Source organism: Rhizobium sp. P32RR-XVIII, assembly GCF_012641395.1.
Classification (GTDB): Bacteria; Pseudomonadota; Alphaproteobacteria; order Rhizobiales; family Rhizobiaceae; genus Rhizobium.
Genome location: NZ_JABAIH010000001.1, coordinates 390,498 through 446,437 on the forward strand (window position 1 = coordinate 390,498; position 55,940 = coordinate 446,437).

The following is a 55,940-nucleotide window of genomic DNA, read 5'->3' on the forward strand; positions in this document are numbered from 1 at the left end:
CGCACGGGTTCGCCTCTTGAAAGCAGGCCCTCCTTCTCCAATTCCCGCATGATGACGGAAACGGTCTGGGCGGAAAGACCGCTGCGGCGTGCGATATCGGCTTTCGAAAGGGAGCCGTAGAGGCGTACCAACGAAAGGACAAGCCGCTCGTTATAGGCGCGGACCCTGATCTGGTTCGCGCCTCCGGCGGGGTTCAGAATTGGTGGTGGAGCCGGTGCTTGCACCGGACCGTCCAAGGACGACATTGGCCACTCCTCCCGTTCATTGGCCTATGCCTCATTTTTTATCAGCATGCCATAGGGAATTAATAATTCAATCAGATTTATTTATTGACAAGCGAATTTCTTTTCGCTCTTAATTGCGATCGTCAACGGTAGGGACGGCCTTTTGGGGGAGACAATCCGCAGGGTCGTCCCGTGCTTCATATTCCGGTTCTGCCATGCGGGCGTTCCGGCTAATCTGTGGGAGGAATTCATGAAGAAATCAGTTCTTGCTTTCGGCGCGCTCGCGCTCGGCGTCGCCTTTTCCGCTCCGGCGATGGCGGCAGATGTTTCCGCCTGCCTGATCACCAAAACCGACACCAATCCCTTTTTCGTGAAGATGAAGGAAGGTGCGACTGCCAAGGCCAAAGAGCTTGGCATGACGCTGAAGTCCTACGCAGGCAAGATCGACGGCGACAGTGAAACCCAGGTGGCGGCCATCGAAACCTGCATAGCAGACGGGGCAAAAGGTATTCTGCTGACCGCCTCCGATACCAAGGGCATCGTTCCCGTGGTGAAAAAGGCGCGTGATGCGGGAATTCTGGTGATCGCGCTGGATACGCCTCTCGATCCGATCGATGCGGCTGATTCCACCTTCGCCACTGACAACTTCCTTGCTGGAAAGTTGATCGGCCAGTGGGCCGCCGCAACGCTCGGCGATGCCGCCAAAGACGCGAAGGTTGCCTTCCTCGACCTGACCCCGGCACAGCCGACGGTCGGCGTCCTCCGTGACCAGGGCTTCATGACGGGCTTTGGCATGGATACGAAGGATCCCAACAAGATCGGCGACGAAGACGACTCGCGCATCGTCGGCCACGACGTCACCAACGGTAACGAGGAAGGTGGACGCACCGCGATGGAGAACCTTCTCCAGAAGGATCCGACCATCAATGTCGTCTATACGATCAACGAGCCGGCCGCTGCCGGTGCGTTCCAGTCCCTGAAGGCCGTCGGACGCGACAAGGACGTCCTGATCGTCTCCGTTGATGGTGGCTGCCCGGGCGTCAAGAACGTCACGGAAGGCGTCATCGGTGCAACCTCTCAACAGTATCCGTTGCAGATGGCGGCGCTCGGCATGGAAGCCATCAAGAAGTTCGCCGACAGCGGCGAAAAGCCTAAGCCGACCGAAGGAAAGAATTTCTTCGATACCGGCGTCTCGCTGGTGACCGACAAGCCCGCATCGGGTGTCGAATCGATCGACACCAAGGCCGGCATGGACAAGTGCTGGGGCTAGGAAGCCGCAGCCGATGCGAAGGCGGGGGCGCGCTTGCCCCCGCTGCCCGACTCATCTTTGACAGCACGCCGAATTGGGTGCAGCTTAATCGAAATCGCTAAAATACCGGACCCTGCAAGCCGGGCAGCGATGCGCCCCCGGAAATGGGGCTCAGGCGGGAGGAATATCCATGAGCGAGCCTACTACAGCCGCACCGCATCACGACTACGAAAAAGTTCTCAGGGACAGTTCGACCGAGGTCGCCTCATTCGACACGCATGAGCGGACAGCCCTTCAGAAGTTCCAGCATTTCCTGCATTCCAGTCCTTCGACAGTGTCGCTGATCGTGCTGGTACTGTCGCTGATCGTCTTCGGGGTCCTGCTCGGGACCAAGTTTTTCTCTGCCTTTGCCTTGACGCTGATCCTGCAGCAGGTCGCGATTACCGGCATCGTCGGCGCGGCCCAGACGCTGGTCATCATGACCGCCGGCATCGATCTGTCGGTTGGCGCTATCATGGTCCTCTCTTCCGTCGTCATGGGGCAGTTCGTCTTCCGCTATGGCTTTCCGCCGACTATTGCCATTCTCTGCGGTTTCGCTCTGGGCGCGCTCTGTGGCTATATCAACGGGCTGCTCGTTGCGCGCATGAAGCTTCCGCCATTCATCGTCACGCTCGGCATGTGGCAGATCGTGCTGGCGACCAACTTCCTCTATTCCGCGAACGAGACCATTCGGGCGCAGGACATCGAGACGAATGCGCCGATGCTGCAGTTCTTCGGCAACACGTTCCGTGTCGGCGGTGCGGTCTTCACCTATGGCGTCGTCGCCTTGGTGCTGCTCGTTGCCCTCCTGTGGTACGTCCTCAATCATACAGCCTGGGGGCGCCATGTTTATGCCGTAGGCGATGATCCGGAAGCGGCGCAGCTTGCCGGTGTTAACGTCAAGCGCATGCTGATTTCCGTCTACGTACTTTCGGGCGTGATCTGTGCGCTCGCCGGCTGGGCCCTGATCGGCCGTCTCGGCTCCGTCTCTCCGACGGCAGGCCAGTTCGCCAATATCGAATCCATTACGGCAGTGGTGATCGGCGGTATCTCGCTCTTCGGCGGACGCGGTTCGGTCTTGGGCATGTTGTTCGGTGCGCTGATCGTGGGCGTCTTCTCGCTCGGTCTGCGCCTGCTTGGGACGGACGTGCAATGGACTTATCTCTTGATCGGCGTGCTCATCATTGCTGCCGTCGCGATTGACCAGTGGATCAGAAAGGTAGCAGGCTGATGGCTCAGGAACCCATTCTCACCACGCGCGGCCTCGTCAAGCGCTATGGCCGGGTCACGGCTCTCGACCATGCCGACTTCGATCTCTATCCGGGCGAAATCCTTGCCGTCATCGGCGACAACGGCGCCGGCAAATCCTCGCTGATCAAGGCGATCTCCGGAGCTGTACGTCCGGACGAAGGCGAAATCCGCCTCGAAGGGCAGCCGGTGCACTTCCGCTCGCCGATCGACGCCCGCAAGGCTGGCATCGAGACGGTCTACCAGAACCTGGCACTGTCGCCGGCACTCTCGATTGCCGACAACATGTTCCTCGGCCGCGAAATCCGCAAGCCGGGCTTCATGGGCCAATATCTGCGCAAGCTCGATCACAAGGCGATGGAAAAGATGGCCCGTGCCAAGCTTAACGAACTCGGCCTGATGACCATCCAGAACATCAACCAGGCGGTGGAGACGCTCTCGGGTGGCCAGCGCCAGGGCGTGGCAGTGGCTCGTGCGGCTGCCTTCGGCTCGAAGATGGTCATCATGGACGAACCGACGGCTGCTCTCGGCGTCAAGGAAAGCCGGCGGGTTCTGGAACTGATCCTCGATGTTCGGGCCCGCGGACTGCCGATCGTGCTCATCTCCCACAACATGCCGCATGTCTTCGAAGTGGCCGACCGCATCCACATCCACCGCCTCGGTCGGCGCCTGACGGTTATCAATCCGAAGGAATACACAATGTCCGACGCCGTCGCCTTCATGACCGGCGCCAAGACACCTCCGTCGGAAACGGTCGCCGCATGAGCGAAGAGGTCGAAAATATCGCCGGCGAGGTCATCAGACGCGCCGGCGATGCAAGGCGGTTCCTGATCGCCATCGCCGGCCCGCCGGGTGCCGGCAAATCCACCATGGCCGAAGGTCTGGCCGAGGCGCTGAAAGCGAGGAGCGAGAGCGCGGAAGTGCTCCCCATGGACGGCTTTCACATGGACAATGCGATCCTCATCGAGCGCGGCTTGCTCGCCCGCAAGGGCATCCCGGAAACCTTCGATGTTCGCGGCTTCCTGGATATCATACGTGCCGTCAGGCCTGCGGATCAGGAGGTTCTCGTGCCGGTCTTCGACCGCTCGCGCGAACTTGCGATCGCCTCTGCGCGCGTCGTCTCGCCGGAGCATCGCTTCATCATCGTCGAGGGTAACTATCTGCTGCTCAGCCTCGGTAAGTGGGCGGAGCTCGAGGGCATCTTCGACTACACCGTCATGCTCGCCCCGCCGATCGAGGTCCTGGAAGAGCGCCTCTGGGCGCGCTGGCGCGGCTACAAGCTGACGGAAGAGCAAGCGAGCGCCAAGGTCTATGGCAACGACCTGCCGAACGGCAGGCTGATCCTCGCCAACCGCCGTCCCGCCGATATCACGCTCGAGATTGCCTGATCCTGTGTGATTGCGCCTGGCGTGCTCGCCTTGCGGAGCCTGGAGAATCGGTGCATCCTCACCCGAATACAACTTCTGCTTTGCAGCGGAGGTTCTGTGGGCCAGAGGGAGCCGGACATGAACTTCACGGAAGCCGTATCGTCAGTCTTCTCAAAATACGCCGTCTTCAGCGGCCGGGCCGGGCGCCCGGAATTCTGGCTGTTTGCGCTCTTCAATGTGATCGCGTCTTTGGTCGTTGCATTCATCGACAATCTGTTGTTCGGCCACGAGATCCTCGGTGCAATCTATGGCCTCGGCGTGCTGCTTCCCAGCCTTGCCGTCGCTGTCCGCCGACTGCACGACATAGACCGCTCCGGCTGGTGGATTCTGGTCGGTCTCGTCCCGCTGATCGGCTGGATCATCCTGCTCATCTGGTATATCCGCCCAGGAACGCCCGGCCCGAACCAGTACGGTCCGCCGGTCTGAAAATCCGAGGCGAAATGTTGCCATTGCCCGCACAGGGGTGATAATGCCGGGGCTGAACCTATAGGCCAGCCGCCGGAGCCGCAGCATGCAATCGATCACCATTCGCCGTCCAGATGACTGGCACCTCCACCTACGTGACGGCGCGGTGCTGGAAGGGGTGATCGGCGATACCAGCCGCGATTTCGCTCGCGCCATCATCATGCCGAACCTCGTGCCGCCGGTCGTGACGACGGCGGACGCGGCAGCCTATCGCGAGCGGATCATGAAAGCCTTGCCGAAGGGCGATCGCTTCGAGCCGCTGATGACACTCTATCTCACGGAGCACACAAGCGCTGACGATGTGGAGGAAGGCTACAAAAGCGGCCTGATAACGGCGGTGAAACTCTATCCGGCAGGTGCCACCACCAATTCACATGGCGGCGTGCGCGACCTAGAAAAGGCGATGCCGGTGTTGGAGCGCATGGCGAAGATCGGTCTGCCGCTCTGCGTGCATGGCGAAGTCACGACGCCCGAGGTCGACATCTTCGATCGCGAAGCGGTGTTCATCGAGACCGTGCTGGACCCTTTGCGCAAGCGCCTGCCGGAGCTGAAGGTCACGATGGAGCATGTCACGACGGCCGACGGCATCAATTACATCAAGTCGTCGAAGGCCAACCTCGCAGGCTCCATCACCACACATCACCTGATCATCAACCGCAATGCCATCCTCGTCGGCGGCATTCGCCCGCATTATTACTGCCTGCCGGTCGCCAAGCGCGAAAACCATCGGCTGGCGTTGCGTGCGGCAGCGGTCAGTGGCGACCAGCGGTTCTTCCTCGGCACGGACTCGGCGCCGCATGTCGATCCGCTGAAGGAATGCGCCTGCGGCTGTGCCGGCATCTACACGTCGGTTAACACTATGAGCTGCCTTGCGCATGTCTTCGAACAGGAAAACGCGCTCGAAAAGCTCGAAGCCTTTGTCTCGCTGAACGGCCCCGCCTGGTATGGCCTTCAGCCGAACGAAGAGCGCATCACGCTCGTGAGGCGTGAAAAACCCGTGGCGTTTCCGGCAAAGGTCGAAACGGGTGCTGGACTGGTGACCGTGTTCGACCCCATGTTCCCGCTGCATTGGGAGGTTGAACGCTAGCGGTGCGGTCACGGGCCGCTTGCCGCTAGAGAGTGGCGGGAGGGCAGCACCGTCCGGCGCCCCATCAATCACGGGATCATCAAGGCCCGGACGAACGCGATTGCGGCAAGGAGCGATGCGGTGGTGCGAACATGGTTCCACCGCGTCCAGTCCTTCAGATAGTTATTCCAGAGGCTTACCGTTTCTGCCCCGCTGCCGCTGAGTTTCGCCAGCGCATCGTTCATCGGCACGTTGAAAATGATGGTCGAGAGGAAGCATGCAACGACATAGAGCGTCGCACCAGCCAGCATCCAGACGCTGGCGCTTCCACGCCAATCGATGAGCGCCAGGACGCCGATCAGCAGGCACAGGATCGCGGTCGGAACGAACAGCACCATGAACGGCGAGCGCACGATGGTGACGTTGATCGAATTCATCGCCGCGATTCCCTGCTCCGGCGGAATGCGGGCGAAGGCCACCATGATGAAGGTCGAAAAGGCGAAGAAGATACCGGCAACAAGACCGCTGCCGATCGCCGCCGCCGCAAGTGCGAGCATGAGGATCGTTGCCATGTTCATGCCCTCCAGACGCCGGTCGCCGCGGCCTCGCGGACATATTGGCCGAAGTCTTTCGGGGGCCGCCCGAGGATTTCCGTCACGCCGTGCATGACGCGCGAATTGCGGCCGTCGAGCACCTGACTGAAGAGCTCTTCCAGAAGATCAATTGCTTCTTCCGGCATCCCGCCCGAGGAAAGAACGGCTTTAAATTCGGCCATCGCTATCTGCCGGTAGCGGATCAGCCTGCCGGACGCTGCGGCAATTTCGGCAACCGCCTCGCTGAAAGTGAACGCGCGAGGTCCAGTCAGCTCATAGGTTTTGCCGCGATGGCGCGGATCGGTCAGTGCAGCAACGGCAGCGTCGGCAATGTCGTTGGCATCGATGAAGGGTTCCTTTACCTCGCCCGCCGGCAGCGCGAGTTCTCCCGCAGCAATTGATTCCGCAAACGCGCCTTCGCTGAAGTTCTGGAAGAACCAGGAGGCTCGCAGGATCGTGTAGTCGATGCCCGAGGCCTTGAGGGCCTCCTCGCTACGCTCGGCGCCTTCCTCACCGCGGCCGGACAGTAGCACGATGTGCCGTAGCCCGCATTCTGCGGCTGTCTTGGCCAGTGCGCCGATAGCGTCGGCCGCCCACGCGACGGCGAGATCGGGCTGAAAGGCGACGTATGCGCTGGTGCCCCCCGCGAGTGCCGCGGGCCAGGTCGTCCTATTTCCCCAATCGAAGGGGCGGGCGCTGGACCGCGAGGCGAGGCGATACTTGAGGCCGAGATTTTCGAGGCGTGGCGCTACGCGGCCGCCGGTTTTGCCCGATCCGCCGACAAGGATGATTTCCGCATTCTGCATGTCGAATCCTCCTCCTAAAAAGAGAGAAACTCTCTCATTTGCGTAATGAGATAAACTCTCTTATTTTAAGAGTCAATCGAAAATTGGAGAGCAGCGAATGCCGGAGCCGGCGGCGGTCAAGCGCAAGAGACAGCAGGAGCCGACTGGCCAGCCGAGACGGATTCCGCGTCAGCAACGGGGGCGTGACCGTTTCGAGAAGATACTCTTGGTGGCGATCGGCTTGATCGAAACGAAGGGCAGCGATGCCTTGAAGATGAGCGAAATCGTCGAAAAGGCCGGACTTTCCTTCGGGGCGCTGTACCAGTATTTCCCGGACAAGAGCTCCATCATCCGAACCCTCGCCGAGCGCTTCAACGAGCAGGGCAGACACTGCGTCGAGCAGGAATTGGCCAAGGTGACGAGCCCCGAAACGCTGCAGCAGGCGCTCTGCAACATTGTCGATCAGTACTACGATTTTTTCCGCCGCGAGCCTGTCATGCGCGACATCTGGCATGCAACGCAGGCCGACAAGCTGTTGCAGCGGGTCGACGCCGAGGACATGGAATTCCACGCACAGAGACTGTTCACGGTTCTGGCGAAGCTCTGGCCGAAGCGCGAAGCGCACGAATTGCTCTCGGTTGCGCGGCTGACGATGCATCTGCTGGCGGCGGCCGTGCGCTATTCGATCTCGGTCAGCGAGGAGGAAGGACGGGCCGCGATGGCGCTCTACAAGAAGATGCTGCCGGCCGATATCGGCGGCCTCCTCGATAGCGGCTCGTGTTAGTCGCCGATAAAGCTGCGGAACGCGAAATAGGCCACAGCGCCCATGGCAACTGCGACGGTCGACGCCAGCCCCAAAGCGATACCGTATTGCCGCGCGCCGGCGGTGGAGGCCAGAATCGCCTTCGTCGCGGTGTTGACGGCCACCGCAATCAGGATGACGTCTGCGGCAGTTTTGACGTTGATAGCGGAGCCCGCCAACCGCGCCGTTGAGAGCGTGATTGCGTCCACATCAACAAGACCGGAAATTGCAGCGACGGCGAAAAGCGCGGACGGGCCGAGGTAGTCGATGGTCATCTTCGATACCAGGCTGATCAATCCGAGCAGCGCCGCGAAGGAGAGAACAGCCCGCAACTCAAAGGGGTTCTTCAGCTTTATTTCCGGCACCTCGGTTCCGGAGCCGGAGCGCCAGACACAATAGAGACCTGCAACCAGAAGGCCGATGATCGCCGGGATCAGAGCGGACGCAAGCGGGGCAAGCAAGTCGAAGGACAAGGCGGCGCCGATAATCAAAACGCGGGCAAAGGACAAGGCGCCTGCGATCGCCGCTCCGGCCGCAAGATGGGTCGAGCCCTCAGGTGCTTCCTTTGAATACCGGGCAAACGAGAGCGTCAGCGCGGTGGAGGAAACCAGCCCTCCCGCCGCGCCTGCCAATAGAATCCCTCGGCTCGTGCCTGTCGCCTTGATGGCGATGTAACCGGCAAAGGAAAGGGCCGCGATGGTGATCGTCAGCACCCAGAGAGAGAAAGGATTGAGCGCACCCCAAGGGTCGAGTGCCCTGTCCGGCAGGAGCGGCAGCGCAATCACCGTCATGGCGAGCAGCATCAGCGCCGAGCGCAACTCCCGCCATGTCAAGCCTCTGAGAAAGCCGTGCAGCTTCTGGCGTGCAGCAAGGACTACCGCTGTTGCAACGCCGCCAGCTGCCGCGGTGACGATATCACCGAGAGCGGCAAGGGCACCTAGCCCGAAAACCACGAGTGCGGCCACGACAGAGGTTATGCTGTAGTCCTCATCTTCCTGTGTTTCCTGCCACTTACCTGCGATATAGGCGAGGCCGAGCAACAGCGCGATCGTCGCGGGCAGGAAGGGGCCGGTCATGGAATGAAGCGTTCCGGCTATTCCGCCGAGAAAGCCGGTGAGCCCGAATGTACGGATACCCGCGGTTCTCCCGCCCGCGCGTATGTCGCGCTCTTGCCAGCCGCGCTCGACGCCGACGAGCAGACCGATCGCAAGCGCCACACCGAGCCGTTGGAAGATTTCGATATGTTCCATGCCACAACGATATGCCCGTCGCGCGGCCGTGCAAGCTGAAAGAAGGCGACATCTCCTGCCACAGAGCCATTCCGGTTGGCAGATGCCACAACACTGCGCGGAGAGGCCGATTTTGCCTGCATTCTTCGCGCCAAGGCGTTCGCCGTTCTGGAATCTTGCCGTGCTTGCTGCTATGGCCCCATAGATTTGAGCAAAGGAGAGAGCGATGATCCAGACGACATTCACCGACCGCGCCGTGATGGCGGAACTCGTGGCGAAGATGCTCTGGGAGATCAAGGCCGTGCACTTCAACGCCGCCCAGCCGTACAAGTTCGCCTCCGGCATGGCGAGCCCGGTCTATATCGATTGCCGCAAGCTGCTCTCCTTTCCGCGTGTCCGCTCGACTGTGATGGATTTTGCCTCCAGCATTGTGTTGCGCGAGGCCGGCTTCGAGCAGTTCGATTGCGTGGCCGGTGGCGAAACGGCGGGCATTCCCTTTGCCGCATTGCTTGCCGATCGCCTCAGCCTGCCGATGATCTATGTCCGCAAACAGCCGAAGGGCCACGGCCGCAACGCGCAGATTGAAGGCAACATGCCGGAGGGCTCGCGTGTCCTCGTCATCGAGGACCTGACGACCGCCGGCGGCAGCATGTTCAAGTTCATCGATGCGGTCCGGGCTGCCGGTGGCGTGGTGGAACACGGCATCGCGCTCTTCTACTACGGCATTTTCGATGAAGGGGCGCTGCGTTTTGCCGATGGCAAGGTGAAGCTGCACTACATCGCTACCTGGCGCGATGTTCTTGCCGTTGCGAAAGCGCAGAAGCTCTTCGACGAGAAAACGCTTAGCGAAGTCGAGGCCTTCCTGGACGCTCCGCTCGCCTGGTCCGCACGCCACGGCGGCATCTCGTCGCTTTAGGGGCAGAATAGGCGAAGTGCCGCTTTGCTTTTGCCATGAAGTTATTTAATCGATTTGAACATCCAAATTCGCAAATGCCTGGGAGGTCGGAATGATTTTGTGCTGTGGCGAAGCGTTGATTGACATGCTGCCGCGGGAAACGACGCTCGGCGAGCAAGGCTTTGCGCCTTATGCCGGCGGCGCAATCTTCAACACGGCGATCGCGCTCGGCCGTCTGGGCGTGCCGACGGCCTTCTTCACCGGCATTGCCGACGACATGATGGGCGAAATCCTGCTCGACACGCTGAAGGCGAGCAATGTCGATTACAGCCTCTGCGCCATCACGCCGCGCCCTTCGACGATCGCCTTCGTCAAGCTCGTCAACGGTCAGGCCACCTATGCCTTCTATGACGAAGGCACGGCGGGCCGCATGATCACGACGGATGACCTGCCGTCGCTTGGCGATGACTGCGAAGCGCTGCACTTCGGTGCCATCAGCTTGATCCCGAGCCCCAGCGGCGAAACCTATGAGGCGCTGCTTAACCGGGAGGCGGAAAAGCGTGTCATTTCGCTCGACCCGAACATTCGTCCCGGCTTCATCAAGAACAAGGAAGCCCACATGGCGCGCATCAAACGCATGGCGGCTAAATCCGACATTCTGAAATTCTCCGACGAAGATCTCGCATGGTTCGGCCTCGAAGGCAGCCATGACGATCTGGCGGCCTTCTGGCTGAAGCAGGGTGCCAAGCTCGTCGTTATCACCAAAGGCGCGGAAGGCGCTGAGGGCTACACCAAGGACCGCAAGGTTGCGGTTCCGAGCCAGCGCGTCACGGTGGTCGATACGGTCGGTGCAGGCGATACCTTCGATGCAGGCATTCTCGCTTCGCTGAAGAGGGACAATCTGCTGACCAAAGCCCAAGTCGCCTCGCTCGACGAGAAAGCGCTCCATAATGCGCTGTCTCTCGGCGCCAAGGCGGCGGCTGTCACCGTCTCCCGTGCTGGCGCAAACCCGCCATGGGCGCGAGAAATCGGTCTCTGAAGCTCAACCGAGTCTATCAAGAAACCCGAGCACTTCACGGTTGAACAGCTCGGGTCGCTGCAGCGGTGCGAAGTGGCTGACGCCGGCCATGAGAATGAGCTCGGCGTCGGGGATGTTCCGCGCCAGATAATCCGCATGCTCTCGGCGGATGAATTCATCCTTTTCTCCTAGCACAATTGCAACCGGCGCCCTGATGCCTTGGAGCTGCTCCGCGGTATAGTTCGGTTCGCTCTGCATCATCTTCGTTACATCGGCGACAAAGGCGTCGAACCCGGCAGGTGTTGCGGAAAGCGCCTGATAATCCTTACGGTGCCGGCTGAAGCAACGATCGATAACCGGTGTCGGCTTGAACTCGAGGGTTCCGCTCGGATCCATGTTGCAGGCGAAGAAGAAGACGCCGGAGACGCGCTCCGGATGCTTGTCGGCGAGGATCAAGGCCGTGCAGGCGCCATCGCTCCAGCCGACGAGCGCCGCCTTTTGAAGCTTCAGGTGATCCATGACGGCGAGGACGTCCGATGCCATCCGCTCATAGCTGAACGGCCGTTCGTCGCGGGTGCTGCGCCCGTGCCCCCGGCTGTCGATAAGGATCACCTGCCGCCCGGAATTCACGAGCGCTGGAAGCTGATAGCCCCAGTTTCCGGCATTGCCGAGCCCGCCATGCAGCAAGATGACAGCCGGGCCGGAGCCATAGGCGGCATGCCAGATCCGGGCACCATCGTTTTCGACGAAGCCGTCGCGGTCAGCCACCGGCAACGGCGCCGCACCGTGCGCCTCGAAGCTAACGAGTTCGTCGTCCGTCACGTTCATTCGATCTCTCCTGAAAGCAATTTACATGAAGACGAATTGTGAGGCCGCATTTCGACATTGGCCAGACGAAATGCCATTCTGCAGCAGATGGAAACCCATTGACTGGCAACGATCCGGAGCGCTGGATGACGGCGAATGCGTCGTCACCCGGTCGATCCCCGGCGCATTCGGGACGTTGGAAGCCGTCCGCCTTGCAATATTGTCAAAAGCGGGTAAAGGCCGACCGAAATGGCCTGATTGGGAGGAAACATCGTGAACGTTCGCGCGACCGGCGCCGCCGGCAATGCGGTGCTCGCCGGGGTCCTCCTGATGCTCCTCGGCGACTTCCTGTTCTCGCTGAATGACGCGATGGGCAAGTGGCTGGTTGCGAGCTTCTCCGTCGGCCAGGTTTTGGTGGTGCGCTCGCTCGGCTCGTTTGTCATTTTGGGGCCGATGATCGTCGGGCAGGGAACCGCCGCGCTCGTTCGCGTGGAGCGTCCTCCACTGCACGTCCTTCGCGTGGTGCTGACGACTGCGGATGTCGCATTCTTCTATGCCGCGGTTGCCTATCTCCCGCTTGCCGATGTCATGACATTTTATATGGCCGGTCCCATCTATGTGGCGGCTCTTTCGCATTTCTTTCTGGGCGAGACGATCGGCTGGCGCCGCTGGCTCGCTGTCATCCTTGGCTTCGTCGGGGTTGTCATTGCGCTGCGCCCCTCGTCGGCGATGTTGTCCTGGCCCTCAGTCTTCGGTGTTGTCGGCAGCCTGTCCTTCGCGCTGACGCTCGTCCTTAGCCGCCGCTTGCGTCAGACGAGCGATGTCACGCTCGTAACCTGGCAGACTGTCGCCGCCCTCGTCACCGGCCTGCTCCTCAGCATCGGGAATTGGCGCGCTGTTTCCGCCCTCGATTTTGTGGCTATGCTGGCGCTCGGCATCGTTGCCGGCAGCGCGCATATGATGATCACCCGATCGCTCAAGCTCGCCCCGGCTTCACTGCTGGCGCCGCTGCAATACAGCTTGCTGCTTTGGGCGATCCTCCTGGGCTATCTCTTCTTCGGCGATTTGCCGGATAGCCAAATCCTGGTGGGATCCGCCGTGATTGTCCTCGCCGGCCTTTTCATTTTCCATCGGAAGAACCTGGTCGCGAATGTTCCCAAAGACGACGTCCCGCCCGATGGGCATTGACGGAAAAGCCCGTCAGACCAAAGACTTTTCGCTGCGGATGGTCATCAGCGGCCGGTCCAGCCATAATAGGTAACTGGATGTCCTGTCCGTGGATGTGGAGCGTCGCGGAGAAAAATTAGGCCCGCCTTTTCATAAAATGCCCGCGCTCTCGTGTTCCTCGATGCCGTGAACAGCGTGAAACCCTCCGGCATTTTTGCCATGGCGTGGCCAAGCAGCGCTTGCCCGATGCCACAACCGAGATATCCGGGCCGAACAAACAATTGATCGAGGATGGCTTCGCGCGGTTTGATCGCGACAAACCCAATGACATCACGTTCGCGGGCCGCAAGCGTTACTTCCCAACCCGCAGCAAATGCGAGATCAACGCGCTCCCGAAGCTCGTTCAAGGTCGGCATAACGGGAGGCCCGACATCCGGCAAGCTGGCACTGCCATGCCAGACCTCGGCAATCGCGTCGTAGTCGGTCTCAACAGATGGCCGGAGCTGATAGATCGGAGTTGTCATGCTTGCTGTTTCATCAAATGAAGTGCTCCCGCGGCGTGTGTCGCGGGAGTGTCGTTGGATCTCCGCCGTCTTACTTCGCGAGCTTGGCTAGCGCAGCAACGAGGCCCTGCGTCGAGGAATCGTGGCCCGCGGCGCTTTCCTTGCCTTCGATCACCGGCAGAAGACCGGTCGCCAGTTCCTTGCCGAGTTCGACGCCCCACTGGTCGAAGGAGTTGATGCGGAAGAGGACGCCCTCGACAAAAACGCGGTGCTCGTAAAGCGCGATCAGGCGGCCGAGCGCATAAGGCGTCAGCTTGTCGTAGACGAAGGTGATCGAGGGACGATTGCCGGTGAAGACCCGGTGCGGCGCGATGAAGTCGGCCTTCTTGTCGTCCATGCCCTTGTCGGTCAGCTGCTTCTTGGCCTCCTCGAAGGTGCGGCCCTTCATCAGCGCTTCGGACTGGGCAAGCACGTTTGCCATCAGAAGCTGATGCTGGTGGCGCAGCTCCGGCTCGAAGGCATTGGCGGCAATCATGAATTCCGCCGGGATGATGCTCGTGCCCTGGTGGATGAGCTGGTAGAAGGCATGCTGGCCGTTCGTGCCCGGCTCGCCCCAGACGACCGGGCCGGAATTGCCCTCGACCGGCGTACCGTCGATCGTGACGCCTTTGCCGTTCGATTCCATGTCGAGCTGCTGCAGGTAGGCTGGGAAGCGCGACAGGCGCTGGTCGTAGGGCAGGATCGCGCGGGTCGGATAACCGAGCACGTTGCGGTGGTAGAAGCCGATCAGGCCGAGCAGTATCGGCAGGTTTTCGGCAACCGGTGCCTTACGGAAATGATTGTCGACCGCATGGGCGCCGTCGAGGAACTTGCCGAAGTTTTCCGGCCCGATCGCGATCATGAGCGGCAGGCCGATCGCCGACCAGATGGAATAGCGGCCGCCGACCCAATCCCAGAAGCCGAAAACGCGTTCGCTTTCGATACCGAAGGCGGCGACCTTGTCGAGCGCCGTCGATACGGCCGCGAAATGATGCTGTACGGCCGCTTCGCCGAGTGCTTTGGCGATGAAATTGCGCGCCGTCTGTGCGTTCGTCATCGTCTCGACGGTCGTGAAGGTCTTCGATGCGATGATGAAAAGCGTCGTTTCCGGCTGCACGAGCTTCAGGGTATCCGCGATGTGTGCGCCATCGATGTTGGAAACGAAATGTGCGCGCGGACCGTCATGGAAGGGGGCGAGCGCCAGCGTCGCCATCACGGGGCCGAGGTCGGAGCCGCCGATGCCGATATTGACGACGTCGGTGATCTTCTTGCCGGTCGCGCCCTTCAGCGCGCCAGAGCGGATGCCATCGGCGAACTTGCCCATGGCGGCCAGTACGGCGTTCACCTCGGGCATCACATCCTTGCCGTCCACCAATACTGGCGTATTGGAGCGGTTGCGCAGCGCGGTGTGCAGGACGGCGCGGTTTTCGGTGAAGTTGATGGCCTTGCCGGAGAACATCTCTTCGCGCTTCTTCTCGACACCGCCTTCTTCTGCGAGCTTGACGAGAAGCGCCAGGATTTCATCGTTCACGGCGGTCTTCGAATAGTCCATCAGAAGGTCGTCGAGCGAGGCGGTGAAGCGCGAGAAACGCTCGGGGTCGGCGGCAAAGGCGGCGCGAAGATCGGTTGCCTTGGTGGCGGCCGCGGTGCTCTTCAATTGTTCGACAATGGCTTTCATGGGAAGCTCCTTTGCAGGGCGTGAGGGTCGCGAAAACTATTCGCTTTGTAGGGCGCAAATCAAGTTCGGCGACCGCCGCAATGCAAAAAAGCCACCCACGCGAGGCGGATGGCTTCAAATTTCATGCGGCTGTCAAAATCAGCCGCGCAGGTCCTTTCGGAGAATCTTGCCGACCGGCGATTTTGGCAGTTCGGCGCGGAACTCGATGAAGCGAGGACGCTTGTAGTTCGTGAGGTTGGCAGCGCAATGGGCTCTCACGTCCGCTTCGGTCAGCGCCGGGTCCTTCTTGACCACGAAGAGTTTAACCGCCTCGCCGGAATGGCCGTCCGGCACGCCGACGGCGGCGGCCTCAACGATGCCCGGATGCATGGCAGCGACTTCCTCGACCTCGTTCGGATAGACGTTGAAGCCGGAAACCAGGATCATATCCTTCTTGCGGTCGACGATCTTGGTGTAGCCGCGCTCATCCATGAAGCCCATGTCGCCGCTGCGGAAAAAGCCATCCGGTGTCATCACCTTCGCGGTCTCCTCCGGCTTCTGCCAATAGCCCGCCATCACCTGCGGGCCTCGGATGCAGATTTCGCCGATCTCGCCGAGTGGCAGGGAATTGCCGTCCTCGTCGCGAATGTCGATCTCCGTGGACGGGATCGGCAGGCCGATCGAGCCTGTGAATTCCGCGGAATCGAAGCGGTTGGCGGTCGCAACCGGCGAGGTCTCGGAGAGGCCGTAGCCTTCGGTGATGTGCGAGCCCGTCATCTTCAGCCAGCGTTCGGCGACCGGGCGCTGCACCGCCATTCCGCCGCCGAGCGACATGATCAACGAGGAAAAGTCGAGCTTGGCAAAATCGGCATTGTTCATCAGCGCGTTGAAGAGCGTGTTGAGACCGGGGAAGATATGCACGTTCGACTTGCCGAATTCCTTGACGAAGCCGCGGATATCGCGCGGGTTGGCGACCAGGATATTGTGTGCGCCGAGCGACATGCCCATCAGCGAATTCACCGTCAGCGCGAAGATGTGATAGAGCGGCAGGGCGCACATGAAGTTCAGAACTTCGGGCTGCTTCTTGAGCTCGAAGGCGGATCTCAGCCAAAGCTGCAGCTGCAGCTTGTTGGCAAGAAGGTTCTGATGCGTCAGCACCGCGCCCTTGGCGACCCCGGTGGTGCCGCCGGTATATTGAAGGAAGGCGATATCGCTGGCCTTGATGGCTGCTGGCTGCAGCGTCCTGCCTGCGCCTTCGCTAAGGATCTGCTTGAATGTCTTGTGCTGCGGGATCGACCACGACGGGACGAGCTTCTTCACCTTGCGAACGACGAAGTTGACGAGCACCCCCTTTGCGCCGAGCATCTCGCCGAGAGTGGTCACGACGACGTGGCGCACATCGGTCTTTGCAAGCACCTGCTCGACAGTACGGGCGAAGTTTTCCAACACGAACAGCGCCTTGGCGCCCGAATCGCGCAGCTGATGCTCCAGCTCGCGCGGCGTATAGAGCGGGTTGACGTTCACGACGACAAGGCCAGCGCGCAATATGCCATAAACCGCGATAGGGTTCTGCAGCACGTTCGGCATCATCACGGCGACTCGATCACCCTTTTGAAGCCCGATGCTTTGCAGCCAAGCGGCAACCTTGCGCGTCTGCCGCTCCAGCTCGCGGTAGGTGAGCGTTTTGCCCATGCTGGAGAAAGCGATGCGGTTGGCGTAGTCCCTGCAGGATTTTTCCAGCAGTTCCGCCAGCGACTCATGTTCTAGCGGCGGCAGCTCGGCGGGAACGATCGCCGGATATGTGGCAAGCCAAGGCTTTTTTGGCAGAGCGCCACTCGGATGGACGGAACTGTTGCTCATCGTGTCTCTCTCCCCTGACCGTCCACGGATCCCGGTCTGTTGCTGCCGACCGGACGATCCTCCATCTTCCGATCGTCAGCTTATGCCATTGCCTGAGTGGATCAAGCTCAGATTGGAACTACACTGACTTTGACGTAAACGTCAATAAAGGCGCTGTATGTTGGCGATGAAAACCGGAACTTTGGGTCTGAAGGGGCGTTATCACAGCGAGGAATGCAACGAAGAGGAGCTGCATAGATGCTTAACGAGGACAGCAATGTCAGCCGCCGCGACCCCAATGTCAGGGATACTCCGTCGCTGATTGCAAGCGACCGCGTTGAAGGTACTCGCGTTTATGGCGCCGATGGCAAGCACATTGGCTCGATCGAGCGCCTGATCATCGGAAAGCAGGATGGCCGCGTGGCGTACGCCGTGCTGAGTTTCGGCGGCTTCCTGGGTATCGGCAATGACTATTATCCGCTGCCTTGGGAAAAACTGACCTACGACACCCAACTTGACGGCTACCGTATCGATCTCACCAAGGAAGAGATCGAAGGTGCGCCAAGCTATGCGGACGATGACGACAGCTGGTACAACGACAATGGCCGCCGTGTTTATGATTATTACGGTGTGCCACCCTACTGGATGTAGCGTCGTTCGCGAGGACGAGCCGGAAAGGGCCCCGCCGCTGGTGGGGCCTTTTGGCGTTTCAGGCTAACAGATCGTTTGCGCAGCGCAGGACAACGCCAGGCACGATATCTGTGGCAGCAATGACCCGCTCCGTCTGGATCCGGAAGACATGGCTTTCGCCAGGAAGCAGGGTTATCAGCATGCTGTCGACGACGGCCGAGGGATTGAGCCTGTCCGCCAACAGGCAGAGGTCCTTCAGGAAACTTTCGGCCGTGACGATGACCTCCGCACCGCCCGACACCGGCTTAACCTCGACCTTGATCTCGGGCTTCGGCAGTTTGAGATCCACGTCCTCGACGAAATAATGGAACGCGCGCTTGTCGAGCATCTGCACAACGATCACCTCGTCCTCGGCATTCTTCGGTGTCGCGATGTCATCCGCCAGCTCGAATTCCTTGGCTTCGAACCGGTCGCAGAGCAGGCGCCAGAACTCGAATTCGGCCAGCACCGTGCCGTCCAGCCGCATGCGCTTTCCACTGATCTTCGACCGCCAGAAGAGCGTGCGCTCGTTGACGGCAACGGCCGCAAGCTTTTCGCCCCGCGGCTGGATCGTCAGCAGGCGCGGATCGAAGGCCTGCTGCAGGGCATACCACAGCGGCTTGCGCCGCCCGGCAGAATCGAGCGCTGCCCACGACGTCACCGGCCAGCAGTCATTGAACTGCCAGACGACGGCGCCCTTGCAGATCGCCCGGTGCGAACGCATGTGCTCGATGGCGAAGCGAATGGCGCGCGCCTGGTTGAGCTGCGTCGCGAAATGCCAATCGTCCATGGTCTGTGGCACCGGCAGATGCCCGGAAAGGCCGCGGATGAGTTTCTCGTTGCCCTGTGTCGCCTTCTGATGGTGGAAGACACCGTGCGATTGCGGTGTCAGGGGCTAGACTTCGTAGCCGACATCGTTCCAGACATCCCAAATATGCTTGCAGCCATGCCGGTCGTCGTTCGGCTCGATGTCCATGCTGCCCGAATACGGACTTCCGGGATAATAGGGACGGTCGGGATCAAGTTCGGCACAGAGCTTCGGCAGGACTTCCAGATAGTAGCCGAGCCCCCAGCTGACGCCCTCCTTGATGATCGGCCGCCAGCCCCATTCATCGAAGCCCCAGATGTTCTCGTTGTTGCCGTTCCAGACGATCAGCGAGGCATGCGGCATCAACCGCACGACGTTGTCGCGAACCTCTGCTTCGACCTCGTTGCGCAACGGTTCCTCTTCCGGGTACGAAGCACAGGCGAAGAGAAAGTCTTGCCAGACGAGCATGCCGGCGCGGTCGCAGGCCTCGTAGAATTCATCGCGCTCGAAGATGCCGCCGCCCCAGACCCGGAGCATGTTGATGTTCGCGGCCTTCGCCTCGTCGATGCGCGAGACGTAGTGCTCGGAGGTCACGCGGGACGGAAAGCAATCGTCTGGAATCCAGTTCGCGCCGCAGATGAAAAGCGGCACGTCATTGACGATGAAGGTAAATGCGGAGCCATGCTCGTCCGGTGCAGTGTCGAGCCGAACGGAGCGGAAGCCGATTTCCTTCGAATAATTATCGAGCAGGTCATTGCTTAGGCTGTCCCGCAACTCGATCGTCAGGGGATAGAGCGGCTGAGCGCCGAGGTGATGCGGCCACCAGAGCCGCGGCGAAGGCACCCGAATGTCGAAGCTAATTTCATTGGCATCTTCTGCGATCTCGACCGTTTGAGATTGTCCCGCGATTCCGGCCACGATCTTGCAGGCGCCTGATGCGCCATGCCGCTTCAGCGTTGCACGGACTTTTACCAGTCCGTCGCTACCCTCGAGTGTTGCCCACACCCGTGTTTCAGCAAGCCGGGCCTGGTCCCAACTCTCCAGCCGCACCGGCTTCCAGATACCCGCCGTCACCAGCGTTGGTCCCCAGTCCCAGCCGAAGTTGCAGGCCATCTTGCGCATCAGGTTGCCAGGGCCGGGATAGTTGTTCGGCCGGTAGTCGTATTGCTTCTCCATCTCGGCGCCATAGGCATAGGCGGAATGGAAGATGACGGTGAGCTCGTTGGAGCCATCCTTCAGCCGTTCGGAAACGTCAAAGCGATAGGTGCGATGTTGATTGAACGTCCGGCCGATCTCCTCACCATTCAGGCGAACGGTCGCGATGGTATCGAGCCCGTCGAAGACGAGTTCGTGAACCTCGCCATGATCGGGCTTGGCTTCGAAACTCAGGCGATAAACCCATTCGCACCGGCCGATCCAATCATTGGTGATCTCGTTGACGTCGAGATAGGGGTCGGGGATGAGACGGGCGGCAAGCAGATCGGTATGAACACACCCGGGAACGCTTGCGGGAATGGTCTCGGGCAATCCGGGGCGAGCTGTATCGTTGCAGGAGAGTGTCCAGCCGGTGTGAAGCTCAGCCTTCTCAATCATTTGCAAATGCTCTTGCCTATTGAAACCTATTGAAAACGGCCGTGGCGCTGCAGGATTTCGATCTTGTAACCGTCGGGATCCGTAATGAAGAAGAACAGGCCGAAGAGCTTGCCGTCGCGATTGAGTTCGACAAGATTGCCGGGGTTGAGGCCCGCCTTGGTTAGCCGCTCGTGTTCGACCGCAACTTCATCCACCGAGACAGCGAGATGGCCATAGCCGTCGCCGAGATTGTAGGGCACGGTTCGGCCCTTGTTGACCGTCAGCTCGAGCTCAAAGCCGGTCTCGGCATTGCTCATGTAAATCAGCGTGAAGGTTTCGAAATCGACCCGGTCGGCAACCGTCAGCCCGAAGACCCTGTTATAGAAATTAACCGATCGCGCCTCGTCGACAACGCGAATCATGGAGTGGATCATCTTTGCCAAGGCTGCCTCCCATTGCCGTATCACGGCAGCCTTGGTAGCCGCCGGATCAGGCGGGGTGCAAGCCAATTCTGCGCGTGATCGCGCTTTCGACCAGACCCATTGCGTCATAAATCAGCACGGCCATCAGGCCAACGATGAGGCCGCCCTGCAAGATGAAGGCGGTATTGTCGGAGATCAGCCCGGCGATAATGACTTCGCCGAGCCCCTTTGCCGCAACCGTGGAGCCGATCGTCGCGGTGCCGATATTGATGACGGTTGCGACCTTGAGGCCCTCTAGGATGAGCGGCAGCGCCAGCGGCAGCTCGACCCGGAAGAGCCGTTGCGTGGCGTTCATCCCCATGCCGTCGGCGGCATCGAGTACGGACGCTGAAACCTGCCGAAGTCCGGATACGGTATTCTCGAAGATCGGCAACAGGCCGTAGAGAAAGAGAGCGATCAGCGTTGGCGCGGCGCCGAAACCCGTTGCGGGAACGGCAAGCGCCAGCACGGCGACCGGCGGGAAGGTTTGTCCGGCATTGGCAATCGCACGCGACAGCGGCAGGAAATCCTCGCCGCTTTTCCGCGTGACGAAAACGCCGGCGAGAACCGCCAGAACGGCGCTGCCGACGATTGAGGTCACCACAAGCTCCAGATGACCGAAGGCAAGCGAGGGCAGGCTGTTTTGGGTATAGATCGGCGGCGCGTTGTTGCTTGTCAGCGGGACCAGCATGAAGGACAGCCACTCCGTCCTGAAGAGCAGGGTGAGAAGCAGCGTGAGCGCGGCCACGCGGAAGAGATTGGCAACGACAAGCTTCATGCCTTGCGGCCCAGTTCGAGGAGCCGCGTCATGGAGATCGAGCCGACCGGAGCTTTGTCGGCGTCCTGCACCGCTGCTTCGTCGACCCCCTGCCAGATCATTTCCGCCAGCGCGTCTCTGAGGCTGAGTGACTGCGGCAGCGCATAGGGCAGGCCGGTCTTGGCGGGCGCCATGCTTTCCTTGAGCGGCAGCAGCGACATCAGCTTCAAGGCCTTGTCGGAAGTGCCCGTCAGCTGCTGCACGAAGGGGTCGGCCGGTTCGGTGAGGATCTTTTCCGGCGTCGAGCATTGCAACAGCCTGCCGTTGCTCATGACCGCGATCTGGTCACCGAGGTGGAAAGCCTCGTCCATGTCGTGGGTCACGAGAATGATGGTGGTGCCGAATTGCTTCTGGATCGCCAGAAGATCATCCTGCGCCTTGCCGCGGATGACTGGATCGAGCGCGCCGAAGGGCTCATCCATCAGCAAGAGTTCGGGCTCCGCGGCAAGCGCGCGGGCAACGCCGACGCGCTGCTGCTGGCCGCCGGAAAGCTGATGCGGATACTTGCCGGCAAATGTCGCAGGGTCCAGGTTGAACAGCCCGAGCAAGTGGTCGACGCGCTTGGCGACGCGGCCCGCCTCCCAGCCCAGAAGTTCAGGGACCGTGGCGATGTTCTGCGCTACTGTCCGATGCGGAAAGAGACCATGGCCCTGGATCGCATAACCGATCTTGCGGCGAAGCTCCGTCGCCGGCACGTCCATGACGTTCTGTTCAGCAACGAAGATTTGCCCCTCGGTAATCGGCACCAGACGGTTGATCATCCGCATCAGCGTCGATTTTCCCGAACCGGAGGTGCCGACAATCACCGTAATCGAACCCTTCTCAACGCTCATCGAGACATTGTCGACAACGGCTGCGGCACCGTAGCGCTTGGTGACGTTTCTGATCTCGATCATGGTCATGCGGTGGGTTCCCGGATGCTGTCGATGACCGCATCGAGGATGACGGCCGATGAAAAGGCGAAAAAGACGGTGGGCACGGCGCCTAACATCACGAGGTCCATGGCTGTCTGGCCGAGCCCCTGGAAGATGAAGATGCCGAAACCGCCGCCGCCGATCAGCGCCGCGATGGTCACCAGGCCGATCGCCTGCACCAGCACGATGCGGATGCCGGTGAGAATGACCGGAAAGGCAAGCGGCATATCGATGCCCGTCAGGATCTGGCGGCGTGTCAGCCCCATGCCGGCCGCCGCGTCACGGACGGAAGGATCAACGCCCTCGAGACCGACGACGGTATTGGCGACGATCGGCAGCAGCGAATAGAGCACGAGGGCGATCAGCGCAGGCGCCGTCCCGATGCCGCGGATGCCGAGATCGGCTGCAAGCGGCACATGCGTCGCGAGATAGCCGAGCGGCAGCATCAGGATGCCGAAGAGCGCAAGGCTTGGAATGGTCTGGATGAGGCTGAGCCCTTGCAGCACGACGGCGCGAAGCTTGGGCACCCAGAAGCAGACGATGCCAAGCGGCAGGCCGATCACGATGGCAATAGCGAGCGATCCCAAGGCAAGCAGCAGATGGGCGACGGCCTCGGACCAGAATTGCGCCGAGCGCGTTGCGAACTCTTTCATGATCGACAGGCTGTCCAGCAGACCGGAGTAAAGAAAGGCAGCAAGCAGTGCCGTGTACGCGATCAACGCTGCCACACGCATCCATGGTGTCAGCCGGATTTTGATGAGTGCGTCGGAAATGATGAGGCCGACAACCGCAAACAGGACCCAGAACCCGCCGCCCGGCGTCATGCGCGCCGCATTGCTGTTAGGCGGCGTGAAGGCCGTGGCGATCAAGCCGATCGCCGCGATCAATGCGGCCAGAGCGAGTGTTGCGATCGCAAGCCGAAGCGTCGCGTTTCGTACGAAGAGGGTGGCAGATGCCGTGGCAACAAGCAGAATGGTGAGGATAACAACGGAGGGGTGGTCGAGAAGCTGCGTGAGCAGCAACGGTTTGCCGGAGGCGATGCGGTTGGCCTTCACATAGATGAAGGGCAAAAGCGCTGTGCCAACGACGCCGGCAGTTACTAGAACTACGCCAAGCCGATCCAGTTTGCGGACCGCTAAGGTTTCTTCCATCGATCCATCCCTGCCTGGAAAGCGCTCCGCCCTGCAACGAGGGCGGAGCATTGGCAAATTACTTCAGGAAGCCTTTTTCCTTCAGATAGCCTTCCGCGACGGATTTCGCCGGTTCGCCATCGACCTGGATCTTGGCGTTCAGCTTGCGCAGTTCGTCCGCCGTCAGGCTCTTGAAGATCGGAGCAAGGATTTCCTCGATCTTCGGGTTTGCCTTCAACACGGTCTCACGGACGATGGGCGTCGGCGCATAGACCTGCTGCACGCTCTGGTCGTCTTCGAGGACGGTGAGCTCGGCAGCTTCGATCGCACCGTCGGTGCCGTAAACCATGGCCGTGTTGACGCTGTTGGTCTGGTCGGCTGCGGCCTTGATCGTTGCGGCAGTGTCGCCGCCGGAAAGAACGACCATCTGGTCAGGCTTCAGTTGGAACCCGTAGGTCTTTTGGAATGCGGGGAGCGCACCGGCGGAGTTCACGAATTCGGCGGACGCTGCGAGCTTGACATCTCCGCCGCCGGCGACCCACTTGCCGAACTCCGACATGGTCTTGAGTTTGTTCGGGCCGGCGACGTCGTTGCGGATGCCGAGCGCCCAGGTATTGTTGGCAGGCGAGGGTGCCAGCCAGACGATCTTGTTGGCGTCGTAATCGAGCTTCTTTGCCAGTTCGTAGCCTTGCTCGAGGTTTTTCCAGGCGGCATCATCCGGCTTGTTGAAGAAGAAGCCGGCATTGCCGGTATATTCCGGATAGATGTCGATTTCGCCGGCCGTGATCGCCTTGCGCACGACCGGTGTTGCGCCAAGCGCGATCCGGTCCTGTGTCTTGATGCCGTTGGCTTCCAGTGCAAGTACGATAACATTGCCGAGCAGCGTGCCTTCCGTGTCGATCTTCGACGAAACGACGACATCGGCAGCATGGGCCGCACCCGCCGCAAAAGCGGAAAGTGATACGGCGAGCGCGAGTTTCTTGAGCATGGCGTGTCCCTTTGTTAACACCAATTAACCCGTCGCGAGGGTCCGGGCGGGAACCTTCGCGCATAAAAGCCGCCGGCGAAAGCGCAAAGCCGCGATCACGCCGGACGTTCGAGCATCATGGAAATAGTGTGCACGCTCGAAAAATCGATGCAACCCTCTCCAGTATCTGCAGTCGCGGCGCGATTATGGCCGTGAAAGCAGAGCCGCGCGTGGAATTGCATTTCCTTTTGCCGGGTCGCCGCGATTTGTTTTTGTTCCCTAGCGTGTTTCCACGACCTGCCGGTGCTCTTTTTCGTTGTTCCGCCCGGCAGTTGTACTTGACGGCGACGATAGCCCGCTGGTCCGTGAGCAGGGATATCTTTTTTTGCGAACACAGCATATCGTCTGCCTTTTCAGTCACTTCCGGAGAATGCATTGCATCTCGGCGCCATTTTTGTTGCCAGCCACGTCCTCGCCTCGGGTTCGGTGCGAATGACCGCGCGGCGTTTTTCGCTCGCGGCTTCCACGGTCTCGGCAGCAGTCAGCAATCTTGAAAGCGAACTTGCAATCAAACTCACCGAACGCAGTTCGGGGGAACTGGTCAAGCTGATTGCGAGCGGCAAGGTGCGCGACGGACTGCAACCGATCATGCTCGCCGTCGAGCAACTCCGCGAATTGATGTGCGGGCCAGCCGAACCCTTCGAGAACTGGGCGTCACGAATCCCTATCAAGATCGTGACAATCGAGCGCTTTCTGGAAGTGGCGGATCAGGGCAGCATCAATCGGGCTGCACGGCGTCTTAGGCTTGGCCAGCCGCAGCTTTCGCTGCAGATCGCCAATCTTGAGAGGTTCGTCGGATATCCGCTCCTTCAACGTCAGGCGCAAGGCTCTACGCTAACCGAAGAGGGGAGGCGGGCTTACGCCATCTTCTCGGCGATCAGCCAGGCCTGGAACGATCTCAAGTCGGCGGCTGACGAGCGCTATCGGCGTGCTGCGCATTCGCTGCGTATCGGATCGATCATTCCGACGGGCGCAGAAAGCTGGGTGGCGCGCTGCCTGGGCGCTCTGGTGGCCGATTGGAATACCGGGCGCAACAAGAACGCCATTTCCCTCATCTCCATGACCGCAGACGACTTGCGTGAGGCCCTGAAGTCGGGCCGCATCGACGTGGCGATTTTGGATTCCGTCTTCGAATTGGAGAGCTTCGGTCATCGGGAACTCCTGCGCACGGATCTGGTCGCAATCGCGCCGCTGGAAAGCACTGCGCTGACCGTTGCCGATCTGGTGGCCGAGCACCCCATATGTACGCCCAGCGAGAGAACCGGCCTGGGCGAGGCCGCAGCGGCGCTGCGCAGCGGGCGAGCCGCAAGCCGGCGCTTTCGCAACCGGGATATTACGGCTGCCGATTCATTGCCGGTCATCGTGGATCTCGTCGCTAACCACGGTTACGTCTCATTTCTCGGACGGGTCAGCGCGATGCCGATCGCCGACCGTGTGCGCATCGTCGAACTCGCAGACCATATTCCGATCACCTATCATATTGCCTTCAACCACCGGAAGGCGTCGGCGGATGCCTGTGCGATGATCGCCGAGGCGGTGCGCAAAATCGTTTCGACACCTGTCGCGAAAGCCGTTTCCGTCGCTTAAAGAAGATGGCGGCGGGATGAAGGAGATTCGAAGATGCCGGTTTTGCTGGAAGTCTGCGTGGATAGCCCAAAGGGTCTTGCCGCCGCGATTAAGGGCGGTGCGGACCGAATCGAACTTTGCTCGGCACTCGAACTCGGCGGCTTGACGCCGGTTGCAGGCCTCATGAAAGCCGCTGCCGCTGCGCCGATCCCGGTTTACGCGATGATCCGCCCCCATGCCGGTCCCTTCATCTTCGATGCGGCGGATGAAGCTGCGATGATAGCAGATATCGACGCCGTCCATGCCTTCGGTCTCGAAGGTGTGGTCATCGGCGCCAACCATCCCGATGGCACGCTCGATATGCCGCTCATCCGCCGCCTCAAGGCCCATGCCGCTGGTCTTGGTTCCACACTACACCGCGCCTTCGATCTGGTTCCGGATGCTGATGCCGCACTGGAGCAGGCGATCGAACTCGGCTGCGAGCGCATTCTCACCTCGGGCTGCACGCCGAAGGCGGTGGATGGCCTGGAGACATTGAAGCGGCTTTCGGCCAAGGCGGAGGGGCGGATCTCGATCATGCCGGGAAGCGGCGTGCGTCCATCGAATGCCACCGAAATTCTGCGCGCTACCGGCGCCCGCGAAATTCACGGCTCATGCAGTTCGCCGGTCGCGAGCCAAGACCCGCGCGCCGTCGCGTTCGGCTTCGAAGCGCCGAGGTCGAACCAGACGGATGCCGCCATCGTGCGGCAGATGCGCGCCGTCATCGACGCTATCTGAGGTCTCTACGCCGCAACCTTGATGACAGCCTTGATCAGGCCGGTTTTTTCATGCGCCCAGCGGGCGAGATCGCGCGGCGCATCGGCCAGCGTCGTGCGGTGAGTGATCAGCTTGTCGACCGGCACCAGACCCTTTGCGATCGAATCCGCCACATGCTCGAAATCGGCGCGCGTCGCATTGCGGCTGCCAATCACCATCATTTCGCGCTTGTGGAATTCGGGATCGGAGAAGCGGATATCGTCCTTCACGACGCTGACCAGAACCAGCGCGCCGCCGTGAGCCACGAAGTTGAAGGCCTGCTCCATCGAAGGGCCGAACCCTGTCGCATCGAAGACCACGTCGAAGCCGTCGCCATTCGTCTTCGTTTTCACCGCGCCTATCGTGTTATTGTTCGCGACAATCCCGGATGTGAAACCCAGAACTTCGGCCGCCATCTGCAGCCGTTCGGGGCTGGTGTCGAGCAACGTCACGTCATAGCCGGCAATCCGCGAAAAGATCGCAGCGCCGAGTCCGATCGGTCCCGCGCCGATGACGAGCGCGCGTGAGCCCGCTGGCGCCATGGAACGACGCACGGCATGCGCGCCGATGGCAAGGAACTCAACGGTCGCGGCTGCTTCGAGGCCCAGCCCCTTCGCCGGATAGAGATTGCCGGCCGGAACGGTGATCTCTTCGCAGAATGCTCCATCGGTGTGGACGCCGAGCACCTTGATATTCGTGCAGCAGTTCGGCTTGTCCTTAAGGCAGGCAACGCAGCTTCCGCAGGAAAGATACGGGTTGACGATCACAGGCGTTCCGGCGGGGATTGCGACCCCGTCGCCACCTTCCAGCACGGTTGCCGAGATCTCATGGCCCATGACGCGCGGATATTCGAGGAAGGGGTGCTTGCCTTCGAAGATATGATAGTCGGTGCCGCAAATGCCGACATGGCTGACGGCAAGCCGAACCCAGCCGGGAGCGGGGATGCCGGGAGAGGGGCGCTCGACGATGTCAAGCACTCCTGGTCTGTGGCAAAGCACTGCTTTCATGACGGATCTCGCATTCTGAACATGAGGAAGCCGGTTGCGGACCGGCTTCGCGATGTCTGTGTCTTACGGAGACCGGCGGCGGCGCAGCTGATCGAAATAGACGATCACGATGATCAGCAGGCCGGTGATGATACGCTGCCAGAAAGAGTTAACGTTAAGCAGGTTCGCGCCGTTATTGATCGTGGCCAGAATGAAGGCGCCGATCAGCGGCCCGTGCACGGTGCCGATCGCGCCGAACAGGCTGGTGCCGCCGATGACGGAAGAGGCAATCGCTTGCAGTTCCCATCCGTCGGCCTGGGTGGCGTTGCCGATCGCGATGCGCGAGGCAAGCAGGACGCCGACGAAGGCGGCAAAGGTCGCCGAGAGAATATAGGCCAGGTAGATGATGCCGTTCACCCGCACGCCAGAAAGGCGCGCCGCCTCGCGGTTGGAGCCAACCGCAAAGAGATAGCGGCCCCAGCGGCTCAGATGAAGGAAGATGTAGGACGGAACGGCGACAAGCACGACCATCCAGAACAGGCTCGGAACGCCGAGGAAGTCGGCGCGCGCGAAGTTCGTAAAGGGCTCATTGACGATGTTGATCGTCGACCCATTGGTGATCAGCAGGCCGATGCCGCGCAGCGACGTCAACGTCGCGAGCGTGATGATGAAGGGTGGCAACCCCATTTTGACGATGCCGAAGCCATGGAACGCCCCGATCCCGACGCCGATTAGCAGCGTTATCAGGATCGACGCCCAGACCGGCACACCTGCCTGCAGCAGCCAGGCGATGACGACGGTGCAGAACCCGACGATGGCGCCGACCGACAGGTCAATGCCGGCGGTGATGATCACGAAGGTTTGGCCAAGCGCTAGAATTGCCGTCATCGCGCCCTGCCGCAGCAGGTTCGAGATATTGAGCGGCGTCCAGAAGCTGGCAGTGACGAAACCGAGCACGATCCAGAGGAAGAGCAGGAGCCCTATCAGAGTGAGCCCGAACAGGAAGCTCACCTTTCCGCGCGACGGCGGCGCGACGACTTCTGCAGGTGTTACAGTCATGGTTCTCTCCCTCCCATTCTTTTATTCAGACGCCGATCGCTTCGCTGAGCACTTCTTCGTGCGTCGCCGCCTGGTAGTCGTGGCTTGCGACCAGCTGTCCGCGACGGAATACGTGCAGCCGGTCAGCGAGCTCGTAGACTTCCGGCAGATAGGACGAGATCAGGATGATGCCCGCGCCCTCCTTCAGCAGCTTGGCAAACAGCCGGTAGATCTCCGCCTTGGTGCCGACGTCGACCCCGACCGTCGGCTCGTCGAAAATGAACAGGCGTGCGCCGTAGCTGAGCCACTTGCCGATGACCACCTTTTGCTGGTTTCCGCCTGACATGCTGGACACCAGGACGCGGCGGCTCGGCGTCTTGATCGACAGATCGCGGATCTGCCTGTCGGCGTTCTGCGATTCTTCGCTGTGGCTTATCACCGGACCTTTGCTCAGCTTTTTGAAGACCGGCAGGTTGATATTGAGCCCGATCGGCAGGTTGAGGCAGAGCCCCTGGTCGCGGCGGCTCTCTGGCGCGAGCGCGATCCCGAGCTCCATGGCCGTGCGTTCGTCCTTGATGTCGACCTTCTTGCCCATCCAGTGGATCTCACCGGTCGTCGTTTTCTCCCGGCCATAGAGACCGAGTGCGAACTCGCTGCGCCCGGCGCCGATCAATCCGTAAAGGCCGACGATTTGGCCAGCCTTGACCGAGAGCGATACATCCTCGAAACCGGGACCGGAAAGCCCGCGAACATCGAGGATCGTGTCGCCGATCGGGATGACTTCCTTATGATAGATCTGCTCGATCGAGCGGTTGATCATCAGCGCGATCAGTTCCGCCTCGCTCGTCTCGCTGATATTGCGCGTGCCGACATGGGTGCCATCACGCAGCACCGAGACGCGGTCCGCAAGCTCGAACACTTCCTCCATGCGATGGCTGATGTAGACGATCGTGACACCTTCGCCCTGCAGGCGGCGGATGAGTTTGAAGAGCTGCGCCGACTCCTGGCGCGTGAGATAAGCCGTCGGCTCGTCGAAGATCAGAAACTGGGTGCCACGCATGGCCGCGCGCGCCGTGGCGACAAGCTGTTGCTGCCCGATCGTCAGATCGCTGAGCAGCACGGCGGCCGGCAGGCCGAAACCGAGGTCGTCGAGGACAGCCTGAGCCATCCTCTCCATCTGCTTCTTGCGCATGAGGCCGTATTGGTTGACTTCGTCGCCGAGAAAGAGATTGGCCGCGACAGTCAGGTGCGGGCAGAGCACGACCTCCTGGTGGACGGCATTGATGCCCCGCGCAATCGCTTCGTTTGGCGTCGCCAGGGCGACCGGGTGGCCGCACCAGAGGATCTCGCCTGAGGTCCTGGTGATCACGCCGGTCAGCAGCTTGATAAGCGTCGACTTGCCTGCACCATTTTCGCCGACGATCGCGTGAATTTCGCCGGCTAGAAAGGTCATTGTCGCGGGCTTCAGCGCCTGGACGTAGCCGTAATTCTTCTGCAGTCCCTTGAGTTCCAGGATCGGGGAGCCTGCCGGAATGCGGTTTGCCTCCGTCTTCTTGACGCTGTCATCATGACGATGACTGACCTCTTCCAGGCTCATGGATTTCTCCTCCCATGGCGCACGTTCCCGCCGTCTCCACCCGGCCGGATGTGCATTCCTCACGGACCATAACACAGCTTGAGTGAGGGCCGCGCCGGATTTCGCCGGCGCGGCCCTCACCATTTGGATTACTTGACCTTCGGATTGATCAGCGCATCGATCTTCGGATCGCTCATGTTCGCCTTGGTGACGAGATTCGCGCCGGTATCGACCTTTTCTTCGACCTTCTCGCCCTTCGAAACGGCAAGCGCGGTCTTTATGCCGTCATAGCCCATGCGATAGGGGTCCTGCACGACGAGACCCGCCAGCGAGCCGTCCTTGAGGAAGCCGACCGTCTTGTCGTCGCTGTCAAAGGCGATGACCTTGATCTTGTCGCCGAGCTTGTTTTCCGCAATCGCCTGGCCGACGCCCTGTGCCAGGATCAGGTTCGAGGCAAAGACCCCGATGAGGTTCGGGTTGGCGGTAATCAGGTCCGTCATCATGTTGAGACCGGTCGTTGCCTGACCGTCGCCGTATTTGTCGGCAATGACCTTCAGGCCAGGATACTTGGTCTTCACTTGATCCAGGAAGCCTTCGCGGCGCTGCTCGAGCGAGCCGACACCCGGAAGATTGGTGAGGATCACCACTTCGCCTTCTTCCTTGCCCGTCATTTCCTTGATGGCCGTAGCCAGACCATCGGCAGCGATACGGCCGCCCTGAACGTTGTCGGTCGTCAGGAACGACTTGAACGCCTTGGAATCGGCGGCAGAGTCGATACCGATGATCGGAACCGACTTGGCGGCTTCGTCGATCGGCTTACCGAGAGCCTTGAATTCCGTCGGCGAAATCACGACCGCTGCGGGTTTACCGGCGACGGCGTTCTCAAGAATGCTGATCTGGCCGTTGATGTCTGCTTCCGACTGCGCGCCGAGTTCCGGAACATTGACGCCAAGATCCTTGCCGGCCTTGCGGGCGCCGGCCAGAACGATCTGCCAGTAGAAGGATGTCGTGTCCTTGACGATGATCGGGATCGTCACGTCGGCGGCGAAGGATGGAATCGGCATTGCAGTTGCGATGACGGCAGCGCCCGCGAGAGCCGTGAAGGCTCGACGCGACAGAATGGATTTCATGCGCATGTGGGTTCTCCTCTCAGGTGCGTTCTCCTCCAGGAAACCTCTCGCGAACGCCAACGAGAGATTTTTATCGATAAAAAACATTTTGAAGCTAGCCGAGGCTAACCGGAATTGCAAGTGCGCCGGGCGCCTCTAGGCTCTACTTCAGGCTGGGCTCATCCGGTCACTGACATGGCGTCGAGTCCATGCAACAGCCTGCGCCGGTTTCTCTCCTCGGATATCCTCCCTCACCGACGAAGACAGCTCACAGTAAGCGCATGAAATAGAAGTTCCGTGATATTGTCAACGCGGAACGTTTATTCCATTTCGGATCGGCACGTTGGCAAATCAGCCTCTGAACACCTCGTGCGGAAGCACGACGCCCTTCTTCAGAATGAGGTTGCCGTATAACCGAAACTCGGTTGTCGCGACGATGTAGGCGGCCTTCCTGGAACGCTCGTAAAATGCAAAGCGCTCAAGCGACGCGATCTTGAAATCGCCGGCGCGGCGATTGACGATTTCCTGGAACTCGGCGCAAACATCAGGTACCGCGCCGGCATCGCCGACAACCTCCATGCGCCACGCGCTTTCCGGCACGAAGGTGTCGAGCGGGAAGTGGGTGAGGATGGCCTCGGCCATTTCCGTTGCCGAAACGCCGTCAGCGCGGATCATTTCCGGCCCCATGGTGCTTGAGGGAAAATTGGCGTCGGCAATGACGATCTCGTCGCCATGACCCATCCTGGCGATTGCCAGCAGAAGATCCGGGCTGAGGACGGGGTGGATACCCTTGAGCATGAGCGGTTCCTATACGCGGACTGCGTCGGTGCCCAAGGGCTTCGCGACGAGAGTCTGGCTTTCGAATTCGGGGAAGATGCTGTCCGGCAGTCGCGGCTCAAAGAGCTGCATGTTGCGGTCGAGGCTGGAAGCCTTCGCCGTTCCGATCAGTACCGATGAGACAACTGGGTCGCGGAGTGGAAACTGCAGGGCTGGAGCGGCAAGCGGAACGCCGTGACGCTTGGCGATTTCTTCCATTGCTCTGACCTTGGCGAGCACGTCCGGTGTCGCGGGCATATAGTCGAAATGCGAGCCTTCCACGGCACCGGTTGCGAGGATGCCTGAGTTGAAGACGCCGCCCACGACAAGGGAGGTGCCCTTCCTGCGGCAGAGCGGCAATAGCTCGGCTACCGCGGAACGGTCCAGCAAGGTATAGCGCCCAGCCATCAGGATGACGTCGATATCGGCGTTGCGCATGACATCGACGCAAACCGGCACTTCGTTTACGCCGAGCCCGAAGGCCTTGATCCTACCCGATGATTTCAGCTCGTCGAGCGCCCGAATGCCGGAGTCGAGCAGTTGCTTCAGGTAGACGGCATTCTTCGCGGCGCCGTGCGTATAACCACCGATGTCGTGGACATAGAGGATGTCTATGCGGTTGAGGCCCAGACGCGCATAGCTGAAATCGACGGATCGCATGATGCCATCGTAGGAATAGTCATAATCGGCATCGAAGGAGAGCGGATCGACATAGCCATAGTCCGGCACCGCACCTGTCGGCACTGGCCGCAGGAGTCTGCCGACCTTGGTCGAAAGCACGTATTCATTCTCGGGCTTCGCTCTCAGGAAGTCGCCGACGGTGCGCTCGCCGAGACCAAGGCCATACCAGGGTGCCACGTCGAAATAGCGGATGCCGCTCGCCCACGCGGCCTCGAGCGTTTCCATCGCCTGATCGCGCGGGCAGGCGCGGTATAGGCCACCCAGAGCCGCAGCACCGAAGCTGATTTCGGTGACCTCGAGGTCGGTCGTGCCGATTCTCCTCGTCTTCATCATACCTCCCGTGAAAAGTGCTTTCTGTTTTAAAGTGTCGCTCCAAGATGCCACGGCACGAATTCGTTGTCGCCGTAGCCAAATTCCTCACTCTTCGTCTTCTTCCCCGAGGCGGTATCGATGATGAGGTCAAAAATTTCCCGGCCCTTGCCGCTGATCGTTGCATCGCCGGTAGCGATCGTGCCGCAATCGATATCCATGTCCTCTTCCATCGAGGCATAGAGCGCAGAGTTGCTGGAGAGCTTGATCGAAGGGGCGGGGCGACAGCCGAAACAGCTGCCACGCCCGGTCGTGAACGCGATCATGTTTGCGCCGCCAGCGACCTGTCCCGTCGCGGAAACCGGGTCGTATCCAGGCGTATCCATGAAAACGAGGCCAGGGGCGGTAACGCGCTCGGCATAGCCGTAGACCGCCGTCAGCGGCGACCGGCCACCCTTGGCGACGGCGCCGAGCGACTTCTCGAGAATGGTCGTCAGTCCACCGCGCTTGTTGCCGGGCGAAGGGTTGTTGTCGAGCGAGGCGCCATGCAGTCCGACATACTTCTCCCACCAGGCAATCTTTTCGTCGAGCTTTCTCGCCACGTCTTCGTTGATCGCGCGGCTGCGCAGCAGATGCTCGGCACCGTAGATCTCTGAGGTTTCGGAGAGGATCGCCGTGCCGCCGGCAGCGGCCAGAAGATCGGCGGCAACGCCGAGCGCCGGATTGGCCGTGATGCCCGAAAAGCCATCGGAACCACCGCATTGGAGACCGATGATAATCTCGCTGACAGCGATCGGAACGCGCCGCTCGCGGCCGACGTCGGCGGCAATTTCCTTGAGCATGCCCATGGCGCGCTCGACCGCGCGTCGCGAGCCGCCGGCGTCCTGGATGTTGAAGTGCCGCTTGGAATTGCCGGCGCCGCTCTGGCCGTAGAGCGTCAATTGGTTCACCTCGCAGCCGAGGCCGATCATCAGCACACCGCCGAAATTGACATGGCGCGTATAGCCGGCAAGCGTGCGGTGAAGAACCGCCATGCCGTCGCCCGTCGAGCTCATGCCGCAACCCTGGTCGTGGACGATCGGCACGAAGCCGTCGATGCCTTCATAGTTCGGCAGGATCGTGCGATTGGCCGCTTCTGCAATCGCACGGCAGACGGTGGTGGAACAGTTTACGCTGGCGATGATGCCGACATAATTGCGGGTCGCGGCCCGCCCGTCGGCGCGCCTGTAGCCCATGAACGTTCGCGCCTTATCTTCCGCCGTAGCCGGCTCAGGCGCCGAATTCGCCGTCGCCGCCAGGCGGTCGTTCTCGAAATGCAGATTATGGCTATGGACATGGTCGCCCGCTTTCACGTCGGCCGTCGTGCGGCCGATCGCTTGGCCATATTTCACCACCGGCACGCCGGTGGGAATGTCCGCAATGGCGACCTTGTGACCGGGGTCGATTTTCTGGCGTGTTTGAATGCCCGCGACCGTCGTGCCGGGGTCGATCGCAGCCGTTGCGACAGCCACGTTGTCTCCGGCCGACAGGACGAGCCAAGGCAGTTTGTCCACTTGTCTTCTCCCTGAAGAAGCGCTCGCTGCATTGGCGAAATGCGCATTGATTTTGTTTTTTATCTACAATAAACATTTTGGAGTCAACGGGGAATATCGTTCCTGTGGGCAAGGGAGACAAACAGCCACAGCCGGCCGCGAAATACGATAAAGGGTCGCGATAGATAACCTTCCGGTGCGCGCCAGACTTGCGATTTCGCGAAGCCTTGAAAGCCGCGAAGGGAGAAAGAGCAGGATGCATGGCAAGGCAGAATACCGTCTTCAAGGAGGCTTACAACAGGTACGCCTCTGCGCTGCGCCCGGATACGGCCCTTCCATCAGAACCGGAAATCGCCGCACAACTCGGCATCAGCCGCAGTACGGCCCGCGCGATCCTGACCCGCCTGAATGCCGAGGGCATCATCCGGTGGAACAAGCGCCAGAAGATCGTCCTTCGTGTCCCCACCGAGAAAGACTTTTTTCCGCCCGAAGAGACGGATTCATTGCATGACATCATCGAGCGCAGCTTCATGCAGCGGATCTTGGCGGACGATGCGGCACCGGGCATGCAGATCAACGAGTTGGAGCTCGCCCGCGAGATCGGTACCGGAACGACCAGCGTCCGCGAATTCCTCATTCGCTTCTCGCGCTTCGGCCTCATCGAAAAGCGTCCGAACAGCCACTGGATACTGAAGGGCTTCACCCGTGAGTTCGCGCTCGAGCTCGCCGACGTCCGCGAAATGTTCGAGTTGCACTCAGCCGCGGAGTTCGGCAGGCTGCCGCCCGAAAGCGAAGCCTGGTCTGCGCTGGCCGAGATCAAGGCAGAGCATCGAGCGATCCTGAACGATTTGGACGCGCGCTACAAAGAATTCTCAGTCCTTGATGAGCGGTTCCACCTCCTGATCCACCGCGCCTCCAAGAACCGCTTCATCGCCGATTTCTACGACGCGATCGCCATTATCTTCCACTATCACTACCAGTGGAACAAGGCATTCGCCCGCCAGCGCAATGAACGCGCCATTCACGAGCACCTCGACTATATTGCGGCGCTGGAATCGCGCGATCAGGCGGCGATCGACTTCTCGTGCCGCCTGCATTTGCGTTCTGCCCGGCAGACATTGCTGCAGTCACTGCCGCAAAATCCCGCCGAAGCGCTTGCCGGCTGACCAGCCGCTCTCAACCGTTCGCCTACGCCTAGTGGGCGGTATAAGCTCCGTCCACCAGGTGGTAGCTGCCGGTGATAAAGCTGGCCTGCTCGGACAGGAGAAAGCTTACGAGAGCGGCGACTTCCTCCGGCTTGCCAAGCCTTCCCATCGGCTGAAGCGATGCCATCCGCCGGCTGTTTGTTACCATCGGATGCTCGGCCAAGAGCGGTGTTTCGATCCAGCCGGGTGCCACAGCGTTGATTCGGACCCCCATTCTCGCATACTCGATCGCGGCAACCTTGGTCAGCCCGACAACGCCGTGCTTGGCGGCCGTATAACCGGCGGCAAACGGTACTCCAACAGAACCGAGAGTGGAGGACATGTTGACGATGGCGCCGCCGCCGCGTTCCAGCATGGCCGCTATCTCGTATTTCATGCAGTAGAACACGCCGTTCAGGTTCACGTTGATCAGCCTGCACCATTCGTCGAGCGGGTAGTCTGCCGTCACCTTGCGCGGGCCATCAACCCCCGCGTTGTTGACGGCCAGATCCAAACCGCCGCATGTCTCGACAGTGCGCCGGACCAACTTTTCCACAGCCCCGGCGTCGGTCACATCGACTGCGAAATCCCTGGCCCGGCCGCCCTCTGAATGGATCTCGGCCGCAACGGTGCGCGCTGCCTCCGAATCAACATCAGCGACGATAACCTCCGCCCCCTGCCCAGCCAATTGCCGTGAAATAGCGGCCCCTATGCCCGAGCCGCCGCCGGTGACCAGCGCGACTTTCCCCTCGAAGTCAAGCTTCATTCGTGTCCATCCTCATTACCCCACCGCACCAAGTCGAGCAGAGGCAGAGCGATGATGCAAGCCATTTGATCAGCGGGAAGGAACGTCGCTTGTTCCGCTGGCGAGCGCTGCATCTCCGTCCTCTTCGCTGCCTTTTGCTGGCGAGCGATTCGAATAGGTTATCAAGACCAAATAGGTCCATCGTGCTTAAAAGCCACAGTCACCGCATGACTTGATGTTACCGGGTGAAGTCTAAGGCTTGGCCAGCCGCCACTTGGATGGTAAGACTATGATGAAGGGGCAATCAATTGCTTAGCAGGTAAAGATGGACAACGACCGTATTACGCGCCGGGGCCTCATGCTGGCCAGTCTGGGCTTCCTGGTTTCTGGATGTGCTTCAGGGGGCTGGCAATTCGAACCGTCATTTGCCTACCCGCGCCTCAGTTCTCGCTACCGGCGACAGGAGGTGGACTATTATGGAAATGAATCGCCGGGAACGATTGTCGTCAACACGATGGAGCGCCGTCTCTACTTGGTCGAGGGCGGCGGCCGGGCGAGGCGTTATGCCATTGCCGTCGGCGAGGAGGGGCTCACGCTCAAGGGGCGGGCAACGGTCGGCCGTAAAGCGGAATGGCCTTCATGGACGCCGACCGCCAGCATGATAGAGCGCAAGCCGCGTCTGGCGCAGTACGCAGGCGGTGTTCCCGGCGGGGAAAACAATCCTCTCGGCGCGGCTGCGCTTTATCTCTACCGCGGCGCACAAGACACTTATTTCCGGATTCACGGAACAAACGAACCTTGGTTGATCGGGCAGGCGGTGTCCAACGGATGCATCCGTTTGACGAATGAGGATATTGTCGATCTCTACGCCCGAGCGCCGACAGGAACCCCGGTATTGGTGATCTGAAAGATGAGACAACCTCATCTTTACCTATCGCAGGGGCATGTCTATCCCCGGCTGCAGAAGGGTAAATCAGCTCGTGAGCATAAACCGATGCAAAGTGTTGCCTTTCTGCACTTGCCGAAACGCATTTTGCCGCTATTAGTATAAATGTTGCCTTCGATAAACCTATTCCGTGCTAAGGAGAGGACTTCTTGATGAGCAGACTTCTAATCGTGACAATAGCTGCCTTGTTTTCGGTCGCCAGCCTGAGCGGTTGCGGCTGGGTTGGTAAAGGCAAGGGGAAGGCCCCGCCACCGGTCGCAGAGCCGGCACCTGTATATAAGTAACAGCTGACCTTTGGTCCTTGGGGAAGGGCCATTGGCCCTCCCCACCATCGCCATTGCAACACAGCGCTAGACCGCCTGCAGCTTTAATGCAGGCCGCCAGTGATCTGGTGAAGGGTTGGCCTTGCAAGTCTTCTTATTCAGAGTTCAGAGGGAATAGAGCACGGATGTTGCTTCGAGGAGGCCGTCTATCGCTTGTGATCGTGTTCGCACTCGCGGTCGCATCCTGTCAATCGGAAGACAAGAGTCCCCAGCCGCGCTATGTGACGGATACCAGGGGCGTGACAGCTACCCAGACGTCCAAAAATGCGGCCGGTCGGTATGCCATTGAATTCCGCTCTCGCTACGCGCTCAGCTACGGACACACCTATGTAGTTTTCGGCCAGGTGAACAAAGCTGGAGCGATCGTCAATCCACAAGTCGCTGGCCTTGCGCCGGCGTCGCCCGACGCGGCACCTTATGTTCTGGGCCATTTCATCCCTGTGCCTGCGACGACCGGGCCGACCGACGGCGACCTGGAAGAGGAATACAGGTCCGCCAGCTGGCGAGTTATCCTGACAGAAGCCGAATACAACAAAACGGTGGCCTACATCCACCAGCTGCAGGCCAAATCCAAGTTCTGGCAGGCGACAGTCTCCAATTGCAACGCATGGGTCGGCGAAATCGCGCGCTCCATGGGGTATGAGACTCCCAGTATCTGGCTCAGGCCGCAGCAATTCGTGACCGAGCTCAGAGAGATGAATACAGGTTGAATGTGATCCGCAACGCGGGGTCACATGTCTGGATTCGCGTCCGGGGCTCGCGTCTCGGCGTTTTCAGTCGACATGAGCGGTGACGATGATATGTGTTTCGCCATGTTCGCAGATCTCTCAAATGCTCAGGTGAATTGAATTGAACCTATCGTTAGGCGCTGCCGGTGAAATCGCGTGGGTGCTTGGCATTGTTGCCTGGTACATCGTTCGCCGTCCTTTCGAGCGCCGGGCGAAGCGCGTGCGTGTCGTGAGCAGCCGCCGGACGCTTGTCGAAAACGTCGGCCTTGCATCGGCTCTTCTCGGCCTTGCCGTCATACCGGGCTTCTATGTTGCCACCGGTGTCCCGGAAGCTGGCGACTACACGCCTCGTGCCTGGGCTGTGGTTTTTGGAGCAATTCTGTTCGCCAGCGCGATTTGGGTCTTTCGCCGGACCCACAAGGAACTCGGCCGCAATTGGTCCATCTCACTGGAGATTCGCGAGAAGCACGAGCTGATTTCCACCGGGCCCTATGCTCTCATTCGCCACCCCATGTACACGTCTTTCCTGCTCATGGCCTTGGGCCAGGCCTTTCTGATAGCGAACTGGGTGGTCGGACTTGCGGGCCTGGTCGGCTTCGCAATCCTGTTTTTTCTCCGGGTCGACAAGGAAGAGCGTATGATGCTGGAAATTTTCGGGACCCGGTACCGCGACTATATGGAGAGGACCAAGCGCCTTATTCCGTATCTTTATTAATGGGGGAATGATGCGAGGCCGAACCATCAAGCTTTCGGCGGCACGACGCCTTGTCGGAGACCTGATGAGGTTCTCGATCGGCGTGCCACGGGTCACCGTGCAGCGGCATATGAACGTCCGTCCGCTCCAGGCAGCTCGAATGATGCAACAAAGCAAGCCGTCCTGGACCGTCCTGTTCTTGAAGGGCTATGCCCTTCTCTCCCAAGAGATACCCGACCTTAGGCGCGCGTACATCAAATTTCCGAGACCGCAACTCTATGAATATCCTGAAAGCGTGGCCTCCATTGCCCACGAGCGCGAGCATGACGGTGAACGAATCGTCTTGCTGAGTTCCATCAAGGGAGTGGAGCGGCGGTCCATCACGGAGCTTGAGGCGCTCATCCATGCGGCTCGTTCACGCCCGGTCCAGGAAATCAAGGAATTTCGGCGGGCGTTGAAGTTTGCCCGCATGCCGGCGCCTTTGAGGTGGCTGCTGATGTGGCTTGGGCTCAATATTGGGCGGCAGCGGGGGCGCCGTTTCGGCACTTTCCAGCTGTCGGTCTATTCCGGCCTCGGGGCAGAGTCCCTCAATCCCCTTTCGCCGCTGACCACGATTTTCAACTACGGGCCCATCCTGGCTGATGGATCGGTAACGGTTCGCATCCACTACGACCACAGAGTCATGGATGGCGCCAATGTGGCGCGAGCTTTGGAGCGGTTCGAAAGAATTTTGAACGGTGAAGTCGCCAGTGAGTTAAACGGCGCTGCTCAGCAAAGCGGAACCATGGCCGGACCCGCGATAGGGACAGCCACATGACCCTTTATGATGGGTTCCGGCCGGCTGTCGTGGTGGTCGGTGCGTCGCGTGGCATCGGCAGGGCAATCGCCAAAGTCGCCGCCCGCGAAGGTTCTGTGGTCGTGCTCGTCGCGCGCTCGCCCGAGGACCTGGATGCTGCCGCAGCGGATGTGCGACAGGCGGGCGGCGAGGCATTCACTCTCGCGCTGGACCTTCTTTCAACGGATGCGTCGGCGCGCCTGCAGGACTTCCTGACCTCAAACGGGTTGATCTGCGATGTCCTCGTCAACAGCGCCGGATACGGTCTGCGCGGTGCGGCGACGCTCATCCCGGCCGGTGACCAGCTTGGTATCGTTGATCTCAACATACGTGCACTCACCGACCTGACCCTGCGCTTTCTGCCGGGAATGGCGGCGCGCGGGCGGGGCGGAGTGCTCAATCTCGGCTCCATAGCGGGTTTTGCTCCCGGGCCGAATATGGCCTTGTATTATGCCAGCAAGGCCTTCGTGCGCTCCTTCTCGGCAGCGCTGCATCAGGAGCTGCGCAGCACGGGGGTAACCGTTACATGTGTCGCGCCTGGACCGGTGTCGACGGAGTTCCTTGAAAAATCCGGCGCCGGTCGTGCGACGCTCTTCAAAGTCTTGCCCAAGCTGGATGCCGATCGTGTCGCCGAGAGCGCCTGGCGCGGGTTCAAATCCGGACGTCGCCTCGTCGTGCCGGGCATCTCGGCCAAGCTTGTGGCCTTTCTGGCAGCCTTGTTGCCTTCCGCAGTGACGCTTCCTCTGGTCGGCCGGCTGCAGCGCCGCAGCGGCGATCCGTGCCCTTGCGGTTCAGGCAAGACGTTCAAGGAATGCTGCCGCATCCGCCCGCGAGGCGCGATTGCGGGTGACCGTTAGGCGCGACCGAGTCTTCGAGCGCTTACGCGACAGCACTCCGCGCTCCTACCATCAAGTCATCGCGTGTGTGAGCCCGAGCGTTTGGATCGGACTGTCGGGCAGCTGGAGCTAGGCAGCCGCTATGCCCGGAACCTGTGGGCTAAAAGCTCCTGAGAATGGCTTCATCCGAGGTGATATTCTCTAACCAAGCCTTCTGGTAAGCGGTTGTTGTTGGATTGGGTATTTGTTTTCTTAGTTTCTCCAGAAGATCGAGTTCGCCGTCCACCAACGTTTTAAATTGCGAGGTGCTACCCGCATTGACGAACTCTTTATTGGCTATCTTGCGATTTTGAAGACCTTGTAGCCAGCCCTTCTTTATATCTGGGTCAAGGTCCATGACATTTATGATCGCGATGAACAAATCCATCATGAATGCTTCATTATCAAGCAAAATTGGTGCATTCGGCTTTGACATATTTTCCTTCATTGGTGGACAATACGACATGAGAGTAGAATTGCAGTCGCTTGATGCTTTTTCAGAATATATTATTCCTTGCTAAAATAATAGAGTTTGCGGCGGCCTACATGTATTGCAGAGATAACGACATGTGAAACGTGAAGAGCGGCGCGCTATTACCAGCTAGTATCCCCCTGCCAGCCCGTGACTACGAGCCTTCCGGTATCTAAGGATCGCCGCGCATATGCCTGAGCAACCGGCGAGGAAGCACGTTACGGGCTTTGCTTGGCCGCATGCTTGAGGTGCATGACTAAACAAGACAGCAACGCGCCTGACTTGTAAAATTCAGACATACAGAAGACGGTCAATTCACGGCCGAAACGGGCGCAGATTTTTTCCAGCCGATCAATCTTTGCTTTTTCCATTGCGTACTTCGGGCTTCCGCTTTCAAGTTCGCGAATATTGGAATCACACAGAACTTCACTCGGAAGCAACAGGTTGTTGACGATCCCCGCGCGCGCTTCCTCTGGCGAAATATCGATGATTTCGCAATGCCGCTCGATCTCGCGAACACAGGTCCGATCAGCAGCCGAAGTACACAATATTACCGCTTCCTCAGTGAGGCGAAAGACCCAGCAGTCAAGGTGATACAGATATGGATCGGCAACGCGAAATGGGATTACTTCCATTTCGAAACGCTCGGCGGCCCACGTCAATGCATTGCGCGAGCTGCGCGTTCCATGCGCCCCGATATAGAGGTTGCCCCGTATCCACTTGAAGTCCGCCTCGCCCTCCAGGTAGACCGGCTCCCCGTCGATGGTCTCGGGAGGTTGCTCAACGGCGAAGTTCATCAATTTGAAGAAGTCGGCACCGATTCTGGCCTCTCCCACGCGAGGCTCGGTTCGAAACCGCGAAACGATGACCGTATCCTCTTTGCAATGCGGCAATACGACTCCAAGGTTCGATACATATGTCTGGTCCTGCAGCCCAAAATGGCTTGGCAGAAGATAGACAATCGCTTGCCGGGTAACGTGCTTGTACAGTTCCTGAAACTGTGAGACCGCTCGATCCAGGCGAATGCCCCGCTCACTAACACCTATATCGTTCATCCAGGCATTGTTGGGGACCTGCGTAGAGAGCGACAGCGGCAGGTTCATGAGCAGGACCGGACAGTTGATTTGCCCAACTTGAAGTCCTTCCGAAAAGGACCGAACGGGCGCGGAGCCGCACCCGAGATTGGCCGTATCTTTGTGGCGTGGTTCGTTTTGTGCCTCGCTTGGCGACGGAACGCTATGTCCCTTCCACGGCTGATGAACCTCTTCGTGCATGATCGTATCCCCCGCTACACATCATCCTGAACCCCCACCGCCATCCGCCAAGCAACCCCTCCGGTAAGATACTAGCTGGCTCTGTCGTCAGTACCTCTTTATCTCAATTAGGTAGCCCCGCCCGGCGTAACGTTTCTACTCGCCGATCGCGTTGCTCCTTCAATTTGTAAGGACGAGCTTCGGCAAAACCTGCAGACGAGAACGTCGGATCGAGCGTCAAAATCTCTTTGACAATCTTATGCGCATCATCGGTTCGGCCAACTTTTGGGTCAGCATAGGCTGCCGCCAGACTGGGCAAAAGCCACAGTTGCTCCTCAGTTGGATTCGGATTGACTACTTCTTCAAGCGTAGTGACCGCCTCCGAAGGCATGCCAGCCTCCTGATAAGCCCATCCCAAATATTCGACATACCAGTCCTCGTGGAATGGGTTGAGACGAATTGCCTCCTTTAGCTGAGCGACGGCCTGTTCAGGCTGGCCAACGTAAATCAGGAGATTGGCCATTTCCGCGAGGAGCTCAGCGTCGTTTGGATTCAGGTCTCGAGCGCGCGAGTAACTCGCCATCGCCTTGTCGTACTCGTGGTGATAAAGATAAGCCCAGCCCAGCACCCAATGACTACGATAATCACTGCTATCGAGGCGGACCGCTTTCTCGGCCATCTCAAGCGTGAGCCTTAAGGTCTCGTCGTAATTATCGGTCCAGTCAAAATCGTAATCCAGGGAATATGTCCAGGCGAGGCCGGCATAAGCACGGGCATAGTTCGGATCTACCTGCCGCGCCTTCTCAAACAGACTGCGCGCGGCCAGATTTCCCTCGCGCGTGAAATTTGACCACTCTTGCCAGCCTTTCATAAGATAGTCGTAGGCCGTGAAACTGTTCGGGTTTTTCCCGGCTAGGCGCGCAAGTTCGGCATCGGCAAGCTTGCCATGCGTCCCCATGACACTCCCGGCGATCGACCGCGCAATATCGTCCCGAACCTCGAATATGTTGTCCAACTGCCGATCATATCGGTCAGCCCAGATCTGGCGCCCCGAATCTGCATCGATCAACTGCGCCGTCACGCGAATCGAGTGGTCGGACCGTTGTAGAGTGCCTCCCACGATGTAATGGACATTCAGATCCTTCGCGATCTTTCGGATGTCCAGCGCCTTGTCCTTGTACGCAGCGGTCGAACTCCGAGCCATGACCGTCAGATCGGGAAACTTAGCCAATGCCGTACTCAACTCTTCCGTAATTCCATCAGCGAGATACTGCTGATCCGCCTTGGGGCTCAGATCGTCGAAGGGGAGAATGGCTATGGCTGAATGTTCCGGAAGTGAAGATTTATCACCGAACACGACGTTCTGCACCGCGGACGGCCAAAGCAAATAGGAACCGCCAACTATAGCCATCAAAAGCAAAGCGACAAAAGCTGCAGCGAGACCGAGGCGCCGGCGGCTGTAAGGAAGAGCTAAGCGTCCAGACCGTGTTACTTGCTCCGGTAGGAGGCGATATACATGCACTGGATCGGAAATGTTTTTCAATCGACACTCGCCGATATCCTCGAACGCCATTTCAACGACTCTTCGAACCTGATCATAGACCGGCTGCGAAATGCAAATTCCTCCGGGTTCGGCCATTTGTTCCAGGCGCGCTGCGACGTTCACGCCGGTCCCGTAAAGATGGTTCTCCTCGGCGATCATGTCGCCGAGATTGACGCCGATGCGAAAACGCATGCGCCGGTTTTCAGGGACTGAAGCGTTGCGATCCTCGATTTCGTGTTGAATCTCGACAGCGCAGCGCAACGCGTCCACAATACTGTGGAATTCCGCGACTATACTATCGCCAGCGGTGTTGAATATGCGACCGCGGTGCACGACGATAACTTCCCGGGCAACAGTGCGGTACGCGAACAAAGTGGCAGTCGTGGCCTCTTCGTCAGACTCCATGAGACGGCTATATCCGGCCACATCAGCAGCGAGAACCGCGACAAGCCGGCGTTCCATGACCCAGTCCCCCCTGGCAGGCACACAAGTCTATAAGGTACCCTTAATATTATGGGATTTGTAGTCTCGATGCCAGATTACGATGCGACCTGAAGTCTTTCGAAGGCAGTTTATCTTCCTCGCTCCCGCGACATCGCCAAAGTGGTTGGGCGAGCGTTACGACGGCGGACATTGGTGCCAGCTTGCTGCGGTCGTCGTATGATCACTCGCGGGTTCAACGTTCCCGGTTAAGGAGCTGGCTAGGCAATGATTATATCCCGTCGCCATAAATTCATTTTCATCCACGTACCTAAAACCGCAGGCAGTACGATCTCCGCCTATCTTGCTCGCGAATTCGGGCCATGGGATATGCAACTCGGGTCCTGGAAGGATTCACTCGATAATGGAGCGAGTGCAAATTGGCTAGCATTGATCGCTATCTTCTGCCATCTCTCTCCATTAAGGATCGCGAAAACGCTCGTCCGCAAGGGCAACGTCGATTCATTGGCCGGGGCTGCTCTTAGCCGTCGCTTTGCAGGCAAGCTCGCGGATCACTCAGGCGCACGCGAAATCGAGGCCTTCGATCCTTCTGCCTGGAAACAGTATTTTAAGTTCTGCTTCGTGCGGAATCCGTTCGAGCGTGCCGTTTCTCTTTACAATTGGCACTACAGGAAGTCGGAAACGCGACCGAGTTTCTCGCAAATGCTCCGCTTGATTGAAGAAGGCGCCGCCAAGAGGGAGCGTATTAACTGGGAATCCTGGCCGCTCTACACCCACAACGACGAGATCGTTGTGGATTTCGTAGGGCGGCAGGAGCGCCTCTCGGATGATCTACGCTTGATATGCGACAGACTCGGCCTGCCGTTTGATGATCGCTTTCTGACAAGAGCGAAGGCGAACCCAACGAGACCCGATATTTGCAGCTACTATAAACCGGGCGACCGCGAACGCGTCGAACGGCTTTTCGGCCCCGAGATCGAGCATTTTAAATACCGTTTTCCCGATTAGAGCACCGTGTCCTTGGGAGGGGTGGGGTTCTTCGCGCCCTTTTCATTCGGCTTTCGGATAGCGACCGGCTGCGAGGCGGCGCGGAAGGAATTTTCTCGGCGCAACTTCAGAGCGCCCGGTTACTTTGCTGGTCTTGCTTAGCGCGCGTCACCGTGTCGTAGCTTCCCACCGACGTTGCTAAGGTGAAGTAGAGTGGAAAAAGCTCCGTGCTTCTTCGCTAGCTAACTGATTTTTATCGATTTTTCCGAGGTAAATGGTGCCGCTTACGTGACTCGAACACGTGACCCCATCATTACGAATGATGTGCTCTACCGACTGAGCTAAAGCGGCAACTTGACGGCCGAACTGTGCGGCCCGCGATTTGCATGGCGCTGATACAGGCATTGTTCGAAGATTTCAAGCGCCCTGTCATGCCTTTGGTAAAAAAGACATCTGCTGTGGAAGCCTGCGCGTCTTAGAGGGCCAAGCGCGACCGGGCGGCCCGGTATTCGCGTTCCAGCCTGTCGACGAGTTTTGACACCGGCTCGACAGCTTTGACGGCGCCGATGCCCTGGCCGCTGCCCCAAATGTCTTTCCAGGCCTTTGCGCCACCAACTGCCTGCTCGAAATCCATCTTTGACGGGTCCGCGACGGGCAGGTTGTCGGGGTCGAGGCCGACGGCATGGATCGATGGCTTCAGGTAGTTGCCATGCACGCCGGTGAAATAGTTGGAATAGACGATATCGTTTGCAGTACCTGCGACGATCGCCTGCTTGTAGGCGTCGGCGGCGCGCGCCTCCTCGGTCGCGATGAATGGCGTTCCGATATAGGCCATGTCGGCTCCCATCGCCTGTGCCGCAAGGATGGCGCCGCCATTGGCGATGGCGCCCGCCAGCAGCAGCGGTCCATCGAACCACTCACGGATCTCCTGCACCAGGGCGAATGGCGACAGCGTGCCCGCATGGCCGCCGGCGCCCGCGGCAACGGCGATCAGTCCATCGGCACCCTTGCGGATCGCGGAGTTGGCATGGCGGTTATTGATGACGTCGTGGAGGACGATGCCGCCGTAAGAGTGTACGGCGGCATTCACTTCGGGCACCGCCCCGAGCGAGGAAATCACGATCGGCACCTTGTATTTGACGCAAAGCCGCAGGTCGTGCTCCAGCCGCTTGTTCGACATATGGACGATCTGGTTGACGGCGAATGGCGCCGCAGGTTTCTCCGGATTGGCGGCGTTGTATGCGGCAATGTCCTCGGTGATCATCGCCAGCCATTCGTCGAGCTGGCTTTCCGGCCGGGCATTCAGCGCCGGAAAGGCGCCGATCACGCCTGCCTTGCATTGCGCCAGCGTCAGTGCCGGATGAGAAATGATGAAGAGCGGCGAGGCGAGGACCGGCAGCCTCAAGTTTTCCGTGAGGATTTTGGGCAGAACGGCCATTGCGTCACCATATGTTTGACGTTTACGAAAGCGTCAATCTGATAACAGACTTGATGCGCGAGGAAAAGCGCGGCTGAGCGCTCTTCATCAAGGCCGGACATTTGGGCTATTCTTGATCCCGCCACCTTTATCCGCTGACTATCAAGCATGCCGCCAGCGGCAGGCTTGCGGTTTTCGGCCGTTGCCGCTACCGAAGTTCGTTAGGTATTTATAAAGACTTCGGGTAATGCCTGATCTCAGCATGAAGGATCGGATGTGAGCGGATTAGAAACGGCTATCAGAACAGCGCTTAGCAATTCCGATCGCGACAATCCGGAGGTCCGGGCAAGGATTTATCAGTCGGCCCGTCAGGCACTGGAGGCTGGCCTTCGAAAGCAGGATATCACCGAGCGCGAAGCCGTTGCCCGTCATCGCCATCGGCTTGAGGCGACGATCCACATGATCGAGGCGGAAGAGCGCGAGCGCCTGCATCCGCGCACGGCTCCGCCGGAAGTCCCTGTTCCTCCGGTCGCTGAAATTCCGCTACCCGCCACGCACGGCGAACGCTTTGCTGATGATGCGCCCCAGGTCGGCGGCGAAACGCGAGCCTATTCGCAAGCAAGGGCCGCCGACGACGAGTCGAGCCTTGATGATGTCCACGCCGGGACCTCCGACCATCTTGGCGCCGCGCCGCAGGCGGACGAAGGTTTTGCAGCCGAGAGCCCGGCCGCGGCCAGAATGAACTTTCGGCCGGAGGGCGCTGCAAAGCGCCGCAAGCCGCGCAAATTTTTCTCGCGGCTGCTCGTCTGGTGCGTCTTGATTGCCTTCATCGGCATGGGTGCCTGGTGGACCTACACGTCCGGCCTCTTCCTGACGGCCGCCGAACGGGATACCGGCGTTGCCAATCCGCCCGCCAGCACCGAGCCCGAGGACTTCGACGGCACAGACGAAGATGCTGCGAATTCGGGGCCGCCTGCCGATCAAACTGTGGCAATCGATCCGCAGAACAGCTTCTCCGCGGAGTGGATCGAGGTATTCAAACCATCCGAAGCAGCCAAGATCGAAAGCGGAGCTCGGGCGCGCACGGAAAACGTCGCCGAGAACGACGGTCCTGCCGTTCGACTGATTTCCGAAAGCAACGGCGCCGATGGCAATATTGCGATCGCCGTTCCGCCTGACGTGCTCCAGCAGCTCGCCGGCAAATCATCGACGATTGCGATCACGCTGCAGTCGACGAGCGATGAGCCGACACAGATCACGGTCGAATGCGATTTTCAGACGCTTGGCAATTGCGCCCGCCATCGCTTCAGTATCACGCGCGAAAAGTCCGATGCTCTGCTTCAGGTTACCTTCGACCGATCGATGGCGCCGAATGCCGCTGGAAAGCTCCTGATCAATAGCGATGTCGACGGCAAGGCACGCGGCATCAATCTCTACGCCGTGCGTGTCCTGCCGGGGCAATGAGCGCTTATTTCAAGAAATGCGGCCCCCAGCCGATGATCTTCTTGTCCAGCTCGCCGATCGCTTTGTCGTCTTTGCCATCGTAATCCATGCGCTGCAGCATGTGACGGATGAGGTTCAGTCGCGCCCGCCGTTTGTCGTTGGCGCGGATGACCGTCCAGGGCGCGAAATCGGTGTGCGTTTCCTTGAGCATACGGTCGCGCTTTTCGCTGTAATCCCCCCATTTCGTCAGCGCCGCGATATCCATGGAGGAGAGCTTCCAGACTTTCAGCGGATCGTGCCTTCGGTCATGGAAGCGCTGCAACTGCATCTCGCGGCTGATATCCAGATAGAATTTGAAGAAGTAGATGCCTTCCTGCGCAATCCCCTTCTCAAGCTGTGGTGCCTGCTTGAGGAAATCCTCATATTGCTTCGGCGTGCAAAAGCCCATGACCGGCTCGACGCCGGCACGATTGTACCAGGAACGGTCGAAGAGCACGATCTCGCCGGCCGTCGGGAACTGAGCGATATAGCGCTGGAAATACCATTGCCCAGCCTCCCGGTCATTCGGCTTGGCAAGCGCGACCGCACGGGCAAGACGCGGATTCATGTGGGCGGAACACGCCGCAATAGCGCCACCTTTGCCGGCTGCATCGCGCCCCTCGAAGAACGCCATCACGCGTTTGCCGGTCGCCTGCAGCCAGAACTGCACTTTGACGAGTTCGATCTGCAGCTTTGTCAGCTCGTCGAGATAAGTTTCCTCGTCCAGCTTCTTCTTATAAGGGAACCCTCCGGATTCCAGCGTGTCTTCGTCGATCCAGTCCGGCAGCACCGGATCATCGATATCGAAGACGCGTTTCTTGCCTTTGATGTCCAGTTCAACCGCGCGGCTTTCGACATCCTCGGCCATAATGTCCTCCCTCGGTCCTTGGCTCTTCGCAGGCGATCACACTTTCCGATGAAAATCAAACTTCCTGCGAGCGGCAAAATTCCTGTGACTTTCGGCTGCACCCTGTCGACAGGTGGTTCCGGCCGAATACTTCTGTCATGAATGGCGGCTATCAGGCAGAGTTTGAACCTATAAAACGGCTCGACCTGGGCGAGGGACACTTGGAAGACGAAATGCCATGGACAAAGGGGCTCATGGCCCGCATTCGGCAGCAGCGAGGGGTGCTGCTTGCGGCGATCCTCATTGGCTTGATTGCGCTTGCGGCCGGCATGAACAAGTGGGTCGTGCTGGGGCTGCTCCTCTTTATGATCTTCGTCGTGCTCGTGAACAGCGTGCCGGCAGTGCAGGCGAAGCTTGCGGAAATACCGGAAATCGAGCCTGACGCTCCGGCGAGCCTGCTGCCAGCGGTCTCCGCAACCCTGGCTGGCCTCGACATTCCGGTTATGCTGCTTTCGGGCGATGCCTCCGTCCTCTTCCAGAACCGCGCTGCCGAAAAGGCCTTCGGCGAGGTCGTGATCGGCGCCCATATTTCTGCGCGCCTGCGCTCGCCGGGCATCTTGGACATGGTCGCCGAGACGATTTCCACCAATGCCCCCAACCAGATCGAGCATTCCGAGCGTCTGCCGTCGGAGCGTGTCTATATCGTTCGAAGCGCGCCGATCGATTTTGGCGCCGCCGGGAACGGCGAGCGTTTTTTCATGCTTTCCTTTCGCGACATTTCCGAAGTGCGGCGCATCGATCGCATGCGGTCGGATTTCGTGGCCAATGCCAGCCACGAACTTCGAACCCCGCTTGCGTCGCTGCGCGGTTTCATTGAGACCATCCAGGGGCCGGCTAAGAACGATCCGAAAGCGCAGGAGCGCTTCCTTGGCATCATGTTCGATCAGACGACGCGCATGAGCCGCCTTGTCGACGATCTCCTCTCGCTTTCCCGTCTCGAGCTGAAGTCGCATATCGCGCCGGACGAAAAGATCGATCTTGTGCCGCTGCTCGGTCATGTCAGGGATGCGCTCCTGCCGCTCGCCAGGGACGTCGGAGTCGAGATCAATCTGCACCTGCCGGAAGGCAAAGCAGAGGTTCTCGGGGACCGCGACGAGTTGGTTCAGGTTTTCGAGAATCTGATGGAGAATGCGTGCAAGTACGGTCAGGAAGGCAAGGTGGTCGATGTGCGGATCACCAATGCGCCCGGCGAGCCGGTCGAAGTCAGCGTTGCTGATAAGGGACCGGGCATTCCTGCCGAGCATGTGCCGCGCCTCACGGAGCGCTTCTATCGCGTCAGTATCGAGGACAGCCGTTCCAAAAAAGGCACCGGACTTGGCCTTGCGATCGTCAAACATATCCTCACGCGCCACCGGGCACGGCTGATCGTCAAGTCCCAGGTCGGCAGGGGAACGGACTTCACCGTAAGGTTCTGACACAAAGCCGGGTCGTGTGAGCATTTCGACGAAATTTATTATTTAGTTTCAGTAATTTATGTTGTCATAAATGTTTCATTGAAATGACATAAAAGGGCGGTGCATCAGGCAGTAAAGAGAGCCTGCCGATGAAAGGCAATGCGGGTCCTGGGGGCCCTGCTTACACAAGTCTACATGCCGGGAGATTTTTGATGAACACTCTTAAGCTAACCGTCGCAGCGCTTGCTGCCACCGTCGCCTTCGCAGGCGCCGCTGCCGCTCGTGACCAGGTTCAGATCGCTGGTTCGTCCACCGTTCTGCCTTACGCGAAGATCGTTGCCGAGTCCTTCGGCGAGACCTTCACAAACTTCAAGACGCCGGTCGTTGAATCCGGCGGCACGGGCGCAGGCCTCAAGGAATTCTGCAAGGGCGTTGGTGAAGACACGATCGACATCGCAAACGCTTCGCGCCCGATCAACAAGAATGAGATGGAAGCCTGCAAGGCTGCTGGCGTAACCGATATCCAGGAAGTCAAGATCGGCTACGACGGTATCGTCTTCGCAACCGACTCATCCAACCCGGACGTCGCTTATGTTCCGGAAGACATCTACAAGGCTCTCGCAGCGCAGGTCGTCGTTGACGGCAAGCTCGTTGCCAACCCCTACAAGAAGTGGTCCGAAGTCAACCCGAAGCTTCCGGCTGTTGATATCGCCGCCTACATCCCGGGCGAAAAGCACGGCACCCGCGAAGTCTTCGAACTGAACGTTCTCGCTGCCGGCTGCAAGGCTGCAGGCGCTCAGGACGTCATCGCCAAGGAAATCACCGACAAGGCCGCCCAGGCAAAGGCTTGCGTCGCAGTTCGCAAGGACGGCGCTGCTGTTGACATCGACGGCGACTATCCGGAAACGCTGGCACGCATCGCTGCCAACAAGACCGGCGTTGGCGTATTCGGCCTCTCCTTCTACGAAAACAATGCCGACAAGCTCAAGGTCGCGACCATGAGCGGCATCGTTCCGTCGACGGAAACCATTTCCAACGGCACCTATCCGGTTTCCCGCCCGCTGTTCTTCTATGTCAAGAAGGCACATCTCGGCGCCGTTCCGGGCCTGAAGGAATATGTCAACTTCTTCGTTTCTGAGCAGATGATCGGCCCCGACAGCCCGCTCGTCGAATACGGTCTTGTCGCAGCGCCGGATGCCGAGCGCGACGAAATCCGCAAGAACGTCGAAGCTGAAAAGACCATGTAATAACGGTGCCGGCGCGATGCCTGGGGGCTCGCGCCGGTATTTTTCCTTGAATGCTAGTGACCTTTGTCCGGTTGGTGGCAAAGTTTTAAAGTTTCTCCATGATGGGAGCCGCGCGGGACTTTCCTGTCCGCGCTTAGGGGCTATGGGCCTGGGGACTAACGAATGAGCACATCCATTATACTCTTGTGTCTCGTGGTGCTTGGCGCGCTGGCCTATATGGCCGCACGCAGCCGCGCCATGGCGCTTGCCGGCGGCAAGCTGTCCGCATTGCATTCGCGGCCGGGCTATTACGGTGCTTATGCAGCCATCTGCGCGACGCTCCCCGCTCTTCTTCTTCTCTGCATGTGGCTTGCCGTTAGCCCCGGCATCATCGAGTCGCGTGTCCGCGATGCGTTCCCCGATGATGTGAAGGCGAAGACGGCTGCCGAGCAGGACCTGAGCTTCAGCATGGTAGCGACCATCGCCCGAGGCCTGAACTTGCTGACGCCGGATGAAACCAGCGCACTCGGTTCCGAGCCCGCAGCTGTTCAGGCAAAGCTCAGCGAGAAGGGTGTTCCGCTCGCCGGCGAGCCGCAGCCCTTCATGATCGATGCGGCGAAATTGTTGAACGCTCAGTCTGCGGGCAGCCGCATGATCATGACTGGCGCCATCTTTTTGCTTGGCATTGGTGGCGCTTTCTATGCGCTTCGTGGGATCGCATTGCGCTTCCGGGCTCGTAACCGTGTTGAACGTGTCATGCTCTGGGGACTGCTCGTTGCGTCGTCCATCGCAATCCTGACCACGATCGGCATTGTTCTTTCGATGCTGTCGGAGGCTGTCCGCTTCTTCGCTGCGGTTCCGGCAGCCGATTTCTTCTTCGGTACGGTCTGGGATCCGCGTTTTGCCGGTGCGGGCAGCTCTTCTTTCGGCCAGTTCGGTCTCATCCCGCTGCTGCTCGGCACGCTTTACATCGGCTTCGTCGCCATGCTTGTGGCGGTTCCGGTCGGTCTTTTCGCGGCCATCTATATGGCTGAGTACGCGTCGTCGAAGGTGCGTTCGCTCGCCAAGCCTCTTCTTGAAGTCCTGGCTGGCATTCCCACGATTGTCTATGGCTTCTTTGCGCTTGTGACCGTCGGCCCCTTCCTGCGCGACCTATCCTCGCAGGTGAACGGGCTTTTGACCGGCGACTATGCCAATTTCATTCAGGCGCAAAGCGTTCTGACCGCCGGCATCGTCATGGGTATCATGCTGATCCCCTATGTTTCCTCGCTTTCGGATGACATCATCACCGCCGTGCCGCGTGCGCTGCGTGATGGCTCGCTCGGACTTGGCGCCACACACTCCGAAACGATCAAGAAGGTCGTGCTTCCGGCAGCCCTTCCGGGGATTGTTGGAGCACTGCTGATGACGGCGTCACGCGCCATCGGCGAGACCATGATCGTCGTACTGGCGGCAGGTGTCGCCGCGCGCATGCAGATCAATCCCTTCGAGCCGATGACCACGGTCACCGTCAAGATCGTCAATCAGTTGACGGGCGACCTTGAATTCACCTCGCCGCAAACGCTGGTCGCTTTCGCGCTTGGCATCACGCTCTTCTTCATCACGCTTTGCCTGAACATCTACGCCCTCTACATCGTGCGCAAATACCGGGAGCAGTACGAATGACGAATGTTCTTTCCCCTGCTGCAGGCACAATTTCGAAAGCACCTGAGCGCCGCGATATAGGCATCAAGCGCCGCTATGCCGCGGAGCGCCGTTTTAGGGCCTATGGTATTGCCGCCATCTCCTTCGGCCTGATTTTCCTGGCGATCCTGCTGTCGACGGTTGTTCGCAACGGCTACACGGCCTTCCAGCAGACGGCGATCACGCTGCCGGTTGAATTTACCGAGAAGACCATCGATCCGAGCAACAAGCGCGCTACCGATCCGTCGGTGCTGATTGCGGCAAACTACGGGGCGCTGCTGCGCGATGCGATTGTCAAGCAGCTGAAGCTCAACCCTTCCAGCCGTCCGGACGTCCGTGACGCGACGGCCATGCCTTCCAAGGGCGCGCCGATCCAACTGCGCGACATGGTCGTCGCCGATCCGTCGCTCATCGGCAAGACCGTCAACGTCACGGTTCTGGCTGATGCCAATGTCGATAGCGCCAACAAGGGCCAGATTGACCTCTCTGTTGATGAGAAAAACCGCAAGGTGAACGACAAGCAAGTCGGCTGGATGAACGAACTGAAGGCAAGCGGTGCACTTTTCAAGAAGTTCAATACCGGCCTTTTCACCAACGGCAATTCCAGCCGCCCGGAAGCTGCCGGTCTCGGCGTGGCTCTCGTCGGCTCGCTCTACCTGATGTTGATCGTTCTGGTTCTTTCGCTGCCGATCGGCGTTGCCGCCTCGATCTACCTTGAGGAATTCGCGACCAAGAACAAGGTGACGGATCTGATCGAGGTGAACATCAATAACCTCGCAGCCGTGCCGTCGATCGTTTACGGGCTGCTCGGCCTCTCCGTCTTCATCAATTTCGCCGGCCTGCCGCGTTCGGCTTCGCTGGTCGGCGGCCTGGTGCTGTCGCTGATGACGCTGCCGACGATCATCATCGCAACCCGTGCCGCGCTGCGCGCCGTGCCGCCGTCGATCCGCGCGGCTGCTCTTGGCCTCGGCGCCTCGAAGATGCAGATGGTGTTCCACCACGTCCTGCCGCTGGCGATGCCCGGCATCCTGACCGGCACGATCATCGGCCTGGCGCACGCGCTTGGCGAAACGGCGCCGCTTCTCCTGATCGGCATGGTCGCCTTCGTTGCAAGCGCGCCGGCCACCCCGCTCGATCCGTCCACGGCGCTGCCGGTGCAGGTCTATATGTGGGCCAACGAAGCAGAACGCGCCTTCGTCGAACGCACCTCTGGTGCCATCATCGTCTTGCTCCTGTTCCTGATTGTCATGAACTTTGGAGCCATTCTCTTGCGCCGTCGCTTTGAGCGTCGCTGGTAAACGGAGTACATATTCATGAACATGTTAACCGAAGCAGCAGTTGAGAAGGCTCTGGACAAACGAATGAATACGATCCCGTACAAGATGATCGGCCAGGACGTCTCGGTTTACTATGGCGACAAGCGTGCGCTTTTCGACGTGAAGCTGAACATCCGCGAAAACACCGTTACCGCACTCATCGGCCCGTCCGGCTGCGGGAAGTCCACCTTCTTGCGCAGTCTCAACCGTATGAATGATACGATCGACAACTGCCGCGTTACCGGCAAGATTACTCTCGACGGCGACGATATCTATGATCCGGATATCGACGTTGTCGAACTTCGTGCCCGCGTCGGCATGGTCTTCCAGAAGCCGAACCCTTTCCCGAAGTCAATCTATGAGAACGTCGCCTACGGCCCGCGCATCCATGGTCTTGCGAAGTCGAAGGCCGATCTGGACCAGATCGTTGAACACAGCCTGCAGCGCGCCGGCCTTTGGAACGAAGTCAAGGATCGCCTGCACGAAACCGGCACCGGGCTGTCCGGCGGCCAGCAGCAGCGCCTCTGCATTGCCCGCGCCGTCGCCGTCAGCCCCGAAGTCATTCTGATGGACGAGCCGTGCTCGGCACTCGATCCGATCGCCACCGCGAAGATCGAAGAGCTGATCCATG

53 protein-coding genes, 1 tRNA gene and 1 pseudogene (2 of these 55 cut by a window edge) are annotated in these 55,940 nt (G+C 59.8%); 27 read left to right on the forward strand and 28 right to left on the reverse strand.

Translation table 11 applies throughout. The annotated features are described in order from the left end of the window. On the reverse strand, window positions 1–245 hold the 5' portion of the coding sequence (locus tag HGP14_RS01985; RefSeq protein ID WP_168828169.1) for an ROK family transcriptional regulator. The gene continues 1,003 nt to the left of window position 1, outside the view; only the first 245 of its 1,248 coding nucleotides appear in the window; it begins with the start codon at window positions 243–245; the stop codon falls past the left edge of the window. Window positions 246–474: 229 nt separating this feature from the next. On the opposite strand from HGP14_RS01985, the gene HGP14_RS01990 reads away from it, so the two are divergent. The 6 genes from HGP14_RS01990 (at window position 475) to pyrC (ending at window position 5,739) form a co-directional block, all read left to right on the forward strand. Next, window positions 475–1,494 (forward strand): sugar ABC transporter substrate-binding protein, encoded by a 1,020-nt coding sequence (locus HGP14_RS01990; RefSeq protein WP_168828170.1) that lies wholly within the window; start codon window positions 475–477, stop codon window positions 1,492–1,494. A gap of 169 nt (window positions 1,495–1,663) precedes the next feature. Further along, window positions 1,664–2,743, forward strand: coding sequence for an ABC transporter permease (locus HGP14_RS01995; RefSeq protein WP_168828171.1), 1,080 nt, complete (start codon window positions 1,664–1,666; stop codon window positions 2,741–2,743). Then, a complete protein-coding gene (locus tag HGP14_RS02000) occupies window positions 2,743–3,525 on the forward strand; it encodes an ATP-binding cassette domain-containing protein (RefSeq protein WP_168828172.1) in 783 nt (260 codons plus the stop codon). The genes HGP14_RS01995 and HGP14_RS02000 overlap by 1 nt, the downstream gene beginning before the upstream one ends. Continuing rightward, complete coding sequence (locus HGP14_RS02005) at window positions 3,522–4,148, forward strand: nucleoside triphosphate hydrolase (protein ID WP_168828173.1); 627 nt, start codon at window positions 3,522–3,524, stop codon at window positions 4,146–4,148. The genes HGP14_RS02000 and HGP14_RS02005 overlap by 4 nt, the downstream gene beginning before the upstream one ends. 117 nt (window positions 4,149–4,265) lie before the next feature. After that, a complete protein-coding gene (locus tag HGP14_RS02010; protein ID WP_168828174.1) occupies window positions 4,266–4,613 on the forward strand; it encodes a DUF805 domain-containing protein in 348 nt (115 codons plus the stop codon). Between the two features lie 85 nt (window positions 4,614–4,698). Further along, the gene (pyrC, locus tag HGP14_RS02015; protein WP_168828175.1) at window positions 4,699–5,739 is read left to right on the forward strand and encodes a dihydroorotase; all 1,041 of its coding nucleotides are present in this window, start codon (window positions 4,699–4,701) and stop codon (window positions 5,737–5,739) included. A 68-nt stretch (window positions 5,740–5,807) separates the two neighbouring features. Here pyrC and HGP14_RS02020 read toward each other — a convergent pair whose 3' ends face one another. After that, window positions 5,808–6,290 (reverse strand): DUF1772 domain-containing protein, encoded by a 483-nt coding sequence (locus HGP14_RS02020; protein ID WP_168828176.1) that lies wholly within the window; start codon window positions 6,288–6,290, stop codon window positions 5,808–5,810. Between the two features lie 2 nt (window positions 6,291–6,292). Further along, window positions 6,293–7,117 carry an NmrA family NAD(P)-binding protein gene (locus tag HGP14_RS02025; protein ID WP_168828177.1) on the reverse strand — a complete coding sequence of 275 codons (825 nt, stop codon included), beginning with the start codon at window positions 7,115–7,117 and terminating at the stop codon, window positions 6,293–6,295. A 97-nt stretch (window positions 7,118–7,214) separates the two neighbouring features. On the opposite strand from HGP14_RS02025, the gene HGP14_RS02030 reads away from it, so the two are divergent. Beyond that, window positions 7,215–7,880 carry a TetR/AcrR family transcriptional regulator gene (locus HGP14_RS02030; protein WP_168828178.1) on the forward strand — a complete coding sequence of 222 codons (666 nt, stop codon included), beginning with the start codon at window positions 7,215–7,217 and terminating at the stop codon, window positions 7,878–7,880. Here the strand turns inward: HGP14_RS02030 and HGP14_RS02035 are convergent. Then, on the reverse strand, window positions 7,877–9,148 hold the full coding sequence (locus HGP14_RS02035; RefSeq protein ID WP_168828179.1) for an MgtC/SapB family protein: 1,272 nt from the start codon (window positions 9,146–9,148) through the stop codon (window positions 7,877–7,879). The genes HGP14_RS02030 and HGP14_RS02035 overlap by 4 nt on opposite strands. A gap of 205 nt (window positions 9,149–9,353) precedes the next feature. On the opposite strand from HGP14_RS02035, the gene HGP14_RS02040 reads away from it, so the two are divergent. After that, the gene (locus HGP14_RS02040) at window positions 9,354–10,043 is read left to right on the forward strand and encodes an orotate phosphoribosyltransferase (RefSeq protein WP_168828180.1); all 690 of its coding nucleotides are present in this window, start codon (window positions 9,354–9,356) and stop codon (window positions 10,041–10,043) included. 91 nt (window positions 10,044–10,134) lie between these two features. After that, window positions 10,135–11,061: a carbohydrate kinase family protein gene (locus tag HGP14_RS02045; RefSeq protein WP_168828181.1), complete on the forward strand. Its 927-nt coding sequence runs from the start codon at window positions 10,135–10,137 to the stop codon at window positions 11,059–11,061. Between the two features lie 3 nt (window positions 11,062–11,064). On the opposite strand, the gene HGP14_RS02050 is transcribed toward HGP14_RS02045, so the two are convergent. Continuing rightward, on the reverse strand, window positions 11,065–11,868 hold the full coding sequence (locus HGP14_RS02050) for an alpha/beta fold hydrolase (protein ID WP_168828182.1): 804 nt from the start codon (window positions 11,866–11,868) through the stop codon (window positions 11,065–11,067). Window positions 11,869–12,120: 252 nt separating this feature from the next. Here HGP14_RS02050 and HGP14_RS02055 point away from each other — a divergent pair, with 252 nt between their 5' ends. Beyond that, complete coding sequence (locus HGP14_RS02055) at window positions 12,121–13,035, forward strand: DMT family transporter (RefSeq protein WP_312862086.1); 915 nt, start codon at window positions 12,121–12,123, stop codon at window positions 13,033–13,035. 44 nt (window positions 13,036–13,079) lie between these two features. Here the strand turns inward: HGP14_RS02055 and HGP14_RS02060 are convergent, their stop codons facing one another. The 3 genes from HGP14_RS02060 to HGP14_RS02070 form a co-directional block, all read right to left on the reverse strand. Further along, on the reverse strand, window positions 13,080–13,538 hold the full coding sequence (locus HGP14_RS02060) for a GNAT family N-acetyltransferase (RefSeq protein WP_168828183.1): 459 nt from the start codon (window positions 13,536–13,538) through the stop codon (window positions 13,080–13,082). 70 nt (window positions 13,539–13,608) lie between these two features. Then, entirely contained in the window at window positions 13,609–15,234 is a 1,626-nt protein-coding gene (gene pgi, locus HGP14_RS02065; protein ID WP_168828184.1) for a glucose-6-phosphate isomerase, read from the reverse strand. A gap of 138 nt (window positions 15,235–15,372) precedes the next feature. After that, a complete protein-coding gene (locus HGP14_RS02070; RefSeq protein ID WP_168828185.1) occupies window positions 15,373–17,073 on the reverse strand; it encodes a long-chain fatty acid--CoA ligase in 1,701 nt (566 codons plus the stop codon). 237 nt (window positions 17,074–17,310) lie between these two features. Here HGP14_RS02070 and HGP14_RS02075 point away from each other — a divergent pair, with 237 nt between their 5' ends. Then, a complete protein-coding gene (locus tag HGP14_RS02075; RefSeq protein WP_168828186.1) occupies window positions 17,311–17,703 on the forward strand; it encodes a PRC-barrel domain-containing protein in 393 nt (130 codons plus the stop codon). 58 nt (window positions 17,704–17,761) lie between these two features. Here the strand turns inward: HGP14_RS02075 and HGP14_RS02080 are convergent. The 6 genes and pseudogenes from HGP14_RS02080 to HGP14_RS02105 all read right to left on the reverse strand — a co-directional run bounded on the left by HGP14_RS02080 (window position 17,762) and on the right by HGP14_RS02105 (window position 24,411). Next, window positions 17,762–20,122 (reverse strand): annotated as a pseudogene (locus HGP14_RS02080) (glycoside hydrolase family 2 protein). Window positions 20,123–20,148: 26 nt separating this feature from the next. Then, window positions 20,149–20,544 (reverse strand): VOC family protein, encoded by a 396-nt coding sequence (locus tag HGP14_RS02085; protein WP_168828187.1) that lies wholly within the window; start codon window positions 20,542–20,544, stop codon window positions 20,149–20,151. Window positions 20,545–20,590: 46 nt separating this feature from the next. After that, window positions 20,591–21,340 carry an ABC transporter permease gene (locus tag HGP14_RS02090; protein WP_168828188.1) on the reverse strand — a complete coding sequence of 250 codons (750 nt, stop codon included), beginning with the start codon at window positions 21,338–21,340 and terminating at the stop codon, window positions 20,591–20,593. Beyond that, window positions 21,337–22,281 carry an ABC transporter ATP-binding protein gene (locus HGP14_RS02095; RefSeq protein ID WP_168828189.1) on the reverse strand — a complete coding sequence of 315 codons (945 nt, stop codon included), beginning with the start codon at window positions 22,279–22,281 and terminating at the stop codon, window positions 21,337–21,339. The genes HGP14_RS02090 and HGP14_RS02095 overlap by 4 nt, the downstream gene beginning before the upstream one ends. Beyond that, window positions 22,278–23,444, reverse strand: coding sequence for an ABC transporter permease (locus tag HGP14_RS02100; RefSeq protein ID WP_168828190.1), 1,167 nt, complete (start codon window positions 23,442–23,444; stop codon window positions 22,278–22,280). The genes HGP14_RS02095 and HGP14_RS02100 overlap by 4 nt, the downstream gene beginning before the upstream one ends. Window positions 23,445–23,502: 58 nt before the next feature. After that, a complete protein-coding gene (locus tag HGP14_RS02105) occupies window positions 23,503–24,411 on the reverse strand; it encodes an ABC transporter substrate-binding protein (protein ID WP_168828191.1) in 909 nt (302 codons plus the stop codon). A 414-nt stretch (window positions 24,412–24,825) separates the two neighbouring features. Between HGP14_RS02105 and HGP14_RS02110 the strand changes: the two genes are divergently transcribed. Beyond that, entirely contained in the window at window positions 24,826–26,037 is a 1,212-nt protein-coding gene (locus HGP14_RS02110) for a LysR family transcriptional regulator (protein WP_168828192.1), read from the forward strand. Between the two features lie 33 nt (window positions 26,038–26,070). Beyond that, the gene (locus tag HGP14_RS02115; RefSeq protein WP_168828193.1) at window positions 26,071–26,793 is read left to right on the forward strand and encodes a copper homeostasis protein CutC; all 723 of its coding nucleotides are present in this window, start codon (window positions 26,071–26,073) and stop codon (window positions 26,791–26,793) included. Window positions 26,794–26,798: 5 nt separating this feature from the next. Here HGP14_RS02115 and HGP14_RS02120 read toward each other — a convergent pair whose 3' ends face one another. The 7 genes from HGP14_RS02120 to HGP14_RS02150 form a co-directional block, all read right to left on the reverse strand. After that, window positions 26,799–27,818: a zinc-binding alcohol dehydrogenase family protein gene (locus HGP14_RS02120; protein WP_168828194.1), complete on the reverse strand. Its 1,020-nt coding sequence runs from the start codon at window positions 27,816–27,818 to the stop codon at window positions 26,799–26,801. A gap of 63 nt (window positions 27,819–27,881) precedes the next feature. Then, window positions 27,882–28,856, reverse strand: coding sequence for an ABC transporter permease (locus tag HGP14_RS02125; RefSeq protein ID WP_168828195.1), 975 nt, complete (start codon window positions 28,854–28,856; stop codon window positions 27,882–27,884). Window positions 28,857–28,881: 25 nt separating this feature from the next. Further along, complete coding sequence (locus tag HGP14_RS02130) at window positions 28,882–30,432, reverse strand: sugar ABC transporter ATP-binding protein (protein WP_168828196.1); 1,551 nt, start codon at window positions 30,430–30,432, stop codon at window positions 28,882–28,884. A gap of 128 nt (window positions 30,433–30,560) precedes the next feature. Beyond that, window positions 30,561–31,547 carry an ABC transporter substrate-binding protein gene (locus HGP14_RS02135; RefSeq protein ID WP_168828197.1) on the reverse strand — a complete coding sequence of 329 codons (987 nt, stop codon included), beginning with the start codon at window positions 31,545–31,547 and terminating at the stop codon, window positions 30,561–30,563. Between the two features lie 324 nt (window positions 31,548–31,871). Then, complete coding sequence (locus tag HGP14_RS02140) at window positions 31,872–32,318, reverse strand: RbsD/FucU family protein (RefSeq protein ID WP_168828198.1); 447 nt, start codon at window positions 32,316–32,318, stop codon at window positions 31,872–31,874. 9 nt (window positions 32,319–32,327) lie between these two features. Beyond that, window positions 32,328–33,347, reverse strand: a complete 1,020-nt coding sequence (locus tag HGP14_RS02145; RefSeq protein ID WP_168828199.1) for an aldo/keto reductase — start codon at window positions 33,345–33,347, stop codon at window positions 32,328–32,330. Window positions 33,348–33,376: 29 nt separating this feature from the next. Then, window positions 33,377–34,879: a UxaA family hydrolase gene (locus HGP14_RS02150; protein ID WP_168828200.1), complete on the reverse strand. Its 1,503-nt coding sequence runs from the start codon at window positions 34,877–34,879 to the stop codon at window positions 33,377–33,379. 239 nt (window positions 34,880–35,118) lie between these two features. Here HGP14_RS02150 and HGP14_RS02155 point away from each other — a divergent pair, with 239 nt between their 5' ends. Then, on the forward strand, window positions 35,119–36,024 hold the full coding sequence (locus HGP14_RS02155; protein ID WP_168828201.1) for a GntR family transcriptional regulator: 906 nt from the start codon (window positions 35,119–35,121) through the stop codon (window positions 36,022–36,024). 28 nt (window positions 36,025–36,052) lie between these two features. Here the strand turns inward: HGP14_RS02155 and HGP14_RS02160 are convergent, their stop codons facing one another. Continuing rightward, window positions 36,053–36,808, reverse strand: coding sequence for an SDR family NAD(P)-dependent oxidoreductase (locus HGP14_RS02160; protein ID WP_168828202.1), 756 nt, complete (start codon window positions 36,806–36,808; stop codon window positions 36,053–36,055). A gap of 304 nt (window positions 36,809–37,112) precedes the next feature. On the opposite strand from HGP14_RS02160, the gene HGP14_RS02165 reads away from it, so the two are divergent. From HGP14_RS02165 to HGP14_RS02190, 6 genes are all read left to right on the forward strand, one after another. Next, complete coding sequence (locus HGP14_RS02165; protein WP_168828203.1) at window positions 37,113–37,694, forward strand: L,D-transpeptidase; 582 nt, start codon at window positions 37,113–37,115, stop codon at window positions 37,692–37,694. A gap of 191 nt (window positions 37,695–37,885) precedes the next feature. After that, on the forward strand, window positions 37,886–38,017 hold the full coding sequence (locus tag HGP14_RS35385) for an ABC transporter (RefSeq protein WP_168828204.1): 132 nt from the start codon (window positions 37,886–37,888) through the stop codon (window positions 38,015–38,017). Window positions 38,018–38,181: 164 nt separating this feature from the next. After that, a complete protein-coding gene (locus HGP14_RS02175; protein WP_168828742.1) occupies window positions 38,182–38,766 on the forward strand; it encodes a hypothetical protein in 585 nt (194 codons plus the stop codon). A 139-nt stretch (window positions 38,767–38,905) separates the two neighbouring features. Next, the gene (locus HGP14_RS02180; RefSeq protein ID WP_168828205.1) at window positions 38,906–39,499 is read left to right on the forward strand and encodes a protein-S-isoprenylcysteine O-methyltransferase; all 594 of its coding nucleotides are present in this window, start codon (window positions 38,906–38,908) and stop codon (window positions 39,497–39,499) included. A 10-nt stretch (window positions 39,500–39,509) separates the two neighbouring features. Next, the gene (locus tag HGP14_RS02185; RefSeq protein WP_168828206.1) at window positions 39,510–40,295 is read left to right on the forward strand and encodes a 2-oxo acid dehydrogenase subunit E2; all 786 of its coding nucleotides are present in this window, start codon (window positions 39,510–39,512) and stop codon (window positions 40,293–40,295) included. Next, window positions 40,292–41,170 (forward strand): SDR family NAD(P)-dependent oxidoreductase, encoded by an 879-nt coding sequence (locus tag HGP14_RS02190; RefSeq protein ID WP_168828207.1) that lies wholly within the window; start codon window positions 40,292–40,294, stop codon window positions 41,168–41,170. The genes HGP14_RS02185 and HGP14_RS02190 overlap by 4 nt, the downstream gene beginning before the upstream one ends. 139 nt (window positions 41,171–41,309) lie before the next feature. On the opposite strand, the gene HGP14_RS02195 is transcribed toward HGP14_RS02190, so the two are convergent. From HGP14_RS02195 to HGP14_RS02205, 3 genes are all read right to left on the reverse strand, one after another. Continuing rightward, entirely contained in the window at window positions 41,310–41,624 is a 315-nt protein-coding gene (locus tag HGP14_RS02195; RefSeq protein WP_168828208.1) for a hypothetical protein, read from the reverse strand. A gap of 254 nt (window positions 41,625–41,878) precedes the next feature. Continuing rightward, on the reverse strand, window positions 41,879–42,934 hold the full coding sequence (locus tag HGP14_RS02200; protein ID WP_168828209.1) for a dimethylarginine dimethylaminohydrolase family protein: 1,056 nt from the start codon (window positions 42,932–42,934) through the stop codon (window positions 41,879–41,881). 103 nt (window positions 42,935–43,037) lie between these two features. Then, window positions 43,038–44,918, reverse strand: a complete 1,881-nt coding sequence (locus HGP14_RS02205) for an adenylate/guanylate cyclase domain-containing protein (protein ID WP_168828210.1) — start codon at window positions 44,916–44,918, stop codon at window positions 43,038–43,040. A gap of 246 nt (window positions 44,919–45,164) precedes the next feature. Here HGP14_RS02205 and HGP14_RS02210 point away from each other — a divergent pair, with 246 nt between their 5' ends. Continuing rightward, window positions 45,165–45,905, forward strand: coding sequence for a sulfotransferase family 2 domain-containing protein (locus HGP14_RS02210; RefSeq protein ID WP_168828211.1), 741 nt, complete (start codon window positions 45,165–45,167; stop codon window positions 45,903–45,905). A 254-nt stretch (window positions 45,906–46,159) separates the two neighbouring features. Here HGP14_RS02210 and HGP14_RS02215 read toward each other — a convergent pair. After that, a tRNA-Thr gene (locus HGP14_RS02215) sits at window positions 46,160–46,235 on the reverse strand. A gap of 124 nt (window positions 46,236–46,359) precedes the next feature. Beyond that, window positions 46,360–47,322 (reverse strand): nitronate monooxygenase family protein, encoded by a 963-nt coding sequence (locus HGP14_RS02220; protein WP_168828212.1) that lies wholly within the window; start codon window positions 47,320–47,322, stop codon window positions 46,360–46,362. A gap of 255 nt (window positions 47,323–47,577) precedes the next feature. Between HGP14_RS02220 and HGP14_RS02225 the strand changes: the two genes are divergently transcribed. Next, window positions 47,578–48,765 carry a regulator gene (locus tag HGP14_RS02225; protein WP_168828213.1) on the forward strand — a complete coding sequence of 396 codons (1,188 nt, stop codon included), beginning with the start codon at window positions 47,578–47,580 and terminating at the stop codon, window positions 48,763–48,765. A gap of 4 nt (window positions 48,766–48,769) precedes the next feature. Here the strand turns inward: HGP14_RS02225 and ppk2 are convergent, their stop codons facing one another. Beyond that, a complete protein-coding gene (ppk2, locus tag HGP14_RS02230; protein WP_168828214.1) occupies window positions 48,770–49,651 on the reverse strand; it encodes a polyphosphate kinase 2 in 882 nt (293 codons plus the stop codon). Window positions 49,652–49,884: 233 nt separating this feature from the next. Between ppk2 and phoR the strand changes: the two genes are divergently transcribed. The 5 genes from phoR to pstB all read left to right on the forward strand — a co-directional run. After that, window positions 49,885–51,105 carry a phosphate regulon sensor histidine kinase PhoR gene (phoR, locus tag HGP14_RS02235; RefSeq protein ID WP_168828743.1) on the forward strand — a complete coding sequence of 407 codons (1,221 nt, stop codon included), beginning with the start codon at window positions 49,885–49,887 and terminating at the stop codon, window positions 51,103–51,105. A 191-nt stretch (window positions 51,106–51,296) separates the two neighbouring features. Beyond that, the gene (locus tag HGP14_RS02240; protein WP_168828215.1) at window positions 51,297–52,331 is read left to right on the forward strand and encodes a substrate-binding domain-containing protein; all 1,035 of its coding nucleotides are present in this window, start codon (window positions 51,297–51,299) and stop codon (window positions 52,329–52,331) included. A 162-nt stretch (window positions 52,332–52,493) separates the two neighbouring features. Further along, the gene (pstC, locus tag HGP14_RS02245; protein ID WP_168828216.1) at window positions 52,494–53,975 is read left to right on the forward strand and encodes a phosphate ABC transporter permease subunit PstC; all 1,482 of its coding nucleotides are present in this window, start codon (window positions 52,494–52,496) and stop codon (window positions 53,973–53,975) included. Beyond that, window positions 53,972–55,291, forward strand: a complete 1,320-nt coding sequence (gene pstA / locus HGP14_RS02250; RefSeq protein WP_168828217.1) for a phosphate ABC transporter permease PstA — start codon at window positions 53,972–53,974, stop codon at window positions 55,289–55,291. Before pstC ends, pstA begins: the two co-directional genes overlap by 4 nt. A 15-nt stretch (window positions 55,292–55,306) precedes the next feature. Beyond that, window positions 55,307–55,940: the 5' portion of a phosphate ABC transporter ATP-binding protein PstB gene (pstB, locus tag HGP14_RS02255; protein WP_168828218.1), read on the forward strand. 182 nt of this gene lie beyond the right edge of the window; the window shows 634 of its 816 coding nt (coding positions 1–634); it begins with the start codon at window positions 55,307–55,309; its stop codon lies beyond the right edge, outside the window.

What these genes read in the sequence shown, in the direction of transcription:
- HGP14_RS02000 (WP_168828172.1), top strand. Translation starts at nt 2,743, where the DNA reads ATGGCTCAGGAACCCATTCTCACCACGCGCGGCCTCGTCAAGCGCTAT.
- HGP14_RS02070 (WP_168828185.1), bottom strand. Translation starts at nt 17,073, where the DNA reads ATGAGCAACAGTTCCGTCCATCCGAGTGGCGCTCTGCCAAAAAAGCCT.
- HGP14_RS02145 (WP_168828199.1), bottom strand. Translation starts at nt 33,347, where the DNA reads ATGAAGACGAGGAGAATCGGCACGACCGACCTCGAGGTCACCGAAATC.
- HGP14_RS02155 (WP_168828201.1), top strand. Translation starts at nt 35,119, where the DNA reads ATGGCAAGGCAGAATACCGTCTTCAAGGAGGCTTACAACAGGTACGCC.
- HGP14_RS02095 (WP_168828189.1), bottom strand. Translation starts at nt 22,281, where the DNA reads ATGACCATGATCGAGATCAGAAACGTCACCAAGCGCTACGGTGCCGCA.
- pstA (WP_168828217.1), top strand. Translation starts at nt 53,972, where the DNA reads ATGACGAATGTTCTTTCCCCTGCTGCAGGCACAATTTCGAAAGCACCT.
- HGP14_RS02100 (WP_168828190.1), bottom strand. Translation starts at nt 23,444, where the DNA reads ATGGAAGAAACCTTAGCGGTCCGCAAACTGGATCGGCTTGGCGTAGTT.
- HGP14_RS02140 (WP_168828198.1), bottom strand. Translation starts at nt 32,318, where the DNA reads ATGCTCAAGGGTATCCACCCCGTCCTCAGCCCGGATCTTCTGCTGGCA.
- HGP14_RS02240 (WP_168828215.1), top strand. Translation starts at nt 51,297, where the DNA reads ATGAACACTCTTAAGCTAACCGTCGCAGCGCTTGCTGCCACCGTCGCC.
- HGP14_RS02135 (WP_168828197.1), bottom strand. Translation starts at nt 31,547, where the DNA reads ATGCGCATGAAATCCATTCTGTCGCGTCGAGCCTTCACGGCTCTCGCG.
- HGP14_RS02035 (WP_168828179.1), bottom strand. Translation starts at nt 9,148, where the DNA reads ATGGAACATATCGAAATCTTCCAACGGCTCGGTGTGGCGCTTGCGATC.
- HGP14_RS02125 (WP_168828195.1), bottom strand. Translation starts at nt 28,856, where the DNA reads ATGACTGTAACACCTGCAGAAGTCGTCGCGCCGCCGTCGCGCGGAAAG.
- HGP14_RS02025 (WP_168828177.1), bottom strand. Translation starts at nt 7,117, where the DNA reads ATGCAGAATGCGGAAATCATCCTTGTCGGCGGATCGGGCAAAACCGGC.
- HGP14_RS02205 (WP_168828210.1), bottom strand. Translation starts at nt 44,918, where the DNA reads ATGGAACGCCGGCTTGTCGCGGTTCTCGCTGCTGATGTGGCCGGATAT.
- HGP14_RS02040 (WP_168828180.1), top strand. Translation starts at nt 9,354, where the DNA reads ATGATCCAGACGACATTCACCGACCGCGCCGTGATGGCGGAACTCGTG.
- HGP14_RS02010 (WP_168828174.1), top strand. Translation starts at nt 4,266, where the DNA reads ATGAACTTCACGGAAGCCGTATCGTCAGTCTTCTCAAAATACGCCGTC.
- HGP14_RS02175 (WP_168828742.1), top strand. Translation starts at nt 38,182, where the DNA reads ATGTTGCTTCGAGGAGGCCGTCTATCGCTTGTGATCGTGTTCGCACTC.
- HGP14_RS02200 (WP_168828209.1), bottom strand. Translation starts at nt 42,934, where the DNA reads ATGCACGAAGAGGTTCATCAGCCGTGGAAGGGACATAGCGTTCCGTCG.
- HGP14_RS02060 (WP_168828183.1), bottom strand. Translation starts at nt 13,538, where the DNA reads ATGACAACTCCGATCTATCAGCTCCGGCCATCTGTTGAGACCGACTAC.
- HGP14_RS02020 (WP_168828176.1), bottom strand. Translation starts at nt 6,290, where the DNA reads ATGGCAACGATCCTCATGCTCGCACTTGCGGCGGCGGCGATCGGCAGC.
- HGP14_RS35385 (WP_168828204.1), top strand. Translation starts at nt 37,886, where the DNA reads ATGAGCAGACTTCTAATCGTGACAATAGCTGCCTTGTTTTCGGTCGCC.
- HGP14_RS02165 (WP_168828203.1), top strand. Translation starts at nt 37,113, where the DNA reads ATGGACAACGACCGTATTACGCGCCGGGGCCTCATGCTGGCCAGTCTG.
- ppk2 (WP_168828214.1), bottom strand. Translation starts at nt 49,651, where the DNA reads ATGGCCGAGGATGTCGAAAGCCGCGCGGTTGAACTGGACATCAAAGGC.
- HGP14_RS02160 (WP_168828202.1), bottom strand. Translation starts at nt 36,808, where the DNA reads ATGAAGCTTGACTTCGAGGGGAAAGTCGCGCTGGTCACCGGCGGCGGC.
- HGP14_RS02050 (WP_168828182.1), bottom strand. Translation starts at nt 11,868, where the DNA reads ATGAACGTGACGGACGACGAACTCGTTAGCTTCGAGGCGCACGGTGCG.
- pstC (WP_168828216.1), top strand. Translation starts at nt 52,494, where the DNA reads ATGAGCACATCCATTATACTCTTGTGTCTCGTGGTGCTTGGCGCGCTG.
- pyrC (WP_168828175.1), top strand. Translation starts at nt 4,699, where the DNA reads ATGCAATCGATCACCATTCGCCGTCCAGATGACTGGCACCTCCACCTA.
- HGP14_RS02185 (WP_168828206.1), top strand. Translation starts at nt 39,510, where the DNA reads ATGCGAGGCCGAACCATCAAGCTTTCGGCGGCACGACGCCTTGTCGGA.
- HGP14_RS02005 (WP_168828173.1), top strand. Translation starts at nt 3,522, where the DNA reads ATGAGCGAAGAGGTCGAAAATATCGCCGGCGAGGTCATCAGACGCGCC.
- phoR (WP_168828743.1), top strand. Translation starts at nt 49,885, where the DNA reads ATGGCCCGCATTCGGCAGCAGCGAGGGGTGCTGCTTGCGGCGATCCTC.
- HGP14_RS02195 (WP_168828208.1), bottom strand. Translation starts at nt 41,624, where the DNA reads ATGTCAAAGCCGAATGCACCAATTTTGCTTGATAATGAAGCATTCATG.
- HGP14_RS01990 (WP_168828170.1), top strand. Translation starts at nt 475, where the DNA reads ATGAAGAAATCAGTTCTTGCTTTCGGCGCGCTCGCGCTCGGCGTCGCC.
- HGP14_RS01995 (WP_168828171.1), top strand. Translation starts at nt 1,664, where the DNA reads ATGAGCGAGCCTACTACAGCCGCACCGCATCACGACTACGAAAAAGTT.
- HGP14_RS02090 (WP_168828188.1), bottom strand. Translation starts at nt 21,340, where the DNA reads ATGAAGCTTGTCGTTGCCAATCTCTTCCGCGTGGCCGCGCTCACGCTG.
- HGP14_RS02045 (WP_168828181.1), top strand. Translation starts at nt 10,135, where the DNA reads ATGATTTTGTGCTGTGGCGAAGCGTTGATTGACATGCTGCCGCGGGAA.
- pgi (WP_168828184.1), bottom strand. Translation starts at nt 15,234, where the DNA reads ATGAAAGCCATTGTCGAACAATTGAAGAGCACCGCGGCCGCCACCAAG.
- HGP14_RS02120 (WP_168828194.1), bottom strand. Translation starts at nt 27,818, where the DNA reads ATGAAAGCAGTGCTTTGCCACAGACCAGGAGTGCTTGACATCGTCGAG.
- HGP14_RS02075 (WP_168828186.1), top strand. Translation starts at nt 17,311, where the DNA reads ATGCTTAACGAGGACAGCAATGTCAGCCGCCGCGACCCCAATGTCAGG.
- HGP14_RS02030 (WP_168828178.1), top strand. Translation starts at nt 7,215, where the DNA reads ATGCCGGAGCCGGCGGCGGTCAAGCGCAAGAGACAGCAGGAGCCGACT.
- HGP14_RS02220 (WP_168828212.1), bottom strand. Translation starts at nt 47,322, where the DNA reads ATGGCCGTTCTGCCCAAAATCCTCACGGAAAACTTGAGGCTGCCGGTC.
- HGP14_RS02115 (WP_168828193.1), top strand. Translation starts at nt 26,071, where the DNA reads ATGCCGGTTTTGCTGGAAGTCTGCGTGGATAGCCCAAAGGGTCTTGCC.
- HGP14_RS02190 (WP_168828207.1), top strand. Translation starts at nt 40,292, where the DNA reads ATGACCCTTTATGATGGGTTCCGGCCGGCTGTCGTGGTGGTCGGTGCG.
- HGP14_RS02105 (WP_168828191.1), bottom strand. Translation starts at nt 24,411, where the DNA reads ATGCTCAAGAAACTCGCGCTCGCCGTATCACTTTCCGCTTTTGCGGCG.
- HGP14_RS02130 (WP_168828196.1), bottom strand. Translation starts at nt 30,432, where the DNA reads ATGAGCCTGGAAGAGGTCAGTCATCGTCATGATGACAGCGTCAAGAAG.
- HGP14_RS02210 (WP_168828211.1), top strand. Translation starts at nt 45,165, where the DNA reads ATGATTATATCCCGTCGCCATAAATTCATTTTCATCCACGTACCTAAA.